The sequence below is a fragment of the Peptoniphilus sp. oral taxon 836 str. F0141 genome, assembly GCF_000179335.1.
Classification (GTDB): Bacteria; Bacillota; Clostridia; order Tissierellales; family Peptoniphilaceae; genus Peptoniphilus_A; species Peptoniphilus_A lacrimalis.
Map to the genome: position 1 here is coordinate 1 of NZ_AEAA01000100.1, position 57671 is coordinate 57671.

Annotated in this window: 54 protein-coding genes, 1 tRNA gene, 1 pseudogene and 1 riboswitch (1 of these 57 running past the window's edge); of the genes and pseudogenes, 12 read left to right on the forward strand and 44 right to left on the reverse strand. The window is 30.2% G+C overall.

Features of this window, described 5'->3' with window-relative positions:
* Positions 1 to 140: 140 nt before the first annotated feature.
* Both HMPREF9131_RS04740 and HMPREF9131_RS04745 read right to left on the reverse strand, forming a co-directional pair.
* Complete coding sequence (locus tag HMPREF9131_RS04740; protein ID WP_009345773.1) at positions 141 to 2204, reverse strand: heavy metal translocating P-type ATPase; 2064 nt, start codon at positions 2202 to 2204, stop codon at positions 141 to 143.
* Position 2205: 1 nt separating this feature from the next.
* Positions 2206 to 2517, reverse strand: a complete 312-nt coding sequence (locus tag HMPREF9131_RS04745) for a DUF6110 family protein (RefSeq protein ID WP_004823799.1) — start codon at positions 2515 to 2517, stop codon at positions 2206 to 2208.
* Positions 2518 to 2847: 330 nt separating this feature from the next.
* On the opposite strand from HMPREF9131_RS04745, the gene mnmA reads away from it, so the two are divergent.
* A complete protein-coding gene (gene mnmA / locus HMPREF9131_RS04750) occupies positions 2848 to 3903 on the forward strand; it encodes a tRNA 2-thiouridine(34) synthase MnmA (protein WP_009345760.1) in 1056 nt (351 codons plus the stop codon).
* A gap of 9 nt (positions 3904 to 3912) precedes the next feature.
* Positions 3913 to 4548 carry a 50S ribosomal protein L25 gene (locus HMPREF9131_RS04755; RefSeq protein WP_009345755.1) on the forward strand — a complete coding sequence of 212 codons (636 nt, stop codon included), beginning with the start codon at positions 3913 to 3915 and terminating at the stop codon, positions 4546 to 4548.
* A 99-nt stretch (positions 4549 to 4647) separates the two neighbouring features.
* Here HMPREF9131_RS04755 and HMPREF9131_RS04760 read toward each other — a convergent pair whose 3' ends face one another.
* Both HMPREF9131_RS04760 and HMPREF9131_RS04765 read right to left on the reverse strand, forming a co-directional pair.
* Positions 4648 to 5256, reverse strand: a complete 609-nt coding sequence (locus tag HMPREF9131_RS04760) for an ECF transporter S component (protein WP_004823795.1) — start codon at positions 5254 to 5256, stop codon at positions 4648 to 4650.
* 59 nt (positions 5257 to 5315) lie between these two features.
* Positions 5316 to 5431, reverse strand: a riboswitch (FMN riboswitch).
* Positions 5432 to 5614: 183 nt separating this feature from the next.
* Entirely contained in the window at positions 5615 to 6991 is a 1377-nt protein-coding gene (locus HMPREF9131_RS04765; protein WP_009345717.1) for a L,D-transpeptidase family protein, read from the reverse strand.
* A 237-nt stretch (positions 6992 to 7228) separates the two neighbouring features.
* Between HMPREF9131_RS04765 and HMPREF9131_RS04770 the strand changes: the two genes are divergently transcribed.
* From HMPREF9131_RS04770 to HMPREF9131_RS04780, 3 genes are all read left to right on the forward strand, one after another.
* Positions 7229 to 7312: transfer RNA gene (locus tag HMPREF9131_RS04770), tRNA-Leu, on the forward strand.
* A 111-nt stretch (positions 7313 to 7423) separates the two neighbouring features.
* The gene (locus HMPREF9131_RS04775; RefSeq protein WP_009345737.1) at positions 7424 to 8353 is read left to right on the forward strand and encodes an L-lactate dehydrogenase; all 930 of its coding nucleotides are present in this window, start codon (positions 7424 to 7426) and stop codon (positions 8351 to 8353) included.
* A 19-nt stretch (positions 8354 to 8372) separates the two neighbouring features.
* A complete protein-coding gene (locus tag HMPREF9131_RS04780; RefSeq protein WP_004825280.1) occupies positions 8373 to 8768 on the forward strand; it encodes a hypothetical protein in 396 nt (131 codons plus the stop codon).
* 23 nt (positions 8769 to 8791) lie between these two features.
* Here HMPREF9131_RS04780 and HMPREF9131_RS04785 read toward each other — a convergent pair whose 3' ends face one another.
* The 3 genes from HMPREF9131_RS04785 to HMPREF9131_RS04795 are packed head-to-tail and all read right to left on the reverse strand — an operon-like array spanning position 8792 to position 10752.
* The gene (locus HMPREF9131_RS04785; RefSeq protein WP_004825324.1) at positions 8792 to 9301 is read right to left on the reverse strand and encodes an adenine phosphoribosyltransferase; all 510 of its coding nucleotides are present in this window, start codon (positions 9299 to 9301) and stop codon (positions 8792 to 8794) included.
* Positions 9302 to 9316: 15 nt separating this feature from the next.
* Complete coding sequence (locus tag HMPREF9131_RS04790) at positions 9317 to 9709, reverse strand: PaaI family thioesterase (RefSeq protein ID WP_009345761.1); 393 nt, start codon at positions 9707 to 9709, stop codon at positions 9317 to 9319.
* Between the two features lie 8 nt (positions 9710 to 9717).
* Entirely contained in the window at positions 9718 to 10752 is a 1035-nt protein-coding gene (locus tag HMPREF9131_RS04795; protein WP_009345768.1) for a DNA polymerase IV, read from the reverse strand.
* 81 nt (positions 10753 to 10833) lie between these two features.
* Here HMPREF9131_RS04795 and HMPREF9131_RS04800 point away from each other — a divergent pair, with 81 nt between their 5' ends.
* A complete protein-coding gene (locus HMPREF9131_RS04800; RefSeq protein ID WP_009345799.1) occupies positions 10834 to 11466 on the forward strand; it encodes an HAD family phosphatase in 633 nt (210 codons plus the stop codon).
* A 60-nt stretch (positions 11467 to 11526) separates the two neighbouring features.
* A complete protein-coding gene (locus HMPREF9131_RS04805) occupies positions 11527 to 12345 on the forward strand; it encodes a copper amine oxidase N-terminal domain-containing protein (protein WP_009345716.1) in 819 nt (272 codons plus the stop codon).
* A 49-nt stretch (positions 12346 to 12394) separates the two neighbouring features.
* Here HMPREF9131_RS04805 and HMPREF9131_RS04810 read toward each other — a convergent pair whose 3' ends face one another.
* From HMPREF9131_RS04810 to HMPREF9131_RS04840, 7 genes are all read right to left on the reverse strand, one after another.
* The gene (locus HMPREF9131_RS04810; RefSeq protein ID WP_009345724.1) at positions 12395 to 14164 is read right to left on the reverse strand and encodes an aryl-sulfate sulfotransferase; all 1770 of its coding nucleotides are present in this window, start codon (positions 14162 to 14164) and stop codon (positions 12395 to 12397) included.
* Complete coding sequence (locus HMPREF9131_RS04815) at positions 14164 to 15096, reverse strand: NAD(P)/FAD-dependent oxidoreductase (protein ID WP_009345800.1); 933 nt, start codon at positions 15094 to 15096, stop codon at positions 14164 to 14166. The genes HMPREF9131_RS04810 and HMPREF9131_RS04815 overlap by 1 nt, the downstream gene beginning before the upstream one ends.
* The gene (locus HMPREF9131_RS04820) at positions 15086 to 15856 is read right to left on the reverse strand and encodes an Mrp/NBP35 family ATP-binding protein (protein ID WP_009345732.1); all 771 of its coding nucleotides are present in this window, start codon (positions 15854 to 15856) and stop codon (positions 15086 to 15088) included. Before HMPREF9131_RS04820 ends, HMPREF9131_RS04815 begins: the two co-directional genes overlap by 11 nt.
* A 9-nt stretch (positions 15857 to 15865) precedes the next feature.
* Positions 15866 to 16471, reverse strand: coding sequence for a histidine phosphatase family protein (locus HMPREF9131_RS04825; protein WP_009345758.1), 606 nt, complete (start codon positions 16469 to 16471; stop codon positions 15866 to 15868).
* A gap of 126 nt (positions 16472 to 16597) precedes the next feature.
* Complete coding sequence (locus HMPREF9131_RS04830; RefSeq protein ID WP_009345714.1) at positions 16598 to 18085, reverse strand: hypothetical protein; 1488 nt, start codon at positions 18083 to 18085, stop codon at positions 16598 to 16600.
* Positions 18086 to 18268: 183 nt separating this feature from the next.
* Positions 18269 to 19273: a stalk domain-containing protein gene (locus HMPREF9131_RS04835; RefSeq protein ID WP_009345771.1), complete on the reverse strand. Its 1005-nt coding sequence runs from the start codon at positions 19271 to 19273 to the stop codon at positions 18269 to 18271.
* Positions 19274 to 19554: 281 nt separating this feature from the next.
* Positions 19555 to 20502 (reverse strand): D-2-hydroxyacid dehydrogenase, encoded by a 948-nt coding sequence (locus HMPREF9131_RS04840; RefSeq protein WP_009345787.1) that lies wholly within the window; start codon positions 20500 to 20502, stop codon positions 19555 to 19557.
* A gap of 241 nt (positions 20503 to 20743) precedes the next feature.
* Between HMPREF9131_RS04840 and HMPREF9131_RS04845 the strand changes: the two genes are divergently transcribed.
* Entirely contained in the window at positions 20744 to 22099 is a 1356-nt protein-coding gene (locus HMPREF9131_RS04845) for an aminopeptidase (RefSeq protein WP_009345735.1), read from the forward strand.
* Positions 22100 to 22164: 65 nt separating this feature from the next.
* Here the strand turns inward: HMPREF9131_RS04845 and HMPREF9131_RS04850 are convergent, their stop codons facing one another.
* The 9 genes from HMPREF9131_RS04850 to HMPREF9131_RS04890 form a co-directional block, all read right to left on the reverse strand.
* Positions 22165 to 23520 carry a sodium:alanine symporter family protein gene (locus HMPREF9131_RS04850; protein ID WP_009345803.1) on the reverse strand — a complete coding sequence of 452 codons (1356 nt, stop codon included), beginning with the start codon at positions 23518 to 23520 and terminating at the stop codon, positions 22165 to 22167.
* Between the two features lie 13 nt (positions 23521 to 23533).
* The gene (locus HMPREF9131_RS04855; protein ID WP_009345749.1) at positions 23534 to 24460 is read right to left on the reverse strand and encodes a nitronate monooxygenase; all 927 of its coding nucleotides are present in this window, start codon (positions 24458 to 24460) and stop codon (positions 23534 to 23536) included.
* A gap of 71 nt (positions 24461 to 24531) precedes the next feature.
* Entirely contained in the window at positions 24532 to 26211 is a 1680-nt protein-coding gene (locus HMPREF9131_RS04860) for a cell wall metabolism sensor histidine kinase WalK (protein WP_009345751.1), read from the reverse strand.
* A gap of 2 nt (positions 26212 to 26213) precedes the next feature.
* Positions 26214 to 26894 carry a response regulator transcription factor gene (locus HMPREF9131_RS04865; RefSeq protein WP_004826166.1) on the reverse strand — a complete coding sequence of 227 codons (681 nt, stop codon included), beginning with the start codon at positions 26892 to 26894 and terminating at the stop codon, positions 26214 to 26216.
* A 4-nt stretch (positions 26895 to 26898) separates the two neighbouring features.
* Positions 26899 to 27525 (reverse strand): phosphate signaling complex protein PhoU, encoded by a 627-nt coding sequence (gene phoU / locus HMPREF9131_RS04870; protein WP_009345788.1) that lies wholly within the window; start codon positions 27523 to 27525, stop codon positions 26899 to 26901.
* Between the two features lies 1 nt (position 27526).
* Positions 27527 to 28282 carry a phosphate ABC transporter ATP-binding protein PstB gene (pstB, locus tag HMPREF9131_RS04875; protein WP_009345736.1) on the reverse strand — a complete coding sequence of 252 codons (756 nt, stop codon included), beginning with the start codon at positions 28280 to 28282 and terminating at the stop codon, positions 27527 to 27529.
* Positions 28282 to 29157: a phosphate ABC transporter permease PstA gene (gene pstA / locus HMPREF9131_RS04880; RefSeq protein ID WP_009345762.1), complete on the reverse strand. Its 876-nt coding sequence runs from the start codon at positions 29155 to 29157 to the stop codon at positions 28282 to 28284. Before pstA ends, pstB begins: the two co-directional genes overlap by 1 nt.
* Complete coding sequence (pstC, locus tag HMPREF9131_RS04885) at positions 29154 to 30065, reverse strand: phosphate ABC transporter permease subunit PstC (protein WP_009345783.1); 912 nt, start codon at positions 30063 to 30065, stop codon at positions 29154 to 29156. Before pstC ends, pstA begins: the two co-directional genes overlap by 4 nt.
* 25 nt (positions 30066 to 30090) lie before the next feature.
* Positions 30091 to 31011: a substrate-binding domain-containing protein gene (locus HMPREF9131_RS04890; protein WP_009345792.1), complete on the reverse strand. Its 921-nt coding sequence runs from the start codon at positions 31009 to 31011 to the stop codon at positions 30091 to 30093.
* A 284-nt stretch (positions 31012 to 31295) separates the two neighbouring features.
* Between HMPREF9131_RS04890 and HMPREF9131_RS04895 the strand changes: the two genes are divergently transcribed.
* Both HMPREF9131_RS04895 and HMPREF9131_RS04900 read left to right on the forward strand, forming a co-directional pair.
* Entirely contained in the window at positions 31296 to 32090 is a 795-nt protein-coding gene (locus tag HMPREF9131_RS04895) for an FIVAR domain-containing protein (protein WP_009345722.1), read from the forward strand.
* A 193-nt stretch (positions 32091 to 32283) separates the two neighbouring features.
* Positions 32284 to 34116, forward strand: coding sequence for an LTA synthase family protein (locus tag HMPREF9131_RS04900; protein WP_009345790.1), 1833 nt, complete (start codon positions 32284 to 32286; stop codon positions 34114 to 34116).
* Positions 34117 to 34216: 100 nt separating this feature from the next.
* Here HMPREF9131_RS04900 and HMPREF9131_RS04905 read toward each other — a convergent pair whose 3' ends face one another.
* From HMPREF9131_RS04905 to HMPREF9131_RS04935, 7 genes are all read right to left on the reverse strand, one after another.
* Positions 34217 to 34687, reverse strand: coding sequence for a hypothetical protein (locus tag HMPREF9131_RS04905; RefSeq protein WP_255348611.1), 471 nt, complete (start codon positions 34685 to 34687; stop codon positions 34217 to 34219).
* A gap of 82 nt (positions 34688 to 34769) precedes the next feature.
* Positions 34770 to 36407: a recombinase family protein gene (locus HMPREF9131_RS04910; RefSeq protein ID WP_009345730.1), complete on the reverse strand. Its 1638-nt coding sequence runs from the start codon at positions 36405 to 36407 to the stop codon at positions 34770 to 34772.
* 72 nt (positions 36408 to 36479) lie between these two features.
* Complete coding sequence (locus HMPREF9131_RS04915) at positions 36480 to 36656, reverse strand: hypothetical protein (protein ID WP_009345793.1); 177 nt, start codon at positions 36654 to 36656, stop codon at positions 36480 to 36482.
* Between the two features lie 5 nt (positions 36657 to 36661).
* The gene (locus HMPREF9131_RS04920) at positions 36662 to 37609 is read right to left on the reverse strand and encodes a phage major capsid protein (protein ID WP_009345734.1); all 948 of its coding nucleotides are present in this window, start codon (positions 37607 to 37609) and stop codon (positions 36662 to 36664) included.
* 146 nt (positions 37610 to 37755) lie between these two features.
* Positions 37756 to 37968, reverse strand: a complete 213-nt coding sequence (locus HMPREF9131_RS04925) for a hypothetical protein (RefSeq protein ID WP_009345752.1) — start codon at positions 37966 to 37968, stop codon at positions 37756 to 37758.
* 111 nt (positions 37969 to 38079) lie between these two features.
* Positions 38080 to 38481: a hypothetical protein gene (locus HMPREF9131_RS04930; protein WP_009345738.1), complete on the reverse strand. Its 402-nt coding sequence runs from the start codon at positions 38479 to 38481 to the stop codon at positions 38080 to 38082.
* A 163-nt stretch (positions 38482 to 38644) separates the two neighbouring features.
* Positions 38645 to 40948, reverse strand: coding sequence for a phage/plasmid primase, P4 family (locus HMPREF9131_RS04935; RefSeq protein ID WP_009345748.1), 2304 nt, complete (start codon positions 40946 to 40948; stop codon positions 38645 to 38647).
* A gap of 1027 nt (positions 40949 to 41975) precedes the next feature.
* On the opposite strand from HMPREF9131_RS04935, the gene HMPREF9131_RS04940 reads away from it, so the two are divergent.
* Positions 41976 to 42548, forward strand: coding sequence for a restriction endonuclease (locus HMPREF9131_RS04940; RefSeq protein WP_009345709.1), 573 nt, complete (start codon positions 41976 to 41978; stop codon positions 42546 to 42548).
* Positions 42549 to 42648: 100 nt separating this feature from the next.
* Here HMPREF9131_RS04940 and HMPREF9131_RS08245 read toward each other — a convergent pair.
* The 12 genes and pseudogenes from HMPREF9131_RS08245 to HMPREF9131_RS05000 all read right to left on the reverse strand — a co-directional run bounded on the left by HMPREF9131_RS08245 (position 42649) and on the right by HMPREF9131_RS05000 (position 52788).
* Positions 42649 to 43586 (reverse strand): annotated as a pseudogene (locus HMPREF9131_RS08245) (IS30 family transposase).
* A 243-nt stretch (positions 43587 to 43829) separates the two neighbouring features.
* Positions 43830 to 44747: a site-specific DNA-methyltransferase gene (locus tag HMPREF9131_RS04955; RefSeq protein WP_009345784.1), complete on the reverse strand. Its 918-nt coding sequence runs from the start codon at positions 44745 to 44747 to the stop codon at positions 43830 to 43832.
* Positions 44748 to 44809: 62 nt separating this feature from the next.
* A complete protein-coding gene (locus HMPREF9131_RS08375; protein WP_009345750.1) occupies positions 44810 to 44980 on the reverse strand; it encodes a DUF6364 family protein in 171 nt (56 codons plus the stop codon).
* Positions 44981 to 45435: 455 nt separating this feature from the next.
* Positions 45436 to 45858 (reverse strand): polysaccharide deacetylase family protein, encoded by a 423-nt coding sequence (locus HMPREF9131_RS08480; RefSeq protein ID WP_009345756.1) that lies wholly within the window; start codon positions 45856 to 45858, stop codon positions 45436 to 45438.
* A 116-nt stretch (positions 45859 to 45974) separates the two neighbouring features.
* Positions 45975 to 46460, reverse strand: coding sequence for a hypothetical protein (locus HMPREF9131_RS08485; RefSeq protein WP_009345745.1), 486 nt, complete (start codon positions 46458 to 46460; stop codon positions 45975 to 45977).
* The gene (locus HMPREF9131_RS08490) at positions 46445 to 46774 is read right to left on the reverse strand and encodes a hypothetical protein (protein ID WP_009345764.1); all 330 of its coding nucleotides are present in this window, start codon (positions 46772 to 46774) and stop codon (positions 46445 to 46447) included. Before HMPREF9131_RS08490 ends, HMPREF9131_RS08485 begins: the two co-directional genes overlap by 16 nt.
* A gap of 395 nt (positions 46775 to 47169) precedes the next feature.
* Positions 47170 to 47790 (reverse strand): AMP-binding protein, encoded by a 621-nt coding sequence (locus HMPREF9131_RS04975; protein ID WP_009345781.1) that lies wholly within the window; start codon positions 47788 to 47790, stop codon positions 47170 to 47172.
* A gap of 209 nt (positions 47791 to 47999) precedes the next feature.
* Positions 48000 to 49010 carry an electron transfer flavoprotein subunit alpha/FixB family protein gene (locus tag HMPREF9131_RS04980; RefSeq protein WP_009345753.1) on the reverse strand — a complete coding sequence of 337 codons (1011 nt, stop codon included), beginning with the start codon at positions 49008 to 49010 and terminating at the stop codon, positions 48000 to 48002.
* A gap of 12 nt (positions 49011 to 49022) precedes the next feature.
* The gene (locus tag HMPREF9131_RS04985; RefSeq protein WP_009345728.1) at positions 49023 to 49826 is read right to left on the reverse strand and encodes an electron transfer flavoprotein subunit beta/FixA family protein; all 804 of its coding nucleotides are present in this window, start codon (positions 49824 to 49826) and stop codon (positions 49023 to 49025) included.
* 14 nt (positions 49827 to 49840) lie between these two features.
* The gene (locus HMPREF9131_RS04990) at positions 49841 to 50983 is read right to left on the reverse strand and encodes an acyl-CoA dehydrogenase (RefSeq protein WP_004826161.1); all 1143 of its coding nucleotides are present in this window, start codon (positions 50981 to 50983) and stop codon (positions 49841 to 49843) included.
* Between the two features lie 340 nt (positions 50984 to 51323).
* Positions 51324 to 51758: a universal stress protein gene (locus tag HMPREF9131_RS04995; protein ID WP_004826168.1), complete on the reverse strand. Its 435-nt coding sequence runs from the start codon at positions 51756 to 51758 to the stop codon at positions 51324 to 51326.
* Positions 51759 to 51861: 103 nt separating this feature from the next.
* A complete protein-coding gene (locus HMPREF9131_RS05000) occupies positions 51862 to 52788 on the reverse strand; it encodes a DUF975 family protein (protein WP_009345801.1) in 927 nt (308 codons plus the stop codon).
* A 134-nt stretch (positions 52789 to 52922) separates the two neighbouring features.
* Between HMPREF9131_RS05000 and HMPREF9131_RS05005 the strand changes: the two genes are divergently transcribed.
* On the forward strand, positions 52923 to 54341 hold the full coding sequence (locus HMPREF9131_RS05005) for a phospholipase D family protein (protein WP_009345774.1): 1419 nt from the start codon (positions 52923 to 52925) through the stop codon (positions 54339 to 54341).
* Positions 54342 to 54531: 190 nt separating this feature from the next.
* Here the strand turns inward: HMPREF9131_RS05005 and HMPREF9131_RS05010 are convergent, their stop codons facing one another.
* Positions 54532 to 56874: an S-layer homology domain-containing protein gene (locus tag HMPREF9131_RS05010; protein WP_009345769.1), complete on the reverse strand. Its 2343-nt coding sequence runs from the start codon at positions 56872 to 56874 to the stop codon at positions 54532 to 54534.
* A gap of 361 nt (positions 56875 to 57235) precedes the next feature.
* Positions 57236 to 57671, reverse strand: the final stretch of a protein-coding gene (locus tag HMPREF9131_RS05015) for a SpoIIE family protein phosphatase (RefSeq protein WP_009345802.1). 650 nt of this gene lie beyond the right edge of the window; 436 of the gene's 1086 nt are visible here — the last part of the coding sequence; the start codon falls outside the window, past its right edge; the stop codon is at positions 57236 to 57238.

Genomic DNA, 57671 nt, shown 5'->3' on the forward strand with positions numbered 1-57671 from the left:
TAAAATAAAAAACTAAGAAATAATTCAATCAAAAAAATGGATGCCACCTATAAAGTATAGGTTAGCATCCACTACAACTAATTAATCAAATATTGTGCCCTGTTTTATTGGTACACAACAAATTCATCTTTTAGTATTTATTAATATCTTTTCATATTATTTAGAGCGTTAAGAACAGTTGATGAATTGTGCAAAAATGCTGAACTTGTATTTGAAATCAATCCGAAGAACCCTAAAATTATTAAAAGAGAATTAAAAGAAATAATTTCCCTATAATCTTTAGCTATTCTTTTTTCCAAGCCCTTAGAAATTTTAACTATATCAACAATTGATTCTAAATCATCTGAACCAATAGAAATATCTGAAATTTCTTTAGCAATATCTGCACCTTTTTTCATACTTATTCCAACATCAGCACTAGATAAGGCTACAGAATCATTAATTCCATCCCCTATTAGCACAACAATTCTTCCCTTAGCTTTTTCTTTTTCAACAAAATCTGCCTTGTCTTCTGGCAAAACTTGGGATTTGTAATAATCTAAATCTAATTCTTCGGCTACATTACGAGCTGCATTTTCTGCATCACCTGTAAGCATAACAATTTTTTTATAACCTAATCCCCTTAGTTTTTTAATAGTTAATTTAGCATCTTCTCTTATAGGATCTGAAATACAAATAACACCTATCAATGAATTGCCAATAGACAAGAATAAAAGGGAATGATTTTCTTTTAAATCATCAATAATCTTTTCTTTTTCATCTGTTATTGGTACTTTTTCATCTTCAAAAATAAAATGATGAGAACCTATCAGGGCTTTTTGACCATTAATAGTTGAAGCTATACCGTGAGCAACAATATATTTTGGTTCCGTATGCATTTCATCGTGAACAAGACCTCTTTTTTTAGTCTCTTCAACAACAGCATTAGCTATTGAATGTGGGAAGTGTTCCTCAAGGCACGCAGCTATTCTTAAACATTCATTTTCATCATAATTATCAAATGTTATAATTTTTTCAACACAAGGTTGAGATTTTGTCAAAGTTCCTGTTTTGTCAAAAACAATCGTATGAGCATGGGCAAGACTTTCCATATATCTGCCACCCTTAACCAAAGTTCCGTTTTCTGTAGCTTGACTCATAGCTTTCATAACAGCTATAGGAATTGTTAATTTTAATGCACAAGAAAAATCTACCATCAAAAATGCCTTGGCTTTTATTAAGCTACCTGTAAAAATATAAGCAAGCGCCGCTCCTATAAAAGAATATTTAACAAGAGAATCAGCCCTTGTTTCAGCCTTTCTCTGTGATAAAGATTTATTTCTTTCACTATCTTCTATCAAGGCTATAATATTATTTATTCTTGACTCGTTATGTTTTTTAGTAGTTTTGATATAAAGATTTCCCTCTTCAAGAACTGTACCAGCAAAAACAGTTTTGCCATAAGTTTTATGAACTGGCATAGATTCTCCAGTAAATGAAGATTGATTAACAAAACCTTCACCACCAATTACAATACCATCTACTGGAATAGTTGAACCCATCTTACAATCAACAACATCCGAAACATTGACATCCCTTAAAGACTTTAGAACTCTTTTATCTCCATCTATAACAAAAACTTTATCAATATTTAATTCCAAAGATTTAGCAAGGTCATCTTTAGATTTTTTTAAGGTGTATTCTTCAAGTTTTTCCCCTAAATTAAGTAAAAACATTATTGAAGATGCAGCCTTAAATTCATTAGTCAAAAGAGAAATTGAAATTGCACTCGCATCAAGAACATCAACATTAAGATTTCCTTTGATGATGGATTTAACACCACTTTTTATATACTTAAATGACCTTATTAAAGTCATGACATTTCTAACTGGTAGGGGAAGAAATAGCTTGAAAGCAAAACGTTTATAAAAAGCATCACGAACAATTTCAAAGATTCCCCCCTGATTTTCAATCATAGTTGGACAAATATCCGAATCATTTATAGCTTTTAAATCTAAATCTAAAATATATTTGCAGATATTTGGCAAAATTTCTTCCTTATATTCCACAACAATTGAGCCGTTGAGTGAATTGATATCCACAGAAATTACGCCATCAAAACTTTCAAGTTCGCATTTTAAAGCTCCATACTCTTTTTGATTGAAAGAATAAGGAGTCGCAAAACGACATCGACCCCTAATCCTGTGAGCAATTTTCGCTTTCATTTTAGTCCTCTAAATCTTCTTTTGGTTCATCCTTTTTTTCTTCAGCCATATTAGCTAAATTTTCAATATTTAAAGCTTCTTCCTTTTCTCTTTCTTTCTTGTCATCTTCTTCTTTTTTTACTTTTGCTTCAGCTAAAATATCATTAGCATTTTCACGAATATTTTCAAGGCTCTTATCAAGGTTTTCTTTAACTTTTAGACCCCCGGCTACAGCACTAACAGCTAAATTTTTTGCGCTTTTAGATGATAAAAATTTGTCACCAACTAAACCTAAAGCTACACCTACAGCTAAATTAATTAATTTCTTTTTCATAATGAAACCCCCTAATATTAATATATTTATATTATCATTTTTCTAATTGATAATCAACTGCTATTTAATCTGTTGCTTTTTTGAGATGTAATGAGTATTTATTATCAATTAGCTTTTTCTATTATATATAATTTTATATATGTTAGAAAATATTTACCCATTTAATAAAAAATTTGTCACTAGAATAAAAAGAATTATGATTATATTTTATAAAATATTTAAAAATATAAAATTTTTAAAGTAAAATTATAAATTTTGAATTTATCTACATAAATACTAGATTTTTTAGCCTTTCTAAGGTATAATAAATTATTGTACTTGGAGGAGATTATGAAAAATAAAAAAGTGGTTCTAGGTATGAGTGGTGGTGTTGATTCTTCAGTTGCTGCTATCCTTTTAAAAAACCAAGGCTATGATGTGATTGGCGTATTTATGAGGAATTGGGCTGATGATGGGATTTGTACTGCTACAGAAGACTATATGGATGTTGTAAAAGTCGCATCCCAATTAGGCATAAAATATTTTACTGTAAATTTTGAAGAAGAGTATAGAAACCAAGTTTTTTCATATTTTCTTAATGAATATAAGAAAGGTCGAACTCCTAATCCTGATGTGATGTGCAATACAGAAATTAAATTTAAGGCATTTTTAAATTATGCTTTGAATTTTGATTGCGACTATATTGCAATGGGTCACTATGCCCGTACAAAAAATATTGATGGAAAAACTTACCTTTGTAGAGGTTTAGATAATAATAAGGACCAATCTTATTTTTTATCAAGAGTTACAGAAGATGCCTTAAAGAAAACTCTCTTTCCTATTGGTGAGCTTCAAAAAGATCAGGTAAGAAAGATTGCCAAAGATTATGGTCTGTCAACAGCTCTAAAAAAGGATTCTACAGGAATTTGTTTTATTGGCGAAAGAGATTTTAATAAGTTTTTGGACCAATTTTTATTTACAAAACCCGGCAAAATTGTCGATACCCAAGGAAATGTTTTGGGAGAACATTCAGGACTTATTCACTATACCATCGGTCAAAGACGAGGAATGGGAATAGGCGGTAAAGGAAATGGAGAACCTTTTTTTGTAGCAGACAAGGATTTGAAAAATAATCTTTTGATAGTGGCTCAAGGAGAAAAAAATCCTGCCCTGTATAAAAAAGTTTTTCAAGTAGAAGATTTGTTTTGGATTAGTGGAAAACCACATTTCCCTCTTAAAATGACTGTAAAAATTAGATACAGAGCAAAAGATGAAGAAGCTTTGCTCGAAGAAAACGAGGGAAAATATTTTGTAAAATTAAAAAATCCCCTAAAAGGGGTTACTCCCGGTCAAGTTGCCGTATTCTATAATGACGAAATTTGCCTTGGCTCAGGGATTATAAAGTAGGAGGTATTTATGGAATTATTAAAGTTAAGTTCTAGAAAAGAACACGGTAAAAACCAAGTTGATAAGTTAAGAGCAGAAGGTATAGTACCAGGAGTAATATATGGTAAAGACAGAGAACCTTTAAATGTTAGTGGCCATGAAAATGTAATTTTAAAATTATTTCAAGAAGTTGGTACTTCTGTAATCATTGAAGTTGAAATTGATGGTCAAAAAACTTCTGTACTTTTTAAAGAAGTTCAAATGCACCCATTCAAAAATAATATGCTTCACTTCGACTTATATGAAATTGATATGAATCATCCAATTACAGTTGTTGTACCAGTAGTATTAATTGGTAGAGATGAAATCAAAGTTCAACCTTCTAACTTAATTCAAGTTATAAATGAAGTTGAAGTTAGCTGCCTACCAAAATATTTACCATCAACTGCTGATGTAGAAGTTACTGATATGCAAATTGGTGATACAATTACAGTAGCAGACCTTGATATTTCAAAAGATGAAAATATAGAAGTAGCACTTGATGCTGATGAAGTTGTTGCAACATTATCTGCACCAAGAGAAGAATCTGAAGAAGAAGAAACTGAAGTAGCTGGTGAAGTTCCTACAGTTGCAGAAACTGAACAAAAAGAATCTGAAGAAGAATAATAATTTTTTCAAAAGACCCTTTTGGGTCTTTTTTTATTTCAAAACATAAAAAAGTCAGTATTTTTAATAACAAAATACTGACTAAATAATAATCTTATCTTATCCTAGTTTGAATATAGGACTTAATTTTTTATAAACAAGCATCATAAGAGCCGATGTAATTAATCCTTTTAAAAGATTAAAAGGAAGTATGCAATATACCATAAAAGACCAAAGATCTGTGACTTTTTCACTTACAGCTCTTCCCATGCCAATAATTGCTTCCATTGGAATAATTTTTGCATACAATGGAAATATTACATAATAATTTGAAACCATTGAAAGAGCTGTCATAATCAATACACCAGAAGTTAATCCAATGATTGCCCTTTTATAAGTTTTATTTTTTCTATAAATACTTGCAGAAACAAAGGCAAAAACTGAACCAATTATAAAGTTTGACAATTCTCCAACTCCTCCAGTTGTTGTCCCTCTAATAACAATATGCAAAATGTTTTTTAATCCACAGATCAAAACTCCATAAATTGGACCCATAGTAAAAGCTCCAAGCAAAGTTGGCAACTCAGAAATATCCATTTTGATAAATTCTGGTGCTATAAATAAAATCGGAACCTCAATAAGCATTAACAAAAATCCAATAACTGATAACATAGCAACTCTTGAAATTGCACGGGCAGATAAAAATGTACCTGTATTAACTCTATTCATAAATACCTCCTTAATTTGGGGCATCAAAAAAGCCCCTTCTTCGGGGCGTAATATCAATTACACATCTTCTTTCATCCAGACTTTACTGTCGGTATTGGAATTTCACCAATTCAACCCCAAAAGGCTCGTGGACTCTACCACCGGTTAGGACTTTCACCAATCCCTGAAGATTAACAACATCTATATTATATCATCTTTTAATAAATTTTCAATACATGAAACAAAGCATAAGATAAAATTCTTAGAAAAAATATAAGACTATGTGATTAGAATATTAGACTTTCAATTTAAAAATTATGTAAAACTTTCTAAAATAAATGCCCAAGATGAAACTTATCAAATTGGACATTTATTTTATTTATGAAATTTTTTGTGTGCGTGAATCATAAATTACAACAGGCATTCCCACAAAAGTATTATCAAAAAGTTTAGGCATTACAGAAGGCGGAATATTGATACATCCGTGACTTCCTCCTGTCATATATATATTGCCTCCAAAAGAGCTCCTCCAAGAAGCATCATGAAGTCCAACACCAGTCCATGTTATTGGCAACCAATAATTTACATGAGAGCGATAGTTATCACCTGTCAAAAATCTATCCCTTTCTCTTGACCAAATTTTATGAGTTCCAGTAGGTGTGGCATTATTTTCACCAGGATTACCTGTAACAATTTTAGTTTCCAAAATCAGTTTTCCATCTTTATATAACCAAGCATTTTGCCTTGCAAGGTCAACTTCTATATAAGAATTTCCTAAATCATTAACAGCCCTATTAACTGCTACAGTCCTATAAACAGGAGTTAATTCCTTATCTTTCCTTTCATTTAAAGCCTTAATAAGCTCTTCTGTAGTCTTTTTTATTTCAGTTGACCATCCATAAATTCCACCTTGAACACGAACCAGTCCAATACCAGTAGCGTTAAAATCACGGGTTCCCTTGAATGTATCATATTTAGATGCCAAAGATTTTATATAGCTTTTCACCTTATCATCATCAGGAACAAGTTTCATATCTTCAGTTCTGTGAAATAATTTAATTAAATCTTGTCCCGTTAAAGTTTCCTTTCTATCTTGAAAATTATAAATGATTTTTAGTTTGAAAAGAGATTTATACTCATTCAAAAGAGATAAAAGTCCCTTATCATCCGACTTGATTTTTGGCATATAATAAATATTTTCTTTTTCTAGATTGACATCTTTATTTTCATCTTTTAAATGCTTCATAATAGAAGATTTTAATTTACTAACATCCACAGTATTACCTAAAACTTCATCTTCTATTTTAAAATTATTATTTTCATAAACAATTTTGGCATCTTGAGGTGGTGTATTTTGATTTTTAACAATTTTCAAATCATCAACACTTTGGTCAAATTTACTAATATCGTAAGTAGCTCTATGCTTAAGCTCATATTCTTTCTTATATAGACTTTGTAAAAACCAATAAAAAGATGGTTGTTTAATATCTTGATTTGGCAAAAGTTCATCCTTATAGTCAAACTTGGATACATCTAAATCTTCCTTACCATCTCTAGAAATAATATTAATTTTATAATCTTTCCAAATACCATTGTAATTATCATATAAATCCGATTTTTTTGTTAAAGACAAATCCTTACCATTTACTATAGTTTTTGGCAAAAAATAAGACCTATAAAAATAAGCACCAAAAAAATAAATACCTATTAGTAGAATAAGAATAAGTCCTAAAATAAATTTTAAAGCCTTTTTCATTTGACCACCTTTCCATTTAATTATAGCTTAAAGATATGAATTGTAAACGTGAAATTAAGAATTGTAATATAATTGTATAAATGATTACAAAACAATGAATTTTAATAAATGTATAGGATTATAAGCAGAAATCACAATTAAGAAAAATATTTTAAATAATAATTAAAATAAAATTTCTGTAAAAGTATTGACAATTTTTCATAAACTAGCTATAATAATTATGTTGTAAAACTTCATGCGGGAATGGCGGAATTGGCAGACGCGCTAGACTTAGGATCTAGTTCCATTGGAGTGGGGGTTCAAGTCCTCTTTCCCGCACCATATTTTTATTTGGTTATTCCGAATTTTTTTTTGCCCTTTTTTCTTACTCTATATATTAACTTAATTTACATATGTTATAATGAAACAAACAATATATTTAGGGAGGAAATTATGAAATTAGGTATTGTTGGGGCTGGCTTTGCCGGTGAAATTATTGCCTATACTGCTGCTATGAAAGGTCTTTGTCAAGAGATTTATTTTGTTGATATTAATGAAAAAAAGGCTATTTCTCAAGCTATGGACATAAATGACGCAAGGTTTTATTATCCAAATGATGTTAAGTCATATTCTTGTGACTATGAGGGTCTTTATGAGTGTGATATTATTGTTTTAACTTCTGGTGGCATTCCTGAAACTTCTGATAGATTAGATGAATTAAAGACTAACAAAAAAGTTGTGAGTCAATATACAAAAAGAATTGTTGATAGCGGATTTAAAGGAATTTTTATTGTTGTTTCTAATCCTTGTGATATTATGGCTTATCTTGTGAAAAAAGTTTCTGGTTTTGAATCTTCTAGAGTTATTGGTGCTGGAACTGCACTAGATTCTTCAAGGGCTAATAGTCTTCTTTCTAAAATCACAGGTATCAGTGCAAAATCTATAAATGCTATTGTTATGGGTGAGCATGGTGAGAGTCAATTTATTCCTTGGTCTCAAGTTAAAATTGCTGGTCTAAGTTTTTATGATTATAAGAATAAATATAAAGACCAATTTATTAATTTCAATGAAGATGATTTTGAAGATCAAGTCAGAAAACGTGGATGGGAAATTTATTTAGGCAAATCTTCTACTCAATATGGAATAGCTAATACTATAAATGCCATTATTTCTGCAATTGTTCATGATGAAAATAAAGTGATAAATGTTTCTGCAATGTTGAATGGTCAATATGGTCTTGATGATTTATATATTTCCACTCCCTGTTTAATTAATAAAAATGGAATCGAAAAAATTTTTGAACTTCCCTTGGAAGCTTGCGAATTAAAAAAATTAAATAAGGCTGCAGAGCTTATTAAAAGTTACAATAAAGCCTTAGTATAGGTTGATAGAAAGGTTAATTATGAAAGAAAAATTTAGAAAATTCATGGCTGGTCGATATGGTGTTGATTCCTTTGGCAAATTTTTGCTAATTCCTATGTTGATACTCTTAATTTTAGGAAATATTTACAGAAATTCTTTTCTAAATTTTGGAGTTTTATTAATTCTAATTTATTCTTACTACAGAATGTTATCTAAAGATATTTCTAAAAGATATAGGGAAAATCAAAAATTTTTGGAACTTACTAAACCTATCACTAAAAAATTTAATTCTTTAGCTGTAAGATTTAGGGACAGAAAGGACTATAAATATACTGCTTGCCCCTACTGTAATTTACAGATGCGTATTCCAAGAAATAAGGGAAAAGTTATTGTAAGATGCAAAAGATGTAAAGAAAAATTTGAATTTAGAACATAAAAGGGACTTTAAAAGTCCCTTTTTTAATAGTGTATTATTGAATCGACTCTGTAGTTTTTAAGTTTTTGACGGCCATTTATATCGTCAAGTTCCATTAAAAATAATAGACCAGCAACTTCTGCTCCTAAAGATTCTACTAATTTTATGGCTGCTTGACTTGTTCCTCCTGTCGCCAATAAATCATCAACGATTACTACCTTTTCACCTTTTTTTATTCCATCAACATGCATTTCAATTGAATCTGTTCCGTATTCCAAATCATATTCAACAGATATTTTTTCACAGGGAAGCTTTCCCGGTTTTCTAATAGGTATAAAACCCTTTGACAATTTATAAGCTAGAGGCGCTCCTACAATAAATCCCCTGGCTTCAATTCCTATAACTTTATCAATTTCATAATCAATTTTTTCTGCCATTTTATCAATAGCTTCTTTAAAATCTTGTCCTTCTTTTAAAAGAGTTGTTACATCTCTAAAGATTACTCCTTTTTTAGGGTAATCTGGAATTGCCCTTACTTTATCCTTTAAACTCATAATTCCTCCTAAATACTATTTTTTATAAACATGGTAAGTAAAAGTTCCCTTAGTCAAAAGTTTGTCTTTAGTATAAACTTCGACCTCACAAACACTTACAGTATTTCCCTTATGTACAAAACTTGCCCTTGCAAAAATTTCTATTCCCTTTGGAGTATTAGAAATATAAGACATGTGTGCATCTATAGTAACATAATTTTTCCCTAAAATTCTGCATAAAATTCCAGTTGCAGTATCGGCAAGAGTATAAATCACCCCACCGTGTAAAATATTAAGATCTGAAATATGTCTGCTATCAGGAAGCATTTTTAATATCAATTGCTCACCGTCAAAAGAATGAAAACTGATATTATTGTGGCTGGTAAAATCTCCTTCATCAATCATTTTTCTTAAATCATCTTTTCCCATTTCTCCTCCTATAAAAATGTGAGTTGATGTATCTTTAAATCAGACAAATTTGAAACTGTTAGACCAATAAGCCTAATCTTATCATCGTTATAAAATTCTCTAAATAAAATTAGTCCCTCTCTATGTATGTCTTCTTTTTTATAAAGACCATACTCATAAGTTCTTGATTTAGTTCTAATTTTAAATTTGTCATTCTTTAGTTTAATAGTTAAAGTAAATCCTAAGAGATTTCTTTTAATCAAATCTTGGGATACTTCAACTGAAAAAATATTTATATAATTTTCTAAAACTCTCCTATTATCTGTTGGAAAGAATGTATTTTCTGTTCCCAGACTTTTTCTTTTAATTTTTGTTTGAACCTCTCTATCATCAATACCTCTAATTCTCTTATAGATATCTTCCCCAGATTTTCCAAATAAATTTATCAAAAAATCCTCTTCTAGATTATATAGGTCACAAACCTTATCTATCCCTAAATTTCTCAGCTTGTCTTCAGATTTTTTACCAATACCATGAATCTTTCTAATATCAAGATCCATTAAAATATCAGGAACTTCATCCTTAGTAATAATTTTGATTCCCCTTGGCTTGTTCCAATCTGATGCGAGTTTTGCCAAAAATTTATTGGTAGACATGCCAATAGAAACGCTCAAACCAGTCTTTTTTAGAATATTATCCTGCATTTTTTTTAAGAATTTATAATCAGGATTTATATCAGTCAAATCAAGATAAGATTCATCAATAGAAACTTTCTCAATGATATCTGTATAAGTGCTAAGAAGATCAAAAACTTCTTTAGATTTTTCCAAATATCTCTTTCTTCTCATGGGAACAATTATTAAATTTTCACACAAATTCTTAGCAATAAAAACAGGCATAGCTGAATGTATTCCATATTCTCTTGCCTTGTAATTTGCAGTCGTAATTATAGCCCTATCACTTTTTCCTGCAACTGCAAGAGCCTTACCTCTTAAAGAAATATTATCGAGTTCTTCACAAGAGGCATAAAAAGCATCTAAATCAACATGAACTATTGCTCGCATTCTATCACCACTAAGATTATATATGATTTCTGTACTTTTTTAAAGTAATCATTTTTGTTATAATCGACTAGAGGTGATAAAATGACAAGAAAAATTGCATTTTTTGATTTTGATGACACTTTAGTTGACTGTCAATCAATAACAATTTTATGGAAGTTTGCTATAAAAAAACAACCTTATCTTATAATTTACTTATTTGTACAACTGTTAATCGGAATAATAAAATACATATTTACCTTTAATTTTTCACATATAAAAACTTCCATGGTATCCCTCTTAAAATTTTTATCAGAGGAAGATTTAAAATTTTTTGCCAATAATATATTGAATCCTAAATATTTTTATAGGGATGGCATAAAAGAACTTGAAAAATTCGGTGATGATTACCTTAAATTCTTAGTATCAGCCTCACCCCTAAATTATATGAAATACTTCAAAGAAATCCTGTCTTTTGATTATATTATAGCTACTGAATTAGATGAAAATTTCCAAGTAAAATCAAAAAATAATTCAGGACATCAAAAGGTATTAAACATAAATAAATACTTAGATGAATTAAATATAAAAATAGACTATGAAAACTCTTATTGTTATACAGACAATTATAAAGCCGATAGATTCATGGCAAGTCTCGTTGCAAATAAATTTTTAATAAATTCAAAATTAAAAGTTTCAGGATTTAAGAATCTTTACTGGAAAAAGACTTTGCGATAATTGACAAAAGTGTTAAATACTGTTATTATAAATAATATTTATTAAATGCGGAGGTTTAATATGAAATTAAGAAAAGTTATTACTTTAACAGCAATTAGTGCTATGCTAATCAGTCCAGTATCTGCTTTTGCAGAAAATCCTGCATCTACTCTTAAAGATACAATAAAAGCTACTGAACAAGAAATTAAAAAAGACACAAAAGAAGCTAAAGAGGATATCAAAGAAGCTAAGAAAGACCTAAAAGAAGAAGCTAAAGAAGCTAAAAAAGATCTAAAAGAGGAAGCTAAAGAAGCTAAAAAAGATCTAAAAGAAGAAGCTAAAGAAGCTAAGAAAGACCTAAAAGAAGAAGCTAAAGAAGCTAAGAAAGATGCCAAAGAAACTGTAAAAGTTACTGTTAATGGAAAAGAATTAGAACTTGAAAATCCTGCAATTATCAAAGCAAACAGAACTTTCATTCCTGTACGTAAACTTGTTGAATCAAGTGGAGCTAAAATTGAATGGAACGCAAAAGACAGAGCTTTCACCATTACAAAAGGCGAAAAAGTTATGACTCTTACAATTGGCTCAACTGATATGGTAGTTAATGGAAAAGCACAAAAATTAGAAGCAGCTCCATTTATTGCTGATAACTTCTCATATCTTCCACTAAGAGTTATCTGTGAAGAAATTCTAGGATACAAAGTAGAATGGAAAGCTGAAACTAAAGAAGTTATCTTAACATCTCAAGAATCTAAAAAAGAAGAAGTTAAAGAAAAAATAGAAGAAAAAACTGAAGAATTAAAAGAAGATGCAAAAGAACTTAAAGACAAGGTAGCTGAAAAAACTGGCGACGCTAAAGAAAAAATCGAAGAAAAAGTAAACGAAAATAAAGCAAAATAGATAAATAAATTTTAAAAAGCTGATTTCTAAAAAGAAGTCAGCTTTTTTCTTATATTAAATATTTATCTATTACATCAGCTATATTATCATAGGTATTTTCTCCCTTAAAATAATATACCAATTCTCCATTTTTGTAAAAATTAACTAAGGGAATTGAAGTTATTTCTAAATTTCTTGCAATACTATTATTAGCATCTATATCTAAGTAATAGCAGGAAATTTTTGGAAACTCTTCATCTAATAAATCAGTCATAAGTTCAATAAGTGGTCCACAATGTGTACATCTAATTGCACCGAATATTACAATTCCTGTTAAGTTTTTTGTTTTTTCGTAAAAATCATAGGAAGAAATAGTCTTAATCCTGTGGTGATTTCTGCTGTAGATTTCTTTTGAAACCCTAAGTTCTTTCAAAGATTCAGATTCCTGAGATAAGGGGTCGATATCCTTATTTAATTCTGCTCCTTCAACATTTATTGGCTTTGCAGTTGAAAATTCTCCTGCTCCTGGAAGCTTGAAATATGATTGATTAATCTCCTTAATTTCTCTTTCCGGATAATCATCTATACCCCAATAATTATATGGATATCTGTAAACTCTATACACTAAAGAATTGTTTAACATATTTTCCGTATCCATTCTGTAAGGAGATGTCCATAACCATACAAGTTCTTTTTCTCTTGTAACTTCTAAAGCCATACCCTCTGTTGTCAAAGTTATCAAAGTATTTCCATTAGGAAGTCTTTCCAAATTTCCTCCATAGGGAGAATAAAATTTGTAACCTCTTAAAGGAATTGAAAAACCAAAATCTCTAGGGTCTACCATCCAATTAATATCTAAGGTTAGGGGATTTAATTCCAAAATTCTTGTGTATCCCCTTACAAAGGGGAAAAGTCCTTTAGGTGCAAAAATTGTTGCCGGTCCATAACCGCATGGACCTCCATTGTCATAAATTAATAAATTGCCCTCTCCTTCAAGACCTTTTGGAATTAATGTTGCAAAGGCTGAACCAATTATTGGGGAGAATTTACTGTATTTGTCAAGTCCTGGTCCTAAAGTATAAACAATTTTATTCTTTTTTCTGTCTATAATTCCAATGATGTTTGCTGCTCTTGCAGTAAATAAAATATTATCAGGATGAAATCTAGAATCACCCATATCGTACCATTTATTAGCACCTAAATAAGAAATGGAAGTGAGGTCTAAATAATTTCCAATTGGATTTTCTGTAATTCTTAAATTAGGATTTCTGTAGATGACATTCTTTGCTTCTTCTGAAAAATTTAGTTCATCAAAATGTTCGGAGAAAGAAAATTTCCACAAAATATTACCACAATCATCAACTTCTAAGATAACATCATCTAAAAGATCTTTATCAGAAATAGAGCTAACATGGACGCTATCATGGGTGAGCATAAGTGTCTTGTTTGTTTGAAATTCTTTATATGAATGGCAGTAATCAAGGGCATGACCTTGTCTTTGAAAATCACTGTGAACCCTTGCCATCCATTTTTCCTTATATCCCCTATCCTTGATGAATTTATTTCTTGAAAACTCCCATAATATTTTTCCTTCTTTATTAATCTCAACTAAACTGATTCCGTCACTAACTCCAAAATCTGACGTTCTAAATTCCGTCGGAGAAATAATGTTACCGTTTGATAACATTTTTGCAGGCATAGGATTCAAATTATATCTGGCAAGCTCATCACCACACATGGAAATAAGTAAAACGCCATCTTTTGCAGCAGAAATTAAATTAATTCCGTTGTATGCCTTATCTTTATTATATAGGACTGTTCCTCTAGGATAAATTCTCATTATAAGCCTCTGTTTCTGATATATCTTTCAGCAAATACACTTGCGATTGCTCCATCACTTGCAGCAGTTACAATCTGTCTTAAAACTTTATCTCTTATATCTCCAGCAGCAAAAACTCCAGAAACACTTGTATTCATGTACTTATCAGTTTTAATAAAACCATCTTTATCAAGTTCTAAAAATCCCTCAACAAAATTACTGTTAGGGCTCATTCCTGCAAAAATAAAAATTCCATCAGAAGCAACAACATTTTTTTGTCCTGTTTTTAAATTTTCAAGTTCTAATTGTTTAACACATTTTTCATTTCCTATAATCTCACTTATCTTATGATTCCAAATAAATTTTATCTTTGGGTTTCTCTTAATTTTTTCAAATGCTTGGGCATTTCCGTCAAAAATATTTTCATCATGGATAATAATCATGGTTATAGAATTACAAAAGTTAGATAAATAATCGGCTTCATCTAAAGCTAAATCTCCAGAACCTAAAATATGAATGTCTTTATTTAAAAAGTTATCTGCATCACACGTTGAACAATAGGATACTCCCCGACCTGTATATTCCATTTCTCCCTTAGCATTTATTACTTTAGAAAAAGTACCGCTTGCTATAATCACAGCCTTAGCAGTAAATTCTCTTTTTCTTTTAGTCACAACTTTTATGGAGTCTTTGCCTTTAATAAGCTTTTCAACAGTTCCATAAGAAAATTTATTTGTTTCATAAACTGAAGCATGTTTTCTAAATTCTTTTACTATATCCCTACCTGAAATATTTGTAAAGCCTGGATAATTAATTACTGATGCAGTATCATTAATTCTACCTCCATAGGCAGCTTTTTCAATTATTAGTGTATTTAAAAGTGACCTTCCTGCATATATAGCTGCGGATAAACCTGCAGCCCCTGCTCCAATAATTATTAAATCATAGTCCATTTTTTAAATCCTCTATAAATTTATCCACTTGGGGAATTTCTAAAAATTCCACATTTCCCTTGTCGACATATTGGGAAAAAGTTTCATCTATAGGTAATTTACAGATGTTCTTGACATTTTCCCTCTTAGCTATTTCTTCAATGTGACTTGGACCAAAAATTTCATGAACCTCCCCGCAGTTTGGGCATTTAAAAGTAGACATATTTTCAATAAAACCTAAAATTTTAATTGACATCATTTTTGCCATTGTTACAGCTTTTTCTACAATCATTGTTACTAAATCTGAAGGTGTAGAAACAATAATTACACCGCTTAAAGGCATAGATTGAAATACTGTAAGTGAAACATCTCCAGTTCCCGGTGGCATATCAATTAAAAGATAGTCTAAATTTCCCCAACGTACTTGAGAGAAAAACTGATTTATTGCATTATTTATTATCGGTGCTCTCCACAAAACTGGTGTTGTTTTATTTTCAAGTATTGAATTTACAGAAATAATTTCAATTCCAGTTTTACTGACAAGTGGAAGAATTTCTCTACCGTTAGACCTTGCAAGTTCATCAATACCAAAACCCTTTGGAATTGATGGACCGGTAATATCAGCATCTAAAACTCCAACTTTATAGCCTTGCCTTCTTAGATGAGATGCAAGAACAGAAGTGGTAAAAGTTTTTCCGACACCGCCCTTACCACTGACTACGGCGATAACATTTTTAACATTAGAACTTTCATTAAATTCAAATTTTTCTATTGCTTGCATTTTTTCCTCCTATATATTATTTACTAGATTTAAAGGAGCCTTCTTCAAAATAGCAAATTTAGAATCTTTATATTCTGCTATATTAAATTCAGCATTTCTTCTGACCCTATTTTGCCAAAAATTTTTAATTTCAATATTTTCCATTATTGTAAACATGGCGATAATCGTGATTCCATGGCTCACTATTAATATATTTTCATCTTCTGAATTATAAACATAAAGTTCAAAAAATCTCTTAACTCTATCTATAAGCTCATAAAAACTTTCTCCATCTATACGATTATATTTTTCAGGTTTGGTAAAATATAAGTTATAGAGATAAGGATCTGTTTTTTTTATATCATTAAACTGCTTTGCTGACCAATATCCAACATCAATTTCTCTTAAAAGAGGACTTGTAATTATTTTTTTATTTGGGCAAATAATTTTACAAGTATCTAATGCTCTGTTTAAATCTGAAGAATATATGTGAGAAAAATTAATATTTCTTGCTTTTTCTCTCAATTTTTTTGCCATATTTATTCCATTTTCATTTAAAGGAGAATCCATTTGACCTTGAATTTTATCAATTTTATTCCACTCGGTTTCTCCATGTCTTGTAAAATAAATTTTCATTAATACTCCTAAAAATATTTACTTTAATTATATTATACATTAAAGGAATTATAAAGCCTTTAAAAAACAAAACCCTAAGTAAATAATAAACTTAGGATTTTTATTAATTAAATATGAATGTTTAAACTATTTTTTTGATTTATTTTTCTTTAATGAATCATAAATAACTTTGTAAATAAACCATATTAAAGATAATAAGACTAAAACTATAACTGCATATTGGCTGAAATCAAGAATTTTATCAAAGATCTGTTCAGATTTACTAAGTCTATGAATGTGAACATCTTTTCCACAGCAGCATGGACATTCGTTAAATTCTTTCATAGAATGATGTTTACATCCACAACCGCAATCTATATATTCTCCATCTTTGAGTTTCAAATCTTTATCTGTAAGCTTATCACTTGATTTTACTTCTACATTTTCCTCATTATTTGCTTCTTGTGTATCTTTACCATTCTTAGATTCATGTAAATCTTTATCTTTGCAACATTGACACTCATTAGATTCTTGACCTGAGTGACATTTGCAAGAGCAACAACAATCCATACCTCCATCTGGTTCTAATTTATCCATATCTGACATAGAAGCATTTGATGAATTATTATTTTTTGCCTTTTTAAATTCTTTCTTGGCTGATTTGTCACAAGAAACTTGAGGAGTTTTTCCCTTGCAACATGGACAGGAATTATATTCTTCCATGCTCTCATGTTTGCATGAGCAACCACAATTATAAGTTTTTTTATTTTTAGGATTTTTTTCTTTTTCTTCTTTATGAATTTGAGGAGTTTTTCCCTTGCAGCATGGGCAAGAATTATATTCTTCCATAGAATGATGCTTGCAAGAGCAACCGCAGTTTATATATTCTCCATTTTTAAGATTAATTTCTTTTGAAGATTCTTTATTAGCCTTCTTACAAGAATTTGAATTTTTGTAAGCCCTAGCTTCTTTTGCTTGACAATAAGGACAGATATCGGATTCTCCCATTGATTTATGGCAACAAGATGGACAATCTTTTTTGTATTCTTCCTTATGAGTTTTAGCTTTTTTCCCCTTGCAACATGGACAAGAATTGTATTCTTCCATTGAATGATGCTTGCAAGAGCAACCGCAGTTTACAAACTCATCTTCATTTGTTTCTATATTTTTTTCTTCCTTTGAAGATTCTGATTTACTTTCTTCTTTATGATACAGGGGTGTTTTCCCCTTGCAACATGGACAAGAGTTGTATTCTTCCATTGAATGATGCTTGCAAGAGCAACCACAGTTTACAAACTCATCTTCTTCTGGCTGTCTATAATTTTCTTCACTAGGATTGTCAGAATTTTTATCATCAGACTTTTCTCCTGCCACTGACAATTTATGCCCCAAAAATTCTATTGTATTTGTTTTCTCATTAAAACTTATATCAATTCCAACCTGTTTTAAAGCCCCATCAATCTTAAAATAAGTATTTCCATTTATTATATATAAGGGTAAAATAACTTCCTTACCATCTAAAATTACATTTTTAACTAATTTTTCAACTTGAACTCCATTTTCTTGTCCAAAAACTGAACAGGAAATAGAAAAAGTCAAAATAAAAATAAGTAAAATTTTTAATAACTTTTTCATCACTACCTCCAACAACATAAATATAATATTATATGTAAAAAATTATTTTTTCAAAATATTGATAATAATTATTATAATTTTTTTCTCCACCAAAATACAATAGTTAATTTCGCTCGTATATAATTTCCCAAAAAATAAGGACCTCTCAAGGAAGTCCTTATACTTTCATATTAAATTAAAAACTTATGCTGCTTTTTCAAATAAATTTCCATTTTTATAAATATCTTTTCCCTTACAGCATGGGCAAGCCTTACATTCTTCTGGTGTTTTATGATGGCAACCACATCCACAGTTGTAAATATCTTTTTTTGGTTCAACTTTTGGTTCTTCTTTTTGGGGAGTTGTTGTATCTTCTACTTTTGTACCATCTGCTTTTTCAAATAAATTTCCATTTTTATAAATGTCTTTTCCCTTACAGCACGGGCAAGCTTTACATTCTTCTAGTGTTTTATGATGACAACTACATCCGCAATTGTAAACATCTCCATCATTATTTACAGATTCATGCATCATTGATGAATTTGAATCTTTCATTTTCTTACCACAAGAACAAGAGTGTCCTGAAGAAGATTTTGCTGAATCATTAGACGTATTATTTTTATGACCACAGCATGGGCAATTATTAAATTCGTCCATTGTATTATGCTTACATCCACAACTTGGATTGTCACATTTTAATGGTACATTTTCGGCAACTTTTTTTGTAAGTAATTCTACAGTTTTTGTTTTTTCATCGTATTTAATATCAACGCCAACAAGTTTTGAAACTTCTCTTATTTGTAAATAATTGTAACCGTCTATCTTAGCACTAGCTATTTTTTGAGACTTTCCATTTACTATTACTTCAGTTGTTGATAGTATTGCTTTGTTTTTATCCTTTTCTATATCTTTTAAATCATCAGCTACTTTTGTATAACTTTCGTTATTTTTAATAACGACAACTTTTTTATTCGCATCATAGCTTAGGCTAAATTTATTTGTAGTAGCATTTAAAATAGCCGCAAAATCACGTAATTTAATATAGTTTTTATTACTAATTAAATATGCTGGCAAGTTGACTTCTTTACCGTCTAAAACTACCTTTTGTGATGATTTAATTGCATCACTCTTATTCTCTGCCGCAAAAACTGGCAAAACTGTTGATAAAATTAATGTAATTAATAATAAATAATTTATTATCTTTTTCATTAGTTCCTCCTAAATTTTGAATAAATAAATTTTTCACATAAAAATATATGAAATTTGTTTTGCAAATAGTATTATATTCTCATATAAGCAATTAATCAACTTTTTTTGATAATAATTATTAAAATCTTTTTGAATACTCATTAAAATTATTTAATAAGATAAGAACTATAAGATATTCATAATAAAATAAAAAAACGGCACGAAAGTTTTAAACTATCACGCCGTTTTTTATAGATTAACCTCTATTTAGAACTAAAAAGTTCAATTTATAAGAGATATTTTTACTTATTTTCTTTTAAGAATTCATCAAGATGTTGAAGTACTAAATGTCCTATGTCATCTTGAGCGTCAATTGTAGAACCACCGATGTGTGGTGACATATAAACTCTATCTAATTCAAATAATTTTGAAGATATTGGAACATCTTGAGTATCAAGTCCACCAGTTCCTAATTCATCAGCAAGTGTATCTAGGTTTGCTCCACCTAGTTTACCATTCTTAATGTATTCATAAAGAGCATCTTCATCAATAACTCCACCACGAGCTGCGTTAATAAGAATAGTACCATCTCTCATTCCTTCCATTTGTTTAGAAGAAATCATATTTTTAGTTTCTTTTGTTAGAGGAAGGTGAAGAGTGATCACATCAGAATTTTTTAAAACTTCATCAAGACTAACTAATTTAACATAATCATATGGATTATTTTTAGGATCGAAATATGGGTCATATGCTAAAACGTCCATTTTGAATACGTGAGCAATTTCTGCTACTCTTCTACCGATAGAACCATATCCTAAAATACCCATAGTCTTGTTTCTAAGTTCTCTACCAATCCATCTATACTTGTTCCAAATACCGCTTTTAACTTCGTTATTTGCTTGAACAGTATTTCTGTAAAGGTCAAGTGCTTTTGAGAAAACAAGTTCTGCTACAGCGTTTGAATTTTGTCCAGGTGAATTCATAACTGGAATATTTCTCTTCTTGCATTCTTCTAGGTCAATATGGTTAGTTCCTACTGAACCTACAAGAATAAGTTTTAAGTTTTTAGCTGCATCTAATATGTCTTTGTCTATAAATGGATCTACTCTCATAATAAGTACGTCTACATCAGGAATTAATTTAATTAATTCATCTTTTTTTGGAAGCATTACTTTTTTAAATTCAATGCCTCTTTCTTTTAAACCTTTATCAATTTCTTCTGACATTTGGTCAATTATTAATGCCTTCATTGAAATCCTCCTTGTTTGTATTTCCTAAGTACTATTGTAGAGGAAAAATTTATGTTTTTCAAGGCATTAAGCCGACTATTTAAATAAAGAACTAAATGCAACAAAAATTATTATGTTAATTTTTTTTTCTAACTTTTTATCATTAAAATTTACTTTATGTAATTCCTCTTAGTGGAATTTATAAAATTCTTTTGACTATTTTTGTGAGCAAAGTTATGATAAAATCATTATGGTGATAAAAATGAATATTTGGGAAAATATAGACAAAAAAACTTATGATGAGATTTTTTCATATTCAGAAAATTATAAAAATTTTTTGAACAAAGGAAAAACAGAACGTGAAGTCTGTGCTTTTATGGAAAAAGCAGCAAGAGAAAAAGGATTCAAAAGCTTAGAAGAGTATAAAGATGGACTTAAAAGAGGAGATAAAATTCTTTTCAACAACAAAAGTAAATCTCTTGTTCTTTTAGTTTTAGGCGAAAATTTAGAAGATGGTTTGCACATAGTAGGTTCTCATATCGACTCTCCAAGACTTGATATCAAACAAAGACCAATATATGAAGATACAGGCATCTGTTACTTAAAAACACATTATTATGGTGGAATAAAAAAATATCAATGGCCAACAATTGAGCTTGCCCTTCACGGATTTTTTATTGATAAAAATGGGCAAAAACATAATATAGTAATTGGTGAAGATGAAAATGACCCCGTCTTTTATATAAACGACCTTCTTCCCCATTTGGCTAAGGATCAAATGAAAAAAACTGCAGACCAAGTAATTACTGGTGAAGCTTTAAATGTAGTTATAGGTCACAGCAAATTTGGTGTAAAAGATGAAAAGGATGGTCTAAAAAATAATCTTTTAAAAATATTAAAAGAAAAATATAATTTTGATGAAGAAGATTTCAAGGTAGCAGAATTTGAAGTCACTCCAGCTGCAAAGGCTCGTGATGTAGGTTTGGATAGGTCTATGATTTGTGGTCATGGTCAAGATGATAGAATTTGCTCTTACGCAAATTTTAGAGCTATATTGGATGTAGAAAATCCTAAAAAAACTGCAGTAGCTCTTCTTGTTGATAAGGAAGAAATTGGCTCTGTTGGTAATACTGCCATGTCATCTGCCTATTTTGAAATATTCCTTGGAGAAATTCTTGAAAAAATGAATAACTATTCCGACCTAAAGCTTAAAAAAGCTCTCTACAATTCTAAAGTTCTTTCCGCTGATGTTGCTGCAGGTTTAAATCCTGATTATAAAGATGTTCACGATGAAAAAAATGCTCCAATCTTAGGACATGGTATTTGCATGGTTAAATTTACTGGAGTTAGAGGAAAAGGCGGCTCAAATGATGCTAATGCTGAATTTTTATATGAAATAAAAGAACTTTTCAATAGAGAAAATATAATATGGCAAACTGGAGAATTAGGAAAAGTTGATCAAGGCGGTGGAGGAACCATAGCTTATATACTTGCAGAACACGGAGCAGAAGTTGTTGATATGGGACCAGCCGTTTTATCAATGCACGCTCCTATTGAATTGTCATCCAAAGCAGATGCTTATATGACCTACAAGGCATATAAGGCTTTTATGAAATAATTTATAATTAGTATTAAAAAAGTCTAATCAGAAAATTATCTGACTAGACTTTTTTAATGTTGTATCTATTTTTTTCCAGGATAAAACTTAGGGTTATAAAAGTATTCATTTTTAAGTTCCACTGCTTCATTAGACATCAAGATAATTCCTATCATATTAGGAATAACTACAAAAGCTAACATTAAATCAAGAAGTGAATATAATTGTTCCAAATTTAGTAACAAGCCTAAAATTATAAATCCTATATAAATACATCTCATAATGATTGAAAACTTATGACCTAATAGGAATTCTGCTTGTTTTTCTCCAAAGAATATTATTACAATGATTGTTGATAAAACAAACATCAATAGTGCTATTGAAACAAATCCTCCTCCAATTGTTTTTCCTAAAACAGTTTGAAAAGCATATGCTGGCATAGTCGCTGCCATTTGTGGGCTTACTTTAGTCCATGCCCCTGATACAAGAACTACAAGGGCAGTAACAGTACAAACTATCATAGTATTTGAAAATATTTCAAAGACAGCCCAGATTCCTTGTTGTGCTGGAATTTCCACAGAAGCTGAGGAGTGTGCCGTTGTAGCTGTACCCATGCCAGCTTCATTAGAATAACATCCTCTTGCTATACCGTTTCTTATTCCTTCAGATAAACTTGCTCCCGCAAATCCACCAAGAGCAGCTGTTGGTGTAAAAGCATTTTTAAATATTGACAGAAAAGCTCCTGGTATTTCTCTAAAATTATAAAAAATAACTATGAGTCCGCCTATTATATATAACATTGCCATTAAAGGAACAAGTTTTTCAGTAAAAGATGCAATTTTTTTAATACCACCAAATATAACTAGACAAACAACTACTAGCAAAGCGGCTAATGAAATGTATTTATTTAATCCTAAATTCTCACAATTTTGTATAAAAGTTAGAGTTTGAGTTGAAATTGAAGGCGCAATTTCTATCATGAGCATGAAGGCAAAAATTGTAGCCAAAATTGGTATGGGAGAGCTTTTCAAATAATACATGGCACCGCCAACATATTCTCCATCTACACCTTTTTTCCTATATTTAATACCTAGAACAATTTCTGTAAACTTTGTAGCACATCCTACCAAAGCTGTGACCCACATCCAAAAAATTGAACCAGGACCTCCCAAGGCTATGGCAACTGGAACACCAACTATTGAAGAACCTCCTATACTTGATGCTAAAGCTGTAGTGGCTGCTTGAAAAGCAGAAACTGTACCTTCTCCTTCAGATTTTTTAAACATTGAACCAAAAGTATGTTTTAAAATATGTGGTAAATAACGAAATTGAAAAAATCCTAAACGGAACGTTAAAAATAAACCTCCACCTACAAGAATTATTAACAGCGGCAGACCCCAAAGCCACTCTGAAATTTTTACTAACGTATCTATAATGTTCATAATACCTCCAATACTAATTACAATTCCAAGTTTTTTTAACTTGTAAATAATCTTTCATAAGATTTTCTATTATATCTTTTAAACTTTCTATTTTATTTAGATAATAAATTCCTTGACCACAAAGAATAGAACCCATATCTATATCTCCATCCACTGCACGTTTAGTAGATCCAGTTGCAAGTTTAAAAAATTCATCCATATCTTTTGAGCCTATTTCAATTTCATTTAATCTTTTTGCAAGTTCATTTTTAATTACTCTTACTGGAGCTTTTGTTGTAATTCCTGTAACAATAGTATCTGAATCTTTGCCTTCAATTAAGGCTTTTTTGTAGGCTTCATCAATAGGGGTTTCTTCAGCAACTAATAATCTTGAACCTATTTGAACTCCGCTTGCTCCTAAAACCTCGGCGGCAAACATATGCTTTCCATTATAAACCCCACCTGCACAAATAACGGGAATATTTACAGAATCAACAATAGCTGGTAGTTCCGGAAAAGTATTTAAAGAACCAATATGCCCACCAGCCTCAGCACCTTCAAAAATTACTGCACTAGCTCCTAGAGCCTCAACACTCTTTGCCATTTTTATATTTGCAATAATAGGAATAACTCTAATCCCTGCATCTATCCATTTTTTCATATAAGGCTTAGGATTTCCTGCACCAACAGTAATGATATCAACTTTTTCTTCAATCACAACTTCTGCAAGTTTATCGATATCTTTATTTAAAATAACTACATTGACACCAAAGGCTTTGTCGGTAAGTGTTCTTATTTTTTTTATTCCACTTCTCACTTGCTCAGCAGTAAATCCTCCCGATGCAATTTGCCCTAAAGCTCCTAGTTCAGAAACTTTTGCCGCAAATTCGGCAGTTGATATATGTGCCATGCCTCCCTGAATAATTGGATATTTTATATTTAAAATATTATTAATATTCATAATTCACCTCTTTATTAGTATATAACAAATATATATTAATATCAAAAAAATAGAAATGCCAAAAGGCATTTCTACTCTTTTCTATTCTTGTAAAGGCTAAGGGTAAATTTAGTACCAAGTCCCATCTTAGATGATACTTCTACATCTCCATCAATTGATGACAAAACGTGTTTTACAATGGATAAGCCTAAACCTGTTCCTCCAATTTTTTTTGATCGAGATTTATCAACCCTATAAAATCTTTCAAAAATTCTTTCTAAGTCATCGCTAGAGATTCCTATTCCTGAATCCACCACTTCCACAATAACTTTATCATTATCTTCTTTAATTAGTATATCTAAATTTCCATTATCTTTATTATATTTTATTCCATTATTGACTAAGTTCGAAAATAATTCCCACATCATTGTCTTATTTTCATAAACTATTCCTTGACCCACAAGTTTAGTCTTGATATTTCTTTTTTCTATTTCAATTTTTTGAGTGTTAAAAATTTCTTCAATAAGTTCTCTTAAATTAATATTTTCTCTTACAAAAGTAGCTTCCTTTTCAAGACCCGATATTTTCATAATATCTTCAACTAAATTTAATAGCCTTTTTGAATCCCTATAAATCAACTGGTAAAATTCCTTCTTAGTTTCATCTGAATCGACCATATTATTAGCCAGAAGTTCAGAAAAACCACAGATTGAGGTTAGAGGAGTTTTTAATTCGTGACTTACGTTTGATGAAAATTCATCTCTTAATCGTAAAGCTCTTATAGATTCAGTTTCATCAATAAAAAGTAAAATAACACCCCTAACATTTGTTGCTTCAAAAACTGGATTGACATAAGATTTATATTCCCTTGTGCCAATTTTAATAATCTCTTCTGAATTTTTACCAGATAGAGCTTCTTCTACAAATTTTAAAATTGAATCATCTCTAATTAAATTTAAAATATTCTTTCCAATAATATTATTTGAACTATTAAAAAGATTTAAAGCCGATTTATTAACTGATAAAAGCCGCCTATTTTCATCTATAATAACTAATGATTCCTTCATATTTGATAAAATAGTTTCAATTGTGTCTTTCTCCCTTTTAATTTGCCTAAGATTTTTTTCAATCAGTTCATTTTGACTATTAATCTTCATTATAAAGGGGCTAATTTCGGGAAATTCGTCAATATTAAAATCGGTCAAACTGCCTTTAACATTAATAAGGGGTTCGAGTGTCTTTCTAGTAAAGTGGCTTGCCACTAAAATTCCCATTAAAAAAATTGCAAAAGATATAGTTAATAGCAAAGGTAAAATTTTTAAAAAAGCCCCCATTATGCTATCAACTTCCTTTGACAATCTTAAAACTTGGTCATTATTTAATAAAAATGAAACATAGTATGAATCTGTTGAAAGAGTTGTAGAAAATCTTTTACTTTGAGCAAATCCAAATTTTTTTGCATTTTGAAATTCCGGTCTATCTTTATGGGTTGGCAAAAATTTAGGGTTTTCATAAGTATCAAAAAGTACTTGTCCATTTTTATCTATTAGGCTTATTCTGAAACTTTTTGTATTTTTTGATAATTCTTCTAAATATGAAAGTTTATCTTCCTCTCTATCTGCACCTATTTTTAAAATATGGCACATTTTGAACAAATTTTCCTGTTCCACCTTGCTATAATTATTGTAATAAACAAATAAGGAAGAAATTGTTGATAGAAATAAAACTAAAAAACTTATGAGAACTAAATATTTTAATACACGTCTTTTCATGTTTATTCCTTACTTGAAAGCATATATCCGACACCTCTTATTGTCTTAATATACTTTCTCTTATCTCCTAATTTATCTCTTAAAAGCTTGATATGCATATCAACAGTCCTAGTTTCACCTTCATAGTCATAACCCCAGATATAAGTTAAAAGTTTTTCTCTTGAAATAACTATATCCTTATTTAATATTAGATATTTCAGAAGCTCATATTCTTTAAAAGTAAAATTTACAACTTTTTCATCAATAGTTACCAATCTTTTTAAATTATCTATAACTATACCATTGAATTTAATAAATTTTTCATTTGAATTTGTAGTATTGGCACGTCTTTCTATAGCACCAACTCTTGATAAAAGCTCCATTACAGAAAAAGGTTTTTTAATATAATCATCAGCGCCTAAATCCAAGGCTGAAATAATATCATATTCACCTGTCTTGGCTGTTATCATCATAACCCAAATTCCGGCGGTCATTGGATTTGCCTTTAACCTCTTTAAAATTTCAATACCGTCAATATCCGGTAGCATAATATCTAAAAGAACCAAACTCGGCAACTTAAGACTCAACTGATTAAAGAAATCTTTGCCGTTTTCAAAGCAACTTACCTCATACCCCTTGCTCTTTAAAGAATATTCAATTAACTTTAAGATAGAAGTATCATCTTCTACAACATAAACAATCATCTAATCATCCTTCTATTGAAAATATTACCCAATCAGCTATATTAACTGCGTGATCAGCTATTCTTTCAAGATATTTAGCTATCATAATAAAATCTATGGCAGCTGCCGGATCAAATCCGTTCCTAATTTCGTCAACCAGTTGATCTCTTATACTTACAAAAAAGTTATCAACTATGTCATCTTCACGATCAATTTTTTTAGCAACTTCAAGATCACCGTTTACAAAAGAGTTTATTGAATTATTTACAATATCAATAGTTGCTGTTGCCATTTTATAAATTATCGGAAACTTTTCATCATAACCATCCGGTAAAATCATACAAATTTCTGCAATATCTCTTGCATTATCCCCAATTCTTTCCATATCGGTTATCATCTTTAGAGCTGAAGAAACTCTTCTTAAATCTCCGGCAGCCGGTTGCTGTTCTACAAAAAGTTTCAGACAATGTTTTTGAATTATGCTTTCATAAATATCTATTCTCTCTTCATAATTATAAACTTCTTGTGCAACTTTTTCATCTTTTTCCTTAAATAAAGAGATGGACTTTTTAATTGCATTTTCAATTAACATTGACATTTCCAACAAAAGATTGTTCAGTTTATCTAAATCCTTGTCAAATCTTTCTCTCATATCAACCAAACCTCCCTGTTATATACTTCTCTGTTTTTTCATTCTTTGGATTTTGGAAAATATCCAAAGTCGACCCTTGTTCAACAATTACCCCATTTAAGAAAAAAGCTGTTTTGTCTGAAATTCTTGAAGCTTGTTGCATATTGTGAGTTACAATTACAATAGTATAATTTTCTTTTAAATCTTGAGCTAAATCTTCAATCTTTCCGGTTGAAACCGGGTCTAAAGCTGAAGTAGGCTCATCCATTAAAATTACTTCCGGATTAACTGCAATGGCTCTGGCAATGCATAGCCTTTGTTGTTGACCTCCGGATAAGGAAAGTGCACTTTTCTTTAAATCTGCTTTGACCTCGTCCCAAATAGCTGCTTGTTTTAATGAAGATTCTACAATTTCATCAAGCTTAGCCTTATTCTTAACACCATGAGTTTTTGGACCATAGGCTATATTTTCATAAATTGACATTGGGAAGGGATTGGGTTGTTGAAAAACCATACCGACTCTTTTACGAAGATTATTTACATCATAATTCTTTGCATAAATATTTTGACCGTCTAAGGTAACTTTCCCTTCTATTTTACAACCGACAACTAAGTCATTCATCCTGTTCAAACATTTTAGAAGAGTTGATTTACCACAACCGGACGGACCGATAAAAGCAAGAATTTCATTTTCTCTCACATCTAAATTTACACTGTGAAGGGCTTGAAAATCTCCATAAAAAAGATCTAAATCCTCCACCTTTATTTTTTCTTCCATTATTTAACCTCCATTAATTTACTTGCAAGTTTAGAAGAAATTGAATTAATAATTAAAACTAAAACTAACAAAACCATCCCTGTGGCATATGCTTCGCCTACATATAAGCCTTCAGATGAAAGCATATACATATGGAGGGCAAGAGTTCTTGAAGAAGCGCTTAAACTTCTGGGCATTGCGGTTGAAGTTCCTAATGTAAACATCAGTGCTGCCGTTTCGCCAATTACACGCCCAACAGAAAGAATAATACCTGATAAAATTCCAGGTATGGCTATGGGCAAAACTACCACAAATATTGTACGAAGTTTTCCTGCACCCAAAGCATAAGAACCTTGTCTGATGCTGGGATGTATAGATTTCAACGCTTCTTCTGTTGCTCTGATAATTATAGGCAAAATCATAATTGCAACAGTAAAGGCACCTGAATATATTGAGTATCCAAATTTTAACAGCATACCGAAAAATAACATTCCAAACAAACCATAAATAATTGACGGAATACCCGAAAGAGTTTCTGTTGCAAGTCTAATAGTTTGAACAAGTTTTGATTCTACATCAGTATATTCTACAAGATAAATGGCTGTAAAAATGCCTATTGGACTGGCTATAAGAATTGCCATTAACACCGTAATTACTGTTGTCACAATAGCAGGACCCATAGATACATTTTTTGTAGTGTAATGTAGCGAAAGCATTGAAAGTTTAAAGGAGAAAAGTCCTTTAACAATTACAAATACAACAATAAGCATTAGCATACCAAAGGTAAAAATTATTGAAAATCTTGAGAAAATTTTGTAATAAGATATTTTACCAAAAATATGCAAAGCTAAAGCAAGACCCACTAATGCTAAGATAAATCCCAATAAATATATCATCTCTTTTCACCTCTTTTTTTCATATAGAAGAATCCTATATTTATACATAAAATGAAAATAAATAATACGGCAGATGTTGCTATTAAAGCTTCTCTATGGGTACCTGAAGCATAGCCCATTTCCATTACTATATTAGTAGTCATTGTTCTAATTCCCTTTAATAAATTAAATGTTACTCTTGTTTGATTACCCGCAACAAGAATTACTGCCATTGTTTCTCCTATTGCCCTGCCCACTCCTAAAATTACTCCGGCAAAAATACCGCTTCTGGCTGCCGGAATCATAACTCTTGTTAAGGTTTCATCATGAGTTGCTCCTAATGAAAGTGAACCTTCATAATAGGATTTAGGAACAGTTCTAAGTGATGCCTCGGACATGGATATTATTGTAGGAAGTACCATTATCATTAAAAGAATTGATGCAGAAAGCATATTCATACCATCTCCGCCAAAAATAGCTCTGTTAATAGGTACAATAATATTAAGAGCAAAAAACCCGTATACTATTGACGGAATACCTGCCATTAAATTTAAACCCGGTTTTAAAAATTTATATATTCTTTTTGGACAGTCAAATGCCAAATAAGATGAAGCCATTATAGAAAGTGGAACAGCGCATATACAAGATACTGTTGTTATTACTAAAGAGCCTATAACTGTAGAAAGAATACCATAAGATGCAGGCTTATTTAGTGGTGTCCACTTAGAATTAAAAATAAAATCTTTTACTCCTATTTTTGCAATGAAGCTTATGGAATCTTTAAATATAAATATACAAATTAATAGTAAAAAGAAAATTGACAATATAGAACAAAGTAGGAAGAAATACTTAAATACTTCTTCCTTTGAAAATAACTTTGTTTGGTTTTTACTTTGGACTGCTTTCTTAGTTTGATCCATATATTTCATTCCAATCTTTGACCAAAAAACTATCTTATTTTACTTCTGACCATTGTGTCATTGATCCTGTAAAAATATCTTTTAATGATGCTAGAGATACATCTTCAGCAGGATTTTGTTTATTAACTATTACAGCTATACCATCTCTTGCTATTACATCAACCTTAACTTTTGGAGCTTCTTCATCTTTTAGTTCTCTTGAAGCCATACCGATTTGAGCTGTTCCGTCAATAGCTGATTGAATACCAGCAGATGAACCTGTTGCTTGAATGTCAGCTTCAAATTTAGGATTAAGTTCTTTATAAGCTTCAACTAATTTTTCCATAAGGGGAGTAACAGAAGTTGAACCTGCAATTGTTATATGGGCATCATTGTCAATAGCTGTATATGTCTTTCCACTAACTTCAGGTATATATTTTTCAGCTTCAACAATTTTTTGTCCTTCATCAGATTCGATAAATTTTAAAAGATCAAGGGCTTTTTCATCAGCACCTTCTTGATAGCAGATATTAAAAGGTCTTGCAATTTTATATTCACCTGATTTAACATTTTCAGGAGTTGCTTCAACACCTTCTACTTTAAGAGCCTTAACTGTATCGTTAAGAGAACCTAGAGAAATATAGCCAATAGATGCAGGGTCATTTGAAACTGTTGTAATTACTGCATCGGTTGAATTTTGAACGGCTGCTTCTTCAGTTGTATTATCAACTTCTTGTCCGTCTTTCTTTTCAAGAACACCTGTGATTTCTGTAAAAGCACCCCTAGTACCGGAACCAGCTTCTCTTGAAATAACATTAATCTTACTTAAATCAGCAGAAGCTGTTTCAGTCTTATTTCCTTCTGTAGAAGTATTTGCTGATTTGTTATTTGCGCTGTCTTTACTTGCTCCACAAGCAGCTAAAGTTGTGGCAAGTCCTATAACTATAGCTAATTTACCTAATTTTTTTAAATTCATTTTTCTCATCCTTTCAAAAATAATAGAAATTTATTTCACTTTGAATTATATTAGCCCAATGTAAATAAGAAAGATAAGTTATGTAAAATATATGTAAAATAATTTACAATTATAGGATTTTTGTAAAATTTTTAACATGCTAAAAATTTATAAGAAAAATCTAAGAAAGAATTATCACATTAACCAATTTTTAATCTGTTTTTTATGAATTTGTAACACTTTATACAAATTTTTTTCATAGGCTTAATATATAATAATATAAAATAATAAATTTGGAGGTTAGTATGAAACTAAATAAAAAAAGAGTATTATCTTTTTCCCTTGCTCTACTTTTAAGCGTAGGTCCAATGACTTCAAACCTATTTGCTCAAAGTTCTGATCAAAATACAAAAAAAGAAGAAATAAATGATGTAAAAATAGCTGATAAGAAAGTAACTGAAAAAGCTGACATCAAACAAGTTAAAAATGCATTAAATGCTTTAAAAGATGCAGAAAACAAGCTAAAAGTTACAAATATTTCTAAATTAAAGGCTGAAATTTTAAAAGATAAAGAAGTTAGAGCAAATAAATATTTCAACAAAGCTACTCAAAAAGATAAGGCAAATTATGAAAATGCTCTTGCCGCTGCAAAATCTATTTCTACAGATGAAAAAGCAAGCGAAGAACAAATTGCAAATGCCATTTTCGGTCTTGAAGATGCACAAAAATCTTTGTCAAATGACTACGCAGGTTTGATTTTAAGAAGAATAAGCTATGAAAACGAGCTAAGAAATTCAAAATCATATAAAAATGCTGACAAAAAATTATCTTCTAACTGGGAAAGTGCTCTAGCTGCCACTAAATCTGTGGCTAAAGACAAAATAGCAAGTAAAAGTCAAAGACAAAATGCTTATTATGACCTTTTAGAAGCTGAAGAAAAAATTAATGTGAGAGATATTTTTGACTTAAAGGAAATGATAAAAGAAGAAAACAAAATAAGAAATTCCAATGAATATAAAAATGTAGACAAAAAATTATCTTCTAACTGGGAAAATGCTCTTGCTGCTGCTAAGGCTACAGTTGATGATTATGAAATCTAAAAAATAAAATAATTCAATGAATAATTTTATGTATCAACCTAAGTATATTAAATCTTAAGGTTGATACATTTTTTTATATGTAAAGTGACAAAAACTTAAGAAAATTATCCAAACTTCAAACAGTTAAATTTATTTACTAAAATTTTACAATACTATATAATGAAAAATACAGATTAATTTGTGAGGTGATATTTTGAAAAAACAATATTGTTCCTTTTCCTTTTTTTTATATTTTTTGTTATATATTATTTTAAATTCAATATTTTACATAGGAACTCTTGTCAATACCAGCACGAAAATAAGCTTTTTCCCAATTTTTCTAACTATTATCTTTACAAGTATCATTGATTTATCAATTTTAAATTTATTCCCTTATAAAATTTATAAATCTTTTATTATACTTGCTCAGACCCTATTAAAAATATGCTTATCAATTTATTTTAAAGAATTTGGAAGCTTTTATATTTTAGAAAGAGTTGGTTTAGCAAAAGAAGCTAGATCAATAGTACCAGTTATCATAAACGACTTGAATATATTTATGGGACTTATGATAATACTTGCAATAATTATTATAATAACTATAAGCTTTTCAAAAAATAAAAATTTTTTCTCTATAAAAAATTTTTCCATCTGTGTGCTTTCTCTTATAATTATTCTCTTTACCCCCTTATTTTTTATTAAGGGAGTATTTGGCACAGAAATTTATGCAACTAATATCTTGGGACCCATTAATAAAAAAATGGAGAAAAAAGAATTTAAAAAGATAGCAAAAAATATAGATATAAAATCCTACTACAAAAATAGACAAATTAAATCTAACGAATTTACAGGACTTGCTAGAGGAAAAAATATAATATTCATTCAATGTGAATCCCTACAAAATACTTTTTTAAACAAAACATATAATGGAGAAGAAATTACACCATTTTTAAATAGGCTCACAAAAGCAAAAGGCACTATTTACTTCAATGATTATTTTGAACTTTTAGGTTTTGGGAACACATCAGATGCAGAATTTGTATCAATGTCTTCAGTTTATCCAACTCTATTAGGTCAAGCCTATAGTGTCTACTTCGGAAAAAAATCTTATGCACTTCCTAAAATTGCAAAAGAACATGGATACGAAACTGTTGCTATGCACGCAAATACAGGCAAATTTTATGATAGGCAAAAAGTGTATCCCAATTTTAATTTCACTCATATTTATCTTGGAGAAAATTATGAGCAAAAGGACAAAATAATAATGGGGCTTTCAGATAAAAGCTTTTTCAACCAATCTATAGGTCCTTTATCAGATATTGATAAGACTGGAAAAAACTTTTTTGCACTTATGGTAACTCTTACTACGCATACCCCCTTCAATCTTCCCAAGGAATTAAGACAAATAAAAAAAGAAGCTGGGGATAAGACAGAATATGTTTATAACTATGTAAATTGTGCAAGATATACAGATAATGCAATAGAAGAATTTTTCCAAAAACTTGATGATAATGGAATTTTAGATAAAACTATGGTCGTAATCTATGGAGATCACCATGCAATGACAATGAATAATAAAGAAAGTGTAGCGTCTTTAGAAAGATGGCTAGAAAGAAAAGTTGATTATGATACAATGATGAATATTCCTCTTATAATTCATATTCCAAACTATAAAGAAAATCTTATCAGAGATAACATTGGTTCCCAATTGGATCTCTACCCAACTGTATTAAACCTGATGGGATGGGATATGAGTAAAATTCCAACATTTGGTATTGACTTATTAGGAAATTCAGAAGATGTAAATAATAATGCTGTATTTCCTCAGACCTATCTTTTAAAAGGTTCATTTATTACACACGATAAGCTTTTTGAATATTCTCGTGATGGAGTTTTTGAAAATTCCAGACTGATAGATAGAAAAACAAGAAAAATTTTGCCCACTAAAGATGCCAAAAAAATGTCAACTAAGGCTACTGTCACCTTAGATTATTCAACAGAACTTATGGAAAAAGATGCCTTAAATGAACTATTAAACAATAAGTAGATCATAAAAAATTAAATACTTTTAGAGAATGTAAGGTTTTTATTATAAAAATCAAAGTTTTGAAATTAATTAAAATAAGCTTTATAAATATTTATAAAGCTTATTTTAATTCTTCTAAATTCCTATTTTCATCAATATTTACACGTCTTAATTTTTTTAAAGATTCAGGCAAATTTTTTACTATGGTATTTTCCCCTTCATCAGAGGTCAGGCTGATTTTATAACCTTCTTCTTCCAAAGCAAGTTCACTGAGCTTATCATAATCCCCTTCAGGGTATGCAAAAACAATGGGGTCTTTTGTAGAAAATTCCCTATAAATTTTTTTAAATTTTCGACTGTCTTCTTTAAAGTCTTGTAAATAACTATCTTCACTTTCTCCTTTAAGAATTTTTGCCGTTTGTCTAAAGCATATATTATTTTCACGCAAAGATTGGTGCATCCAAAAACTGTGAGAGCCGAATTCAATAATATCTGACATTTCTTTTGCTTCTTTTATGGTGAAATGTGGTATTATTTTTCTGTCAGTTCCAGGATATTTATCCATTCCCATAGTTTTTCCTATTGGAAAAATAGTAGCTTTAAGGGGCTCTTAATTAGGGATTTATTTCCTTAAAATTTAATCGGCATGAAGGTATTAACCTTTGTGCCGATTTTTATATGTCAATTTTCCCTATAAAATTCCAATAAATCCAAATGGTTTGTTTCTTTAAATTTGTACCTGGAACTTTTTCTGATTGTTCTACATAAATCTTATCTACAAAAGTTCTAATTATTTCTGGATCAAGTTCCTTTATATCCGTATACTTTCTTACAAGTTTTAGGAATGATTCCACATTAAGTTCTTCTTCCTGCGATTTTGAAATAGTTTCTTCAAGTTCAGCTATTCTTTTTTGAAGTGAAATTTCTTCTTCATCATAAGCTTTAGCCATTTTTTCAAATCTTTGGTCAGATATTTTGCCTTCCAAGTTATCTTCATAGAGGTTTTGAACGATAGAGTCGAGTTTTACAATTCTATTTTTAGAATCTTCTAATTCCTTTTTCTGACTTCTTAATACCTGATTTAACTCGCTGGTTTTCTTCTTCAAAACTAAATCTACAAATTCTTCCTCATGGTCTTTTGCAAAGGCTGTAACTTTCCTAATTTCCCTCAGAAGAATTTCTTCAACTTGAATGTTCTTTATCTGGTGTGAAGTACATTTGCCTTTTTGCTTTCTATAGGATGCACAAACGAAGTATTCTTTATCATGAGACCAGCCTTTACCTCTCACTTGATACAATTTTGCTCCACAGTCTGCACAGTAGAGCATACCAGATAGGGCAGGCATTTCTCCTAAGCTGTTACGAACTCGTCTTGTTTTTCTTATCCTTTTTACAATATCAAAGGTTTCTTCATCAATAATCGGCTCATGAACATTATCAAATATTGCCCATTCAGACCTTGGATTGTCTACACTTTTCTTAGTCTTGTATGATTTTCTCTTTGTTCTAAAGTTTATGACCTTTCCTAGATATTCATCTCTATCTAAAATAGTAGATATTGTAGCAGGATTCCAATTACATTCCTCTTCTGGAGTGTCAACAGGGAAATTGAGTCCTATAGACTTAAAATGTTCAGCAGGAGTTGGAATTTTTCTACTCTTTAGTTCACTTGCAATTTGACTTGGACCATATCCTTTAATACAAAGATTAAAAATTAGTTTTACAGTTTCAGCTGCAACTTCATCAACTATCCACTTATTTTTGTCTTCCTTATCCTTTAAATAACCATAAGGAGGATTAGTTGTCAGTGGTTTCCCACTTTGACCTTTAGCCTTAAAAACAGCCTTTATTTTTTTGCTTGTGTCCTTAGCATAGAACTCGTTGAAGATATTAATAAAAGGTGTAAGGTCATTTTCTACTTGGTTATTTGAATCCACACCATTATTAATGGCAATGAATCGTATATCATTATCTGGGAATAAGACTTCTGTATAAAATCCTACCTTTAGATAATCCCTGCCAAGTCTACTCATATCTTTTACAATAATATTTTCAACTTTTCCATCCTCAATTAAACCATTTAGTTTATTCCAAGAGGGTCTATCAAAGTTCGTTCCTGAATAACCATCATCTACAAAGAACTCTAGGTTTTTAAATCCCATATCCAGAGCATATTTTTCTAATATGTCCTTTTGATTTCTTATGGAGTTACTTTCGCCTTGAAGTTCATCATCTCTTGAAAGCCTACAGTATAATGCTGTAATCTTTTCATTATCTGAAAAGTAAGAAGACTGTCTATTTAATTGTTCCATATTTTCCTCCTTTAGGACAGCCTTCAAGTGGCAATTACATATTCCCGTACTTTTCAGACTATATCAAGTTAATTAAGCCGATAAATTAGATCTATTCAAAGTATCCACATTGTTTAATATGAGCTTTCTGATGATTTGAGCCACACTCTTTTTTGCATTTTCACTTTCCATTGAATGAATTGTAAAGATTGTGCCAGATACTTCAATATTCTCCGACTTTTTAATCTCATTCTTTTTAGTTTCTACCATAGGCATTATCCTTCAATGGCTAAAGTAAGGACTGAATCCTTATCCATTAGCTTGGCGTCTAAATATTCTCTCATGATGAAGCCTTGGTGTTGTTTAAGAATAAACATCTCGGACAATCTTTTTATTGTTGGATTTTGTCTTTCAACAATCCAGTAGTTTGAAAAGTCTCCAAAGGCGATAGGTTTTAAACCTGTATCAATGTCTGGCATAAAGTTTGAGATTAGAATTTCTTTTCCCATGAAAGTGCCATCATATTGATTCCACAAGAAGTTACCTTGACCATCTTTTAAGCTTTGAAGATAAAGAGCAGTTTTATCATTCATTATCCATTTTGCATTTTCCCTGTACTCACTATCCAAAGAGAAGAATAGTTTTTTCAAGTCATCAAGCTTTAGTTCTTTTGTAGCTGATAGGCTTTTAATATCTTCGTCTACTAGAAATCCTAATGGTTCTCCATTACCAGATCCAGTGATAAAAGCTTTATCTTCTGCCTTGGCAAAATTACGAGCAAAGGTATCTAAGATTATTTTTTCAATCTTAGTTTGAGGACTATTTAGAAAATCTTCGTGGATTGTGATTAATTTAGATAATGTGTTGTATTCTAAATTCACATCCACATCTTTCATTTCTAAGGCATCTGCAAATAGGTCATGTTCTCCTGCTTTTGTCCACGTTGCCATAGACTTACTTGGGAAAGTTACAATAGAAGATGAATCTACATCGTTTTTTAAAACTGTAGCTTCTTTTCTAACTACGCTCTTTTCTGCAAGTGTTTCTCTAAAGTATTCTGTGCTTTCTGCATCCATAAAAGGTGAGCCATCTTGGATAAGACCAAGAGCCTTAATATCTGAATAAGATGATTCATCCTTGTTTCTTAAATAGTTCCATAGATTAGTTTTATAGGAATTAGCTGACAATATTTCGTTTCTTTTTGATTTTTCTTTAATTAACATAAATTTCTCCTTTATATTTTTATATTATCCAGGGTATTAAATACATTTTTAATACCCCCTTTGAACCCGTCTTTTTGTGCGTAAGAGGGCGGCACCGTTGATAGGAAAAAGTCTCCTAGAGATTAGGACGCCCCCTGGGTCACAAATTATTTTTTACTCTCAATATATTCTTCGGCTTCTTTTAAAGAAGGGAAAAACATATTTTTAAATCTTCCATCAATTACAAGATAAGACTTGTCTCCTTTAGCCAGGATGATTTTATCCTTATCTTTATTAATTACATTTAGAACTTCATACTTAGTGTTATTTAAGTCCACAGCTGTGAGTTTATCTTTTTCAAAAATATCTCCAATAATCATTTTTGCTCCTTTCAAATTTTATGGGGCAGTGTGGCAGGTGAAAACTAAACTTCCCAAAGAGAATAGAAGTTTTAAGTCCTATATATTTACCTGCCACATTGCCACTTTTATTTATAGGTTAAAATTATTTTGCTTTAGAAAGTCTACAATACTTTCTGTTCCCTTGAATGGAATAACTGTGTCTTGATTATCCAGTGTGTAGTTATAAATTTTTTCTTTGACAACTTTTACAGGTGTATTGTCTGTCTTATGAAGAATGATCGTATCTCGTAGCTTAAAGGCATTCTCCAATAAGTCTTCAGTGACTTTCTCATTGTTTCTGTAAAGGCACATATCCTTACAATATTCAGTCAAGTCTTTTAAGTCATTCAGCTTGATTTCGCTTTCATCTTTTTTGATGACATACCTATAATCTTTTTCTCTTTTTAACTCTGTGGATATTCCCTTTGGGGAAGTCACGACAATCTTATTTTTTAAAGTAAACTTTCTTTCTAAATCTTCTTTTGTAATCATTTATATTCCTCCTAATTTTTTAACTTTGCTTAAACTTCTAATTACACACAATCATAAGCACCACCTCCTTAAATGAGGGCAGGTGTGGCAGGTAAAAAAGTATTATCTATATAGATACAAGATTTCTAAATTAAAATTTTCATCTGCCACATTGCCACAGACTTTATAGAAATTCTGAAATTAACCTATAGCCTATTAGGACTGTGGTCTTGTGTTTTCCATCTTTAGGTCTTTTTCTTTTGATGGTTGCTTTGGATTCTAAAGACTGTTTAAAGGTCTTCATGCTTTCAAGATAGTAGCCATTTTCTAAAGACCAAGACCTATATCTTTCGTAAACTTCAGAAGTTCTAACTTCATAATCCTTTCCTTCTTCTAAGCAATCTTCCATAAAGATAGCTATCTTATCTGATTCCTTTTGATATTTTAATGTTGCATCTTTTACTGAATCAGGAATTGTTAGTCCTTCTTTTTGTAAAAGTTTGTAGCCTTCAATAAGCCAGTTAAGGATTGCAGACTTTACTTCTTCTTTTGCAAATTCTGTCTTTAATGTTTTGTCCTGTTCCTCTTCGGTAAAGTGCTTGTCGAAGGGAATGATGAGCATTCTTCCACTGGTAAATACAGTCACATCATTAACTATGGGTAGGTAGTTGGTATTGATGTAGATTTTAAATTGAGGTTTAAAGTCAAAGGAGTTCTCATGTAGAAACCTTGCATTAATAGTGTCATTACCAGTAAGACTTTTAACTTGTGCAACATTTAAGGGTAGTCCCTTGCCTGGTTCTGGAATATTTACAAAGCGTACTCCTGCAAGTCTTGCTATCTCTTCACTAGGTCCAGAGCTATTTACTTTGTTTTTTAGAGCCAGGGTCTCAGGTCTTGATGCACAGGCATAAGTTCCAAGAACTTTTAATATGGATTCACAAAGAGTTCCTTTGCCATTTCTTGTGGTCATTCCATAAAGAATTGCCATGCACTCATGCCTTGTATCTCCTGTAAGCCCATAACCTAATATCTTTTGTAGGAACTTAGCTTTTTCTTTATCTCCACTCATAATTTCATCAATGTATCTATTCCACCTTTCATTTAATGAGTTAGGATCATAGATAACATCAGCCATTTTGCTTAAATAGTCAGAACTTCTGTGTTCGTAAAATTCCATTGTTCTTAGATTTAAAGTCCCATTGGTACAGTTTAGAAGGTATGGATCTTTATCGAAGTCAGATACATTTAATGGATGATGAACCTCTGCATCTTTTAATACACTGACCCTATAACCTCTTGCTTGCCATCTGTTGGAGAATTTGACATAAGCCTTTCTTTTATGTTCGTCCTCAATATCAAGGGCAAGGATATGAAGGAGGTTTGCAAGATTCATGCATAATTTCATAGCTTTTAAACTTCCAGTATCAGCTATCCAGATTCCTTCTTCGTAGAAATACCAGGCTTTCCTTTCAGGTACATAGCGAAGAGAATCCTTATAAAAGTCTGCGAAAATTTTTCCTGCACCTATATCTGTCCATGAATACTTTGAAGATAGGGGAAGTCCCATTTCTTTCAACTTTTCAATAGATAGGTCAAACTCGATGCTTGGGTCTATTTTTAAAATAGGTTTGTAGACTTCTTTTAAAGAGGAGATTGCTTTTTCAATGGTTATTCCTCCATAAGTTTTTCCTCCTCGATTTTCATCCCACTTATCCCTAAAAAGTTCTGATTGTCTAAAGAGCCTATCTATCTGATCGACATCTCCACCTGCATAAAAAGCGAGAATTGAAGTTAAGGCTAGATCTGCTTCACTTGAAGAAGGATAGGCTTTAATGTTTCCAGCCCATAAATTTAAAAACTTCTCGTTATTCTTTGCATTAGATGCCTTTTCAATAACTTCCTCATCACTTAAATAGCTTTTAAAAATTTTTTTAGTAGTATTACTTTGTTTTTCTCTTTTCAGATATTTTTCTAAAAGCCATAGAAGCCCTTCAGGTTCTTCTACGATCTCACCTTCTTGATAAACATGACCTGTCACAGTTACAAAGCGATTAGTAAATCCAGATACATAGACTTCAACTTCTTTAGTTTTCATCTTGTAGATGTCATTGTTGTAAGTTATTGAGTTTGGTAGAAAAGTAAAGATTCTAAGCCCCTTGCCACTTGGACTAAATTCAATGTATGACTGTGGAAAATGGCTAACTATTTCCTTTGCAAAATCATTTAAATCTCCATTAATTACACAGTCATCAACATCAATAGCTACGAGTTTTCCATCGACTCTTATTCCAAGCCCATCATAGGAACTAAGTTTTTCAGATGCTTTATCAAAGGATGTAAAAGTCTTTGGATCATTAACTGATGCATAGCCGTTTGTAGTTGGATTAAAAGGTATCTTTGTCTCCCTATTATTTCTTGTTTCATATTTCCATAAGCACCAGCTTGCATTTTCTTTTAGATATTCTGGTATATTTTCTAAATTCACATATCTACTCCTTTCATATTTTTTGAAGAAGAAATATCCTCTCATATTCCTTAGGACAGTTAGAAGAATTTTGAGTAATATTTTTATCCTCTACCTGTATAAGTAAAGTTAGGATTTGATTTTCCGGTTATTTTGAAAAATATTTCCTTACCTTAAATAACAGGCAAAGAAATTCAGCACTTTTTAAACCTGTAAGAAAAATTCTCCCTCTACTAGCCCTAGGACATTTTTGATGGTTTTGTTAGGTTTTATTTTTCCTCTCATATCACAGGCGAAGAAAAGCATGGTTTTTTAAACCTATCCTAAAATTTTTCTCTCCTAATAGACTCAGGACATTTTTGATACTTTTGATTAATGTAAATTTCTTCCTCTACTATCCCTAAGACAAATCAGGCTACTTTGAGTAGGTAACTTTAAAATTTTTCTTAAAGATTTAAAGACAAGTAAAATATCTTTGAGTAAGAAATACTTCCCTTCACTAGCCCTAAGACATTTTTGATAGTTTTGTTAGGTTTTATTTTTCCTCTCATATCACAGGCGAAGAAAAACATAATTTTTTAAACCTGTGCTAAAAAATTTCTTCTCTTAATAGACTCAGGACATTTTTAAAGGTTTTGAGTAATTATTTCTTCATCTATCTGTATAAGTAGGAATTAGGATGAATTTTCCGGTTATTAAAAAATACTTCTCCCTTCACTAGCCCTAAGACAAAAATGGTGGTTTTGATTAGTTGTTTAGAAGATTTAATTCTTTGAATTAAAAAAAGACGGAAATAAATCCGTCTTAATAGATTGTAAATATTATTAATATTTGACGATATATAGTTTTCAATACACCTGATTGCTGGTATTCAATATCAAATATGATATAATTAATCTATCAGTTAAAATTTTTCAGAATTTGACAAAATTGTTATTAGAATAATATTGAATTTTAATAAAGCCAGTCTTCATAACAAAGATTTTAAGATTATTGTTTCATATATAAAAATTTATTAATTTATCAAATTGAAAAAAGGGGGATAAAAATGAATAATGAAATTTCACCAGATTTACAAAAGAGTTTAAATAAACTGATTAAAAAATATTCAAAAAGTTTTACAGATAAAGTTTATGGGAAAGAAAATAATGATTTGGATCCAATTATGGAGTTGTTTAATATCACCCCAGAAATAAAAAGAGAAAATCGTCAATATTGGGGAAGAGAATTAGGAATGTTTTGGCAATTATTTGTTATTGAGATATTTAAAAATAGTGTCCCTAATTTGTATAAGCCTGCTAAAAGATATGGTGCTGATGAACCTTATGATTTAATAGTTGGCAAGTACGCAATTGATACAAAATATAGAGTAGGTTCTGGAGATTCTGGCACATTGAAGAAGTTTAAACAGTATGGGAAAATGCTAATCGATCTTGGATTTGAACCAGTATTTTTAATGGTCAGAGATGATAATTTACCTTCAGCTATGACAGCTATACATAGCGGCGGATGGAAAACCTATACTTCCGAAGAAACATTTAAGTTTATAAAAGAAATTACTGGGATAAATGTCTTAGAACTTTTAAAAAATTATGAAGATGAATTTTGGATTCATAGATAGCACTTGTTATAATCAGACTTATAATTTTAAAAATCTTATATAGATATTTCAACCAGATATGTGTTTTTAACATGTTGATTTGCAATAATTATTGCGACACTTAGCTTAATAAATTTAATTCATGTATAAAACATTCAAATGGTGTATCAAACTCTAGACATTTTCTCGGTCTAGAGTTTATTTTATAAATAGCATCTATTAAATCTTCCTCTTCGATTTTAGCTAAATCAGTTTTCTTAGGAAAAAATTCTCTAAGTAAACCATTGCTATTTTCGTTAGTTTCCCTTTTCCAAGCACTATATGGATCATCAAAATAAAAGTTTATATTTAATTCACTTTCTATATCTTCATAACAAGCAAATTCTTTACCTCTATCTGATGTAAACTTCTTGAATGCTCCTTGTGGCAATTCTTTTGTTAAAGTGTATATAGCATCTAACATAGAATCTTTACTGCGATCTGGCATTTTTATTGCAAAATGTGCACGAGTCTTCATTTATGCAAATGTCGCTAAGCATCCTTTACTTTTAACTCTAGATGAGACTACTGTATCAAGCCCCTAATGACCAAATTCCACACGTTTTTTTACAACTTTGGGTCTTTTATAAATAGATGTTCCTATATTAAATTTACCTCTTGTTTCTTTAGCTTTTAAAGATTTTCCTTTTATCTTTAAAACTTTAACAGATATATCCAAAAGCCCTTTATATATCCAATTATAGATTATTTTAAAGCTTAATTCATCTCTGAAATATCTGCCCACTATTTGTTCAGGGGACCAGGTGGCCTCTAGCTTTTCTTTGATAAATTCTTTTAAATCGTCAGTAAATTTTGACTTTATACCTTTATTTTTAGAATTAATAGAGTAGTCAAGATCAGCCTCTTTTGCATCGTATTTGTCCTTACATCTTTTTAGCTCTCTACTAATTGATGAATGATGATAACCTAATATTTTGCTATCTTTCTGGCTGAGTAACCTTCATTATTTAAAACCTCTATTTTACTTCTACAATCCATGGTAATATATTTATGACTCATAACAATCTCCTTCATGTCTATGTTTTGTGGTAATTACATTTTACATGAATTGATTTTGTTATGGGTTTTTATTTTATGTTAGTGTCGCATTTGATTTTACAATCTATAATTTAGTGTATCTATATTAATTTTTTCATTTAATGTAATATGTTTATAGCTCATATTAACCCACACGTGTGCTATCGTGCCTATTAATAGCTTTCATAAAGTTGGTTTAAGTTTTTTATTTATGTCTCAGATACTCTATTCCATAATCCTTATTCTTTCTTCAGCTATTTTGACGTAGTCAGGATTTATTTCAATGCCTATCCATTCTAAACCTAGCTTTTTTGCAGCTACAGCTGTTGTCCCGGACCCTAAAAAAGGATCTATGACTATGTTATTTTTATGAATGGGAATACTCATTGAAATTAATTTCTCAATTAATTGTAAAGGTTTTATTGTAATATGTGTATTTGTATTATTCTTTGAATCTCTTTTAATGTTTTCAATAATGTTTGATTGGAACCCATTTATTTCTTCACTTTCAGTTTTTAATAATCCGACATCATATAGAGTTAAAGTATTAATGTAGTTATTAATTAAAGGTTTTTGAATAACCGTTATTGCTTCCCACTCATTTCTTAACGCACTGTGCCAACCCCTCCAAATTTCAGGATTTTTAGCCCCCATTTTTTCCAATTTTTTTTCAGCGTTCAATCCTTTTGGGATACCGCTTTGTCTACGCCAAACAATAGTATCTCTAGCGTAAAATCCTTCATCTTCAAATGCAACTTGTATATGAGCGGATGTTCTCGTGCTGTTAAAAACCATAACATATGCGCCAGGCTTTAAAATCCTATAAAGTTCTTTAGCCCAAGTTTTAACCCATTCTCTATATTCTAAAATATTTTTTCTGTTTTTTTCATACCATCTTTTATTTCTAACTCCACCAGATAGACCACTTCCATAAGGTATATTTTTAACAAGTGTTGATGAGGTTTTAGAGTTGACTTTTTCCATCCTTCTTTCTATTTCGTATTGATTCCAGTCTTTTCCTATAAATTCGTAGTTATATGGCGGATCAGTTATGCATCCAGCAATTGATTCGTCCGGTAATTTTTTTAAAACATTTAAACAATTACCTGTTATAATTTTATTTTTGAAATTATCTATTTCCATACAAATATCTCCTTAATATTAATCCAAATCATTGGAAATTTTTTGCTACTATTTTTTATATTTTATCGATTCTTTTCGACTATTATGTCCTCACTAATTTTTAATTCATTCCAAATCCAATTTTCTATTGCACCAGATACTGATGTATGTTTCTCTTTAGCATATGTCTTTATTTTATCATGAGCTTTTTGAGTAATAGTTATAGTGACCCTTTTTTTATTTTTATTATACATAAAACACCCTCCTTAATACTTACTTAATGTTTACTTAATACTTACTTAATACATACTTTATAGGTATATAATACCATTTTAACGGAAAATAGTAAACAATTTTTGCTTGTATGGTTCTTGATAACTCAAGTTAAATATATGTCATCAAGATAGTTTTATTCAATATACAAAGTAATTTCAAATTATTAAATTGATTTTATGAAATAATCGTGAATACATAATTACAAGTTCAACATAAGTAAACTTATATACAGATCTTATTATATTTAATAAGATGATAACTAATATGAGAAAAAGAAATAATATGGATACTAATACAGGGAAGACTTATGGTATTCATTATAAATATGCCTAATGGAATATTAAGATTGGACGAGGCTTTTATATTAACATTTTAAAAAAGGTAAATGATACATAATTTAATTTGAAACAAAAAAAGACCATGAGCATTTAGCTCACAGCCTTTTATCTTGCCACCTAAAGACTCCCTGATTAAGATTTTTTAAAATCCCTAATTTAACGAGCCTTAAAGCCATTTTTTTTAGCATGGGATAAGCTATTTCATAATTGGATTTATATCCGTCATCAAAGGTCAAAATGCAAAATTTGTCAGGAAGACTTCCATTATTATTTACATAATTATAAATATCTTCAAAGGAAACTGTTTCAATCTTGTTGGTTTTTAAAAATTTTAAAATATTTTCAAACCTTTCCTTTGTAATTATATAATCATTTGAAGGTTTTTCGTCTATATGGTGAAGTTCAAAAATATAAAAAGATTTTTCTTCTATTTTATTTTGCCCATATTGGGGATAACTTACCTTATCTATATATCTTCCGAAATCTTTTCTATTTCCATTAATCCTCTCAACCATCATCTTTTCTAAAGCATTTCTGAAATGAGATGGATCATAAAAAAATCTGGGTCATATTCATAGTTTGTTCCTGTAAAATCCCAAAAAGGAGTTATGGCAGATAATTTATTATAATAAGTTTAAAATTCTTTTTTATCATACCTTTTATTTTCCTCATCATACATGGGACAAAGGATAAAAGTTATTTCTACATTTCTTTTTCTACATAGATCTTTTATATGGCTAATAGAAGAAAGGGCCTCATCCATATGAGACATTTCCACATGAAAATAGGCCTTGTTAAAACCGTAATTATTTTTGTAAGTTTCAATATTTCCAATATATTCTATATCTCTTTGGCTCTTGTCATAAGAACCGTCAATATTAAAAACATCAAAGCTCTCCTGAACATAAGATTTTTTCTTGGAATTTTTTATCTTTTCAATTCTATTTAAAGGAGATTCAAAAAGATACTTGCCATAAAAATTAAACTTGCTTTCTCCAGAAACATAAGGATTCATATAATAATTTAGAGAATTTCTTTCCTCATTAAATTTTGTAGCTGATGATATTGTCAGGGGCATAATTATTGACTTGACATTATAGTTTTTTAATAAATATTCCACATTTTTTCCGCCACAAAAAGATCTGCCCCATAGGAAAATAAATTAAAATAATCCTTACCCGTATATTCTTTTAAAGTTTTTATTGGAATAGAAGAAGCCCCACTCGCTCCAACTATAAAATTTTGGTAATTTTTATCCTTAATATATTCTATCTTCGCAGTTCTAGGGTTTTGTGTAAAATCATAAGTATACCACTTGAAGAATTTATCCCCGAAAACATTAAAAGGATCTGTATAAATATTTAAAAATGCAATAAAACCAGCAATAATAAAAAATACTGTTAAAAAAATAATATTAAATCTTTTTTCTTTCATATTTTCACCTAATAATTCCTATATATAAAATCAACAGCGGTAAAATTACTTGAAAAAATACCGAAATACAACACATAGGTTAATGCTAAAAATATAAATACAAATTGCCAATAAGGTCTAAATTCAAGTATTTTTTCTTTTACATCTATATTTTTTCTTCGCTATATGAAATAATAAAAAGAATTAAGACAGAAACAAATAGAATCAAATAATCTGACGCTTTTAAGCCAATTTGTCCAAATCTGAAATTCCTATCCGTAAAAGTTTTTTTAAGCATAAAAATAGCTTGAGATAAATTCTCAGACCTTGTAAAGTATCTGCCAATAAAAACAAGTAGACTTGTCCTTATAATTTGAAAAAGCTTAAGTGCTTTACTCGTCGGTGAAATTCCAAAACTATCCTTTCTTTAATAATAAACATATATCATTAACGGAAGCATCAAAAAAGAAGGGGGTTTGACTTGCAATTTTATCCTCATGGCTTAAGCCAAGAGTATTTCCCAGCCATTCCATAAGATCAACAATCATAAAGTGACTAATGACAACTCCCTTGGGTTCCCCTGTAGTTCCTGAAGTAAAAAGTACATAGCAAGGATCTATATCAATTATTTTTCTTCTGAAATTTATCAGTTTATTTTCGTCTATTTCATAATTTTTTTCAAAATCAAAAGATAATGCTGAATCTGTAAAAATGTTTTTGTGATGATAAATACCAAGCTTAGAATTCAAAGTATTTTTTATAGATAAAATTCTATCATAAGGCATTTCACAATCAATCGGCACATAAAAATTTCCTGAATATAAAATAGCAAAAAAACATATTATTGTTTCTAAATCTCTAGAAGTTTCAACCATAATCGGTTCATTTTCATAAGAAAAATTTTCTCTTATAAAAAATCCAAAGCTCCTAGCCTTATGTCTAAGTTCTCTGAACGTAATCTTTTTTTCTTTATCTACAATAGCTATTTTATCTGGAAATTTTTTGCAAATCTCATCCAATTGATCAATTAAAATCATTTTACACCTCAAAATAAATTTTAACATTTACCTTTTTAATTTGCAAGAAAAGGGATTTGCTAGCAATTTAATAAATTTTTGCTCCATTTAAAATATATCTTTTATAGATTTACTCCCCAACAGATATTATAGAACTATTATAGACCCATAAAAAAAGAGTTGCTACAAAAATCTATAGCAACTCTTTTAAGATTATAAATTAATTTTAATTAACTAATTTCAGCTTTTAATGCTTTTTCTTTCTTAATAAGTTCTGTTAACTTTGGAACTACTGCATTTAAGTTTCCAACTACACCAAGGTCTGCAACTTCAAACATTGGAGCGTCAGTATCTTTATTAATAGCAATAATTAAATCAGATTCTTCCATACCAGCTAAATGTTGGATAGCTCCTGAAATACCAATTGCGAAATAAAGTTCTGGTCTAACTGTCTTACCAGTTTGTCCAACTTGTCTGTCCTTAGTTATCCAGCCTGAGTCAACAGCAGCTCTTGATGAAGAAACTTCAGCTTCTAAAACTTCAGCTAATTCTTCAAGTGGCTTGAATCCTTCTGGTCCACCAAGTCCACGTCCACCAGAAACTAAGATATTAGCTTCAGTAATATCTTTCTTCTTGCTTTCGTGTTTCAATACGTCAACAATCTTAACGTTCATATCTTCAGCAGTAAATTCAAGTTTTTCTTCAATAACTTCACCAGTTCTTGAAGTATCACTATCCATAGCTTGCATTACGCCAGGTCTAACTGTTGCCATTTGTGGTCTGAAGTTTTCGCAAACGATAGTTGCCATTAAGTTACCACCAAAAGCAGGTCTTGTCATAAGAAGTAAATTTGATTCATCTTCAATGTCAAGTTTTGTACAGTCAGCAGTAAGTCCTGTATGGATTCTTGCTGCCATTCTTGGAGCTAAGTCTCTTCCTATTGAAGAAGCACCAAAAAGTACTATTTCTGGTTCATATTTTTTGATAATATGGAAAACTGATTTTGCATATGGTTCAGTTACATATTCTTTTAACATTGGATCTTCAATAACTATAACCTTGTCAGCTCCGTGATGAATCAATAAATCGCTATGTCCTTTTACCTTTTCGCCAATAAGCATAGCAACTACTTGTTCATTTAATCTGTCAGCTAGTTCTCTAGCTTTTCCTAAAAGTTCAATACCAACTTTTTCAAGCTTATTATCTCTTTGTTCTATAAATACATAAATATCTTTACTCATTTCAAGCCTCCATTAGATTATATACTTTTCTTGAAGTTTAGCTACTATTGCTTGAGCTGCTTCATCTGCAGTTAAATCTGTAAGAAGAACTCCCTTTCCCTTACCTTGTTTAGGGAAGGATTTCTTTACTCTTGTAGGAGAACCCTTTAATCCAACATTTGAAAGGTCAAGTTTATCTTCAATATCTTTTAATCCCCACATTGGAATTTCAACTTTATATGCATCAAAAATTTTGCCAACGCTCATATATCTTGGTTCTGCAAGTTCAGCAATTGCAGTGATTAAGCATGGGAATTTAACATCTATTACATGATATCTATCTTCGAATTGTCTTTGAACACGAACACCAGATTTATCTTCTAAAAGTTCAAGTCCTTCAACATAAGAAACTTGTTTGATTCCAATGTGTTCAGCAATTTGTGGTCCAACTTGTGCAGTATCACCATCAATTGCTTGACGTCCTGTAATGATAATATCATAATCTAAATGTTCAAGAGCACCTGTAATAGTACAAGATGTAGCCCAAGTATCAGCACCACCAAAAGCTCTATCAGATACAAGAATTGCATCGTCAGCTCCCATTGCAAGAGCTTCTCTTAAAGCAACATCAGCTTGTGGAGGTCCCATTGAAAGAACTGTTACATGAACATTATCAGGATCAGCATCTTTTAATCTTAAAGCACATTCAAGACCTGACTTATCATCAGGGTTAATAATACTTGGAACTCCTTCTCTAATTAATGTATTAGTTACAGGATCAAGTCTAACTTCGTTAGTATCCGGAACTTGTTTCATACAAACAACTATTTTTAACATCTCAAAGCCTCCTATTACTTAACGCCCATCCAGTTAGAGACAACCATTCTCATAACTTCAGATGTACCTTCATAAATTTCAGTAATCTTAGCGTCTCTCATCATTCTTTCAATTGGATAATCTCTTGTGTATCCATATCCACCGAATAATTGAAGACATCTTCTAGTTACATCACTTGCATTTTCAGCTGCAAATAATTTTGCCATAGCTGCTTGATGCATATATTCTTCTCCATTGCCTTTTGTGCTAGCAGCTCTATAAACTAATAATTGTGCTGCATCAGTTTTTGTTTGCATATCAGCAAGTTGGAATTGAGTATTTTGGAATTGAGAAATTCTCTTACCAAATTGTTTTCTTTCTTTAACATATTTAACAGTTTCATCAATAGCGCCTTCTGCAATACCTAAAGCTTGAGAAGCAATACCAATTCTACCACCGTCAAGAGTCTTAAGAGCTAATGTATAACCCTTTCCTTCTCTTCCAAGTAAGTTTTCTTTTGGAATTCTGCAATCTTCAAAAATAAGTTCGCAAGTAGAAGAACCTCTAATTCCCATCTTATCTTCTGGTTCACCAACAGAGAATCCTGGAGTTCCTTTTTCAACTATGAAAGCTGAAATTCCTTTGTATCCTTTTGTTTTATCAGTAACAGCAATTACTACGAATACATCAGCGAATCCACCGTTAGTAATAAATATTTTTGAACCGTTTAATACATATTCATCTCCGTCAAGAACTGCAGTAGTTTTTTGACCTGAGGCATCAGTACCAGCACCTGGTTCAGTTAAACCGAAAGCACCGATTTTACGTCCTGATAATAAATCAGGTAAGTATTTTTTCTTTTGTTCTTCATTTCCATTTTCGAAAATGGGAGCACAACACAATGAAGTATGTGCTGAAACAATTACGCCTGTTGTTGCACATTTCTTTGAAAGTTCTTCAACAGCCATTGAGTAAGCTAAGTAGTCAGCCCCTTGTCCACCGTATTCTTTTGGAAATGGTATTCCGAAGAATCCATATCTAGCTAATTTTTTAACGTTTTCCATTGGAACTTCTTCAGTTGCATCAACATCTGCTGCAACAGGATCTACTTCATTTTCAGCAAATGCACGGTACATTTGTTGTAAAAGTAGATGTTCTTTGTCCATTCTAAAATCCATTTATAATCCCCCTAACTTTGATTATATAAAGAGTGTTATATTATTAACATAACGCACACAAATTATTATATCATTTTGGCAAATATTTTCAAGCCTTGAATAAGCTTAACAACAATCTTACTATTTTTATTTGAAATTTCAATATTTTATACGAAACGTTATTATTAATGTCATGAAAAATTGATTGAGTAATAATTCTTAATTTGAAATACTTTATTACTTAGATAAATCTCTACAAAAATATAAATTTTATAAAAATTGAACTTAAAGTAAAAAATTATGCACAAAAAATGGAGGTCTAAACCTCCAAATTAATTTAAATTATTGAACTAATAAAATATTAAATATCTGCCTTTACAACTAAAACTGATGCTCTAGATTGGTTGATTACTTTATTAGAAACTGAACCTAAAAGAGTTCTTGAGAAAGCTCCAAGACCTCTATTACCCATAACGATAAGATCGACTTCTTTTTCATCACTAAACTTGCAGATTTGAGCTGCAGGATTTCCTGATGTGTAGAAAGTTTCTACCTTATTAGGAAAATCTTTAAGATCTTTTTCGGCTTCTTTTAAAATATGTTGTGCTCTTTCAGTATTAGCTTTATCAACTTCAAGTGCATAAGCAAAATTAGTTGGATATTGTTCAAAAATACTTGTTTCTGGAATAACTGTAAGTATAATTAATTCAGCTTGTAATTTTTCACCTAAACTACTAGCTTCTTTAAGTGATGCCTTAGATGATTTGGAACCATCAATTGGTACTAATATTTTCATAAAATCACTCCTTTTATTATATTCTACATTAATTATAACATAGCTTATATGACTTTATCAAAGCATTATAAGCTCAAATTAAAATACTTAAAATATAATGTTTCTAATCACCAATAAATTCTTCTTCAACTTCAACTTTTTTTCTATATTCTTCTAACCTATCCTTATACAATGTTGCATATGAAATTTCTATATAAGGATTTAAAAATATAAGTCCTATACTTAAAGTAAAAAAGCAGAGTATATACCAACCTATAAAGGATAGACCCAAAAGAAAAATATTAAACTTATAATTATCAGTTAATTTTTTACTCATATTTATAGCTTCATTAAATGGCATATCTGGATTATCTGCAAGGATATATCCTACAAAAAAGTATTGGTAATATTTGTAAATTCCAGGCAAAATTAATAGCAAAGACCACAGAAAAATAAATACATCCTTAAGAAGGATTTTACCACAGACTTTTAAATAATTTTCATTACCAAAAAAGTAAAAAAGTTTATTAATTACAAGGTCCTCTTCTGGATTTCTAAGTCCTTCAACTAAAGCCTTATTTTTCCCAACTAATACAGGATTAACAATAAATATTCTTCCAAAAATTTGAATACATAAAATTATATAAAATATGATGGGGCTTACTATTAGAAATAAATTTAAGCTCAAACATTTGCCAAGAAGACCTAAAGACTTAAATTCATTGTTACCTTGACTTGTATCAACTGATTCCCCGCTCATATCAACATAATAACCATAATCATGCCTCTTACTATAATTATATCCAGCTCCTCCTGTTCCTACAGATATCTTTGACTTATCAATGAACTTAAGATCTCTATAATTATTATAATTTTCCATATAATCTGATGGTGTTTTTAAATTTAAACCCAAATTTATTGGTTTGTTACTTTCAAAGTCGCCAAAGAAAATCGAAATTACAGTAAAAATAAGTAATAAAATAATGGCACTTTTAAAATGCTTCTTATAGTAAGTTTTCGCTTCTCTTTTTATGTCGCCTATATCAAACATACGAATTCCCCCTTAAATTTATATTCAAATTATACCCTAATTTTATATTTGATATATAAGAAAATTACAATTAAAAATATAATTTACTATAAATTTTGCTATAATTATAGTAAATTATATTAGGAGTTAAACATTTGAAGAAAAAAGACAAAAAGAAGAAGAAAATCATGTTAGCCTTAATCTTATTATTAATCATTCCAATCATATATAGCTTAAATACTAAAAATCCAAAAGGCACAAATGTTTCAGGAGAATTTAAAAAAACTCAAGCTGATTTCATTTATGACCTGACCTATACAAAAGACCAAAAGAGAATTCATGAAATTAATATTAATAAAGAAGAAATTGAAATAATAAAAAATGCAAAAAAATTTTTGCTGATAGATTTCTTTTTATATAATGATGAATATGACAAAAAATTATCTGCTTATCCAGCTCAAGTTGAGCAAATGACAAATTTATTAATAGAAAAGAAAAAAGAAAATCCTCATATGCCCATACTTTTTGTAACAGATCCCATCAACAATTTTTACGGAGCCTACGAGCAAAAATATCTGAAAAAATTGAAAGAAAACGGGATAGAACTTGTAATTACAGACCTAAACAAAATGAGGGATTCAAACCCCATAATTTCTGGACCATACAGGGCATATATAAAATACTTAGGCACAGGAGGCAAAACTTATATAAATAATTTTTTCAAAAAAGATGGTCCTAAAATTAATATAAGGGCAATACTTAAACTTTTAAACTTCAAAGCAAACCACAGAAAAATCCTAGTTTCAGAAAATAAAGCCCTTGTAGCATCAGCAAACCCACATGATCCTTCCGCTTTCCATTCAAACGTAGCCTGTATATTTACAGGAAAAGCGATTGAGGATCTAATAAAATCAGAAAGTATATTTTTTGATAAAATGCCTGATACAATAAAAAATTATAAGGCAGTCGATATTAAAAATTCAAATGAAGAGCTTAGAATAATAAGTGAAGGTGAAATTTTTAATGCCCTATACAAAAACATTAATGAAACTAAAGCAAAAGATCAAATTAAAATTGGCATATTTTACCTATCTGAATTTAGAATTTTGAAAGCTTTAGGTCAAGCCTCCGATAGGGGTGTTGATGTTAAAATCATAGCAGACCTAAATAAAGATGCCTTCGGAATAAAGAAAAACGGATGCCCAAACAGACCCGCTTTAAGTGAGCTAAAAAAAGAACATCCAAAAATTAATATCAAATGGTATAAAACTACAGGCGAACAGTTCCACACAAAAATTGCATATTTCTCCTATAAAGATAAAGAGCCGAGGCTAATATTGGGATCAGCAAATTTCACAAGAAGAAATCTTGATAACTTCAATTTAGAAACAGATGTTGATATAAAAATGAACAAAAACTCAGCTTTAATTTCAAAATTTGAAAATTATTATGATAGAATTTGGAATAATATTGGTGGAGAATATACACAAGACTTTGAAAGTGGCTTAGATAAAAATATATTTTTAAGATTTATTTGGAAAGTTCAGGAAAAAACAGGAACTTGCACTTGGTAAGAAATTAATTAAATACTATATAAAAATAAGGGACTTTTTTATGATAGTCCCTTATTTTATGTCATAAAATATTTTCTTATATAAAAAGACTTGACAAAATCTCTTTATAAGAGCTTATTTAAAACCACGAAAAAAAGAAGGGATAAAAATCCCTTCCTTTAATATTTAATATCCAATTCTCAAAACTATCTTATTTCCAAACTTCTTCATTACTTGTTGAAGTAACTTTTTGAGATACGTGAGCATTTGAAGCATCTAGAATTTGATAATATGCCCAGTGTGAAGAAGATATATCAGAATAGTTCTTTAAGTTAGCAGAAGATACATTTTTAAATGAGTTAGAAGTTGTATATCTGTTGAATACTGCATTTAATACTGTAACAGCTTCTGCTCTTGTAAGAGTTTTATTTGGTTTGAATGTTCCATCTGGGTAACCTTCAACAGCTTTGTTTCCAAAAACTTTATCTATTGCATCACTTGCCCAGTGTCCTTTAACATCTTTAAAATTAGCAGAACCGGCATAACCAGCTTTTAGATATCCGGAAATCATTTGAGCAAATTCAGCTCTTGTGATATCAGCATCAGGTTTGAAAGTTCCATCACTATATCCACTTAAAAGGCCCTTACCAGCAATATAATTTACAGCAGGTGAATACCATTTGTTATTAGCATCTGCAAACTTAGTTGTAGAAGAAGTTCCAAAACTTGTTCCGCCATTTAATAATGTAGCAAACATTTGAGCAGCTTCTGCTCTTGTTACGTTATTTGATGGTTTGAAAGTTCCATCAGGATATCCCTTAATATAAGAAACTCTTGCATAAGTTTGACCGCTTAGGCTTGTATCAGTAACTTTATAAGTAGTTTCTGAATCATATTTTGAAGATTCTGAAGCTATAACTTTTATAGTTTCGCCAAGACTTAATTTTCTATCTAAATAACAAGAAAATTCGCCGTCACCATTAGCAGTAGTTGTCCCAATTTTTTTGCCGTTAGCATCTTCAACTCTTATGCTTGCAAAGCTTCCTGCCTTACCTTTTATAAACATTGTGCCAGCTTCAGCTTGACTTACACTAGGAACAGTTGCATATCTTCCATCTTTGTAGCCATCTACATAATAATATAAACTTTCAGAAGTTGGAACGCTTCTATTGAAGTAAATAGTGAAATATCCATCAGAATCAACTGTAGCTGAGCCTAAATAATATTTGGAACTTCTGTAATATCTATTATAGTATCCATAATAATCATAGTAACCATCACTATAATATCCGTCATAATAATAGTCATCTGAGTAAACAGAAACTGTTCTACCTTTTTCATTTGGTAAATATCCCTTTACATAAGATGTTGTTCTAGATACGCTTGTTGGATAAACTCTATAATCATAATATTTTTTATCGTATGAGCCTGGCCAATAGTAATTGTTGTAGTCACAAGTTCCTTTTACATATGCTTTTTCACTTGTTGTGTAAAGAAGTTTTTCTGCAAGTAAATATCCACTCTTGCCACATCTATAATCCTTACCATACCAATAATAGTCATTTATATAAACTCTTTCATTGTTGGAGTTTTTGTAATAATATCCATAAGTTGAATCATAATATACATAATGTCCCTTATAATATCCATCATAATATCCATCATAGTAATAATTATAATATTCAGTTCCTACATAAAATTCAAAATATCCATTTGCATAAGTTTTTCCATTAGCAACAAAGACTCCATCATTTGTATAGAAACTTACAATGACATCAGGAACCGCAACTCCATCAGCTTTTACATAACCTGATACATAACCATTAGAAGATACTTTTTGTTCAGAAATTGCTAGAGTAGAAGCTATGGGTAGAGTTGCTTCTTCTAGTTTCTTTTGAGCAGCAGTTAAGGTATTTTTTGCATCTGTTAAACTAGCTACACTTGCGCCTGGTTCATCTTTAGCTGTTTTTGCATCCTTTAAAGCTTGGTCAAATGCAGTTACATACTCAGCCTTACCTTTAGTATATTTTTCATTTGACTTAAAAGTTGTAGCATCATCTATAGCTTTTTTTAATTCTTTTTTAGCTTTATCTAATGCATCTTTATTATCTTTTTCTTTTTTTATTTCATCTTTTAAGTTTTTTAAAGTACTATTTAGTTTATTTGCAACTCTATTTGCATCATCAACGCTTGCTGTTGGAGGTTTTTCTCCTAAAGCATCCTTTACATTTTCTGCTGCATGTATATCTCCTTCTAAATCTTTTTTTTCTTTAGATAGTTCTGACTTTTTGTAATCGTCAGTATTTTGATAATCTTTAGCATCATTTATAGCTTTATTCAATGCTTCCTTTGCTTTTTCTAATTCATCTCCAGTACTTGGATCTGTTGGAGCTTCAGCAGGGTCAGAAACTGGCAATCCATTTAATTCTTGGCTAATTTCAATGCCATTATTTTCAGTTCCAGTGTCTTCTTCAGCTAGTGCTGTAAGTGGAATCGATACTGTCATAAGTAAAGCAAGTGTCGATGCCATGAAACGTTTTCTATAAGTTTTCATAAAAATTCCTCCTTAAATATTCGGTTTTCATTCTCCGTATTTCTATTATACCCTAAAAGTAATAAAAATCTAGAATTTTAAGATTTTTTTAAGAGATTTTTAAGATATTTAATCTTTTTGTAACATTAGTTTTTTCTATAATTATTTTTATAAATAAATTTCATCATGCAATTTTTACATTATTAATGAAAACATTAATATTTTGTGAATTTTTTGTAAGTCATGTCTTAATTTTTAAATATATAATTTAAAAATACTTTCAAAAATAGAGTAAATTTTTATCAATATAAATCATCACAAAAATAAGGTTTATTCAAAAAAATAAACCCTAAATTTATCACAATTATATAATTTTTTATTACTACCAAACGCTCAAGAGAAGTACTGAAATATCATCTGTCTGTGTGATATTTGTAAAGGAAAGTAAATTATCTTTCAAAATTGAAAGTTCATCTATGTCATTTTCCAACATTATTTCTTCAGGTCTTTTTAAGCCATAAACCTCTCCTTCAAGATTTCTTGATTCGCTTACTCCATCAGTCATAAATAATATCTTATCTCCAGCGTAAAATTTTGAATTTTCTTCTTTATATTTTGCACTCTTAAAAAATCTTGATATGGGATTTCCTTCAGCGTGAAGATATTCAATTTTTTCTGAAACCTTTAAAGGCAAGGGCAGATGCCCTGCATTAGCATATGTAAAAATACCTTTTTTTATATTGAAAACTCCATAAAAACATGTGAAATAATTTTCAATATCAAGCTTCAAAAGAGAGAATCTATTTGAAATGGCATCA

Coding starts and splice junctions, on each gene's coding strand:
- HMPREF9131_RS08480 (WP_009345756.1), bottom strand. CDS start 45,858: ATGATGGTTGAGAGGATTAATGGAAATAGAAAAGATTTCGGAAGATAT.
- HMPREF9131_RS04925 (WP_009345752.1), bottom strand. CDS start 37,968: ATGATTATTGGAGATATTTTTGAAAAAGATAAACTCACAGCTGTGGAC.
- HMPREF9131_RS04810 (WP_009345724.1), bottom strand. CDS start 14,164: ATGAGAATTTATCCTAGAGGAACAGTCCTATATAATAAAGATAAGGCA.
- HMPREF9131_RS04995 (WP_004826168.1), bottom strand. CDS start 51,758: ATGAAAATATTAGTACCAATTGATGGTTCCAAATCATCTAAGGCATCA.
- HMPREF9131_RS04895 (WP_009345722.1), top strand. CDS start 31,296: ATGAAACTAAATAAAAAAAGAGTATTATCTTTTTCCCTTGCTCTACTT.
- HMPREF9131_RS04990 (WP_004826161.1), bottom strand. CDS start 50,983: ATGGATTTTAGAATGGACAAAGAACATCTACTTTTACAACAAATGTAC.
- HMPREF9131_RS04865 (WP_004826166.1), bottom strand. CDS start 26,894: ATGATTGTTTATGTTGTAGAAGATGATACTTCTATCTTAAAGTTAATT.
- HMPREF9131_RS04775 (WP_009345737.1), top strand. CDS start 7,424: ATGAAATTAGGTATTGTTGGGGCTGGCTTTGCCGGTGAAATTATTGCC.
- HMPREF9131_RS04855 (WP_009345749.1), bottom strand. CDS start 24,460: ATGAATATTAATAATATTTTAAATATAAAATATCCAATTATTCAGGGA.
- pstB (WP_009345736.1), bottom strand. CDS start 28,282: ATGGAAGAAAAAATAAAGGTGGAGGATTTAGATCTTTTTTATGGAGAT.
- HMPREF9131_RS05000 (WP_009345801.1), bottom strand. CDS start 52,788: ATGTTTGATATAGGCGACATAAAAAGAGAAGCGAAAACTTACTATAAG.
- HMPREF9131_RS04940 (WP_009345709.1), top strand. CDS start 41,976: ATGAATAATGAAATTTCACCAGATTTACAAAAGAGTTTAAATAAACTG.
- HMPREF9131_RS04835 (WP_009345771.1), bottom strand. CDS start 19,273: ATGAAAAAGATAATAAATTATTTATTATTAATTACATTAATTTTATCA.
- HMPREF9131_RS04850 (WP_009345803.1), bottom strand. CDS start 23,520: ATGAACATTATAGATACGTTAGTAAAAATTTCAGAGTGGCTTTGGGGT.
- HMPREF9131_RS04930 (WP_009345738.1), bottom strand. CDS start 38,481: ATGATTACAAAAGAAGATTTAGAAAGAAAGTTTACTTTAAAAAATAAG.
- HMPREF9131_RS04815 (WP_009345800.1), bottom strand. CDS start 15,096: ATGGACTATGATTTAATAATTATTGGAGCAGGGGCTGCAGGTTTATCC.
- HMPREF9131_RS04980 (WP_009345753.1), bottom strand. CDS start 49,010: ATGAGTAAAGATATTTATGTATTTATAGAACAAAGAGATAATAAGCTT.
- HMPREF9131_RS04800 (WP_009345799.1), top strand. CDS start 10,834: ATGACAAGAAAAATTGCATTTTTTGATTTTGATGACACTTTAGTTGAC.
- HMPREF9131_RS04755 (WP_009345755.1), top strand. CDS start 3,913: ATGGAATTATTAAAGTTAAGTTCTAGAAAAGAACACGGTAAAAACCAA.
- HMPREF9131_RS05010 (WP_009345769.1), bottom strand. CDS start 56,874: ATGAAAACTTATAGAAAACGTTTCATGGCATCGACACTTGCTTTACTT.
- HMPREF9131_RS04760 (WP_004823795.1), bottom strand. CDS start 5,256: ATGAATAGAGTTAATACAGGTACATTTTTATCTGCCCGTGCAATTTCA.
- HMPREF9131_RS04785 (WP_004825324.1), bottom strand. CDS start 9,301: ATGAGTTTAAAGGATAAAGTAAGGGCAATTCCAGATTACCCTAAAAAA.
- HMPREF9131_RS04845 (WP_009345735.1), top strand. CDS start 20,744: ATGAATATTTGGGAAAATATAGACAAAAAAACTTATGATGAGATTTTT.
- HMPREF9131_RS04780 (WP_004825280.1), top strand. CDS start 8,373: ATGAAAGAAAAATTTAGAAAATTCATGGCTGGTCGATATGGTGTTGAT.
- HMPREF9131_RS04955 (WP_009345784.1), bottom strand. CDS start 44,747: ATGGAAATAGATAATTTCAAAAATAAAATTATAACAGGTAATTGTTTA.
- HMPREF9131_RS04830 (WP_009345714.1), bottom strand. CDS start 18,085: ATGAAAAAGTTATTAAAAATTTTACTTATTTTTATTTTGACTTTTTCT.
- HMPREF9131_RS08490 (WP_009345764.1), bottom strand. CDS start 46,774: ATGAAAGAAAAAAGATTTAATATTATTTTTTTAACAGTATTTTTTATT.
- HMPREF9131_RS04920 (WP_009345734.1), bottom strand. CDS start 37,609: ATGTTAATTAAAGAAAAATCAAAAAGAAACGAAATATTGTCAGCTAAT.
- HMPREF9131_RS04910 (WP_009345730.1), bottom strand. CDS start 36,407: ATGGAACAATTAAATAGACAGTCTTCTTACTTTTCAGATAATGAAAAG.
- HMPREF9131_RS04805 (WP_009345716.1), top strand. CDS start 11,527: ATGAAATTAAGAAAAGTTATTACTTTAACAGCAATTAGTGCTATGCTA.
- HMPREF9131_RS04915 (WP_009345793.1), bottom strand. CDS start 36,656: ATGGTAGAAACTAAAAAGAATGAGATTAAAAAGTCGGAGAATATTGAA.
- HMPREF9131_RS08375 (WP_009345750.1), bottom strand. CDS start 44,980: ATGTATAATAAAAATAAAAAAAGGGTCACTATAACTATTACTCAAAAA.
- mnmA (WP_009345760.1), top strand. CDS start 2,848: ATGAAAAATAAAAAAGTGGTTCTAGGTATGAGTGGTGGTGTTGATTCT.
- phoU (WP_009345788.1), bottom strand. CDS start 27,525: ATGAGAGAAAGATTTGACAAGGATTTAGATAAACTGAACAATCTTTTG.
- HMPREF9131_RS04790 (WP_009345761.1), bottom strand. CDS start 9,709: ATGGGAAAAGATGATTTAAGAAAAATGATTGATGAAGGAGATTTTACC.
- HMPREF9131_RS04795 (WP_009345768.1), bottom strand. CDS start 10,752: ATGCGAGCAATAGTTCATGTTGATTTAGATGCTTTTTATGCCTCTTGT.
- pstC (WP_009345783.1), bottom strand. CDS start 30,065: ATGAAATATATGGATCAAACTAAGAAAGCAGTCCAAAGTAAAAACCAA.
- HMPREF9131_RS04820 (WP_009345732.1), bottom strand. CDS start 15,856: ATGCAAGCAATAGAAAAATTTGAATTTAATGAAAGTTCTAATGTTAAA.
- HMPREF9131_RS04765 (WP_009345717.1), bottom strand. CDS start 6,991: ATGAAAAAGGCTTTAAAATTTATTTTAGGACTTATTCTTATTCTACTA.
- HMPREF9131_RS04890 (WP_009345792.1), bottom strand. CDS start 31,011: ATGAATTTAAAAAAATTAGGTAAATTAGCTATAGTTATAGGACTTGCC.
- pstA (WP_009345762.1), bottom strand. CDS start 29,157: ATGATATATTTATTGGGATTTATCTTAGCATTAGTGGGTCTTGCTTTA.
- HMPREF9131_RS04740 (WP_009345773.1), bottom strand. CDS start 2,204: ATGAAAGCGAAAATTGCTCACAGGATTAGGGGTCGATGTCGTTTTGCG.
- HMPREF9131_RS04985 (WP_009345728.1), bottom strand. CDS start 49,826: ATGTTAAAAATAGTTGTTTGTATGAAACAAGTTCCGGATACTAACGAA.
- HMPREF9131_RS04745 (WP_004823799.1), bottom strand. CDS start 2,517: ATGAAAAAGAAATTAATTAATTTAGCTGTAGGTGTAGCTTTAGGTTTA.
- HMPREF9131_RS04975 (WP_009345781.1), bottom strand. CDS start 47,790: ATGATTTTAATTGATCAATTGGATGAGATTTGCAAAAAATTTCCAGAT.
- HMPREF9131_RS04860 (WP_009345751.1), bottom strand. CDS start 26,211: ATGAAAAGACGTGTATTAAAATATTTAGTTCTCATAAGTTTTTTAGTT.
- HMPREF9131_RS04840 (WP_009345787.1), bottom strand. CDS start 20,502: ATGAAGGCATTAATAATTGACCAAATGTCAGAAGAAATTGATAAAGGT.
- HMPREF9131_RS04825 (WP_009345758.1), bottom strand. CDS start 16,471: ATGAAAATTTATTTTACAAGACATGGAGAAACCGAGTGGAATAAAATT.